52 protein-coding genes (2 of these 52 cut by a window edge) are annotated in these 57523 nt (G+C 63.0%); 38 read left to right on the top strand and 14 right to left on the bottom strand.

What is annotated here, in order from left to right; genetic code table 11:
• The 3 genes in view from THIARS_RS05430 to THIARS_RS05440 are tightly spaced (at most 56 nt apart) and all read right to left on the bottom strand, a layout consistent with a single transcriptional unit that may run on beyond the window.
• Positions 1-226, bottom strand: the 5' portion of a protein-coding gene (locus THIARS_RS05430) for a YciI family protein (RefSeq protein WP_013123586.1). Its footprint begins 56 nt before the window's first position; 226 of the gene's 282 nt are visible here — the first part of the coding sequence; its start codon is at positions 224-226; its stop codon lies off the left edge, out of view.
• A gap of 48 nt (positions 227-274) precedes the next feature.
• Entirely contained in the window at positions 275-805 is a 531-nt protein-coding gene (locus tag THIARS_RS05435; RefSeq protein ID WP_013123585.1) for a GNAT family N-acetyltransferase, read from the bottom strand.
• A 56-nt stretch (positions 806-861) separates the two neighbouring features.
• Positions 862-1326 (bottom strand): OsmC family protein, encoded by a 465-nt coding sequence (locus THIARS_RS05440; RefSeq protein WP_094160646.1) that lies wholly within the window; start codon positions 1324-1326, stop codon positions 862-864.
• Between the two features lie 425 nt (positions 1327-1751).
• On the opposite strand from THIARS_RS05440, the gene THIARS_RS05445 reads away from it, so the two are divergent.
• The 10 genes from THIARS_RS05445 to THIARS_RS05495 all read left to right on the top strand — a co-directional run bounded on the left by THIARS_RS05445 (position 1752) and on the right by THIARS_RS05495 (position 15679).
• Positions 1752-2951 carry a tyrosine-type recombinase/integrase gene (locus THIARS_RS05445; RefSeq protein ID WP_094159792.1) on the top strand — a complete coding sequence of 400 codons (1200 nt, stop codon included), beginning with the start codon at positions 1752-1754 and terminating at the stop codon, positions 2949-2951.
• Positions 2948-4117, top strand: a complete 1170-nt coding sequence (locus THIARS_RS05450) for a PDDEXK nuclease domain-containing protein (protein WP_094159793.1) — start codon at positions 2948-2950, stop codon at positions 4115-4117. The genes THIARS_RS05445 and THIARS_RS05450 overlap by 4 nt, the downstream gene beginning before the upstream one ends.
• A 358-nt stretch (positions 4118-4475) precedes the next feature.
• Positions 4476-4982, top strand: a complete 507-nt coding sequence (gene radC / locus THIARS_RS05455; RefSeq protein WP_094159794.1) for a RadC family protein — start codon at positions 4476-4478, stop codon at positions 4980-4982.
• A gap of 260 nt (positions 4983-5242) precedes the next feature.
• Positions 5243-5434 carry a ribbon-helix-helix domain-containing protein gene (locus THIARS_RS19250; RefSeq protein ID WP_094159795.1) on the top strand — a complete coding sequence of 64 codons (192 nt, stop codon included), beginning with the start codon at positions 5243-5245 and terminating at the stop codon, positions 5432-5434.
• A gap of 53 nt (positions 5435-5487) precedes the next feature.
• Positions 5488-8106, top strand: coding sequence for an AAA family ATPase (locus THIARS_RS05465; RefSeq protein ID WP_094159796.1), 2619 nt, complete (start codon positions 5488-5490; stop codon positions 8104-8106).
• Positions 8103-10106, top strand: coding sequence for an ATP-binding protein (locus THIARS_RS05470; protein ID WP_094159797.1), 2004 nt, complete (start codon positions 8103-8105; stop codon positions 10104-10106). The genes THIARS_RS05465 and THIARS_RS05470 overlap by 4 nt, the downstream gene beginning before the upstream one ends.
• Before the next feature lie 520 nt (positions 10107-10626).
• On the top strand, positions 10627-11133 hold the full coding sequence (gene radC, locus THIARS_RS05475; protein WP_094159798.1) for a RadC family protein: 507 nt from the start codon (positions 10627-10629) through the stop codon (positions 11131-11133).
• A 531-nt stretch (positions 11134-11664) separates the two neighbouring features.
• Positions 11665-12492, top strand: a complete 828-nt coding sequence (locus THIARS_RS05485; protein ID WP_094159799.1) for a DUF932 domain-containing protein — start codon at positions 11665-11667, stop codon at positions 12490-12492.
• A gap of 80 nt (positions 12493-12572) precedes the next feature.
• Positions 12573-14597, top strand: a complete 2025-nt coding sequence (locus tag THIARS_RS05490; protein WP_094159800.1) for a ParB N-terminal domain-containing protein — start codon at positions 12573-12575, stop codon at positions 14595-14597.
• A gap of 770 nt (positions 14598-15367) precedes the next feature.
• Positions 15368-15679: a DUF736 domain-containing protein gene (locus THIARS_RS05495; protein ID WP_009518866.1), complete on the top strand. Its 312-nt coding sequence runs from the start codon at positions 15368-15370 to the stop codon at positions 15677-15679.
• Between the two features lie 45 nt (positions 15680-15724).
• Here the strand turns inward: THIARS_RS05495 and THIARS_RS05500 are convergent, their stop codons facing one another.
• Positions 15725-16015, bottom strand: coding sequence for a helix-turn-helix domain-containing protein (locus THIARS_RS05500; protein ID WP_094159801.1), 291 nt, complete (start codon positions 16013-16015; stop codon positions 15725-15727).
• 469 nt (positions 16016-16484) lie between these two features.
• On the opposite strand from THIARS_RS05500, the gene THIARS_RS05505 reads away from it, so the two are divergent.
• From THIARS_RS05505 to THIARS_RS05550, 9 genes are all read left to right on the top strand, one after another.
• Entirely contained in the window at positions 16485-16832 is a 348-nt protein-coding gene (locus THIARS_RS05505) for a DUF2958 domain-containing protein (RefSeq protein ID WP_094159802.1), read from the top strand.
• Positions 16833-17188: 356 nt separating this feature from the next.
• On the top strand, positions 17189-17971 hold the full coding sequence (locus tag THIARS_RS05510; protein WP_094159803.1) for a DUF2285 domain-containing protein: 783 nt from the start codon (positions 17189-17191) through the stop codon (positions 17969-17971).
• 83 nt (positions 17972-18054) lie between these two features.
• A complete protein-coding gene (locus THIARS_RS05515; RefSeq protein WP_094160647.1) occupies positions 18055-18345 on the top strand; it encodes a helix-turn-helix transcriptional regulator in 291 nt (96 codons plus the stop codon).
• A gap of 86 nt (positions 18346-18431) precedes the next feature.
• Positions 18432-19199, top strand: coding sequence for a replication initiator protein A (locus THIARS_RS05520; protein WP_312662756.1), 768 nt, complete (start codon positions 18432-18434; stop codon positions 19197-19199).
• Between the two features lie 289 nt (positions 19200-19488).
• Positions 19489-20127, top strand: coding sequence for a ParA family partition ATPase (gene parA / locus THIARS_RS05525; RefSeq protein ID WP_094159805.1), 639 nt, complete (start codon positions 19489-19491; stop codon positions 20125-20127).
• Complete coding sequence (locus THIARS_RS05530) at positions 20124-20366, top strand: hypothetical protein (protein WP_009518856.1); 243 nt, start codon at positions 20124-20126, stop codon at positions 20364-20366. Before parA ends, THIARS_RS05530 begins: the two co-directional genes overlap by 4 nt.
• A complete protein-coding gene (locus THIARS_RS05535) occupies positions 20363-20896 on the top strand; it encodes a DUF2840 domain-containing protein (protein WP_009518855.1) in 534 nt (177 codons plus the stop codon). The genes THIARS_RS05530 and THIARS_RS05535 overlap by 4 nt, the downstream gene beginning before the upstream one ends.
• Positions 20897-20898: 2 nt before the next feature.
• A complete protein-coding gene (locus THIARS_RS05540; protein WP_425444239.1) occupies positions 20899-21453 on the top strand; it encodes a S26 family signal peptidase in 555 nt (184 codons plus the stop codon).
• A 402-nt stretch (positions 21454-21855) separates the two neighbouring features.
• Positions 21856-23808 (top strand): relaxase/mobilization nuclease and DUF3363 domain-containing protein, encoded by a 1953-nt coding sequence (locus THIARS_RS05550; protein WP_094159807.1) that lies wholly within the window; start codon positions 21856-21858, stop codon positions 23806-23808.
• A gap of 40 nt (positions 23809-23848) precedes the next feature.
• On the opposite strand, the gene THIARS_RS05555 is transcribed toward THIARS_RS05550, so the two are convergent.
• Positions 23849-24808: a LysR substrate-binding domain-containing protein gene (locus THIARS_RS05555; protein ID WP_094159808.1), complete on the bottom strand. Its 960-nt coding sequence runs from the start codon at positions 24806-24808 to the stop codon at positions 23849-23851.
• A 283-nt stretch (positions 24809-25091) separates the two neighbouring features.
• On the opposite strand from THIARS_RS05555, the gene THIARS_RS05560 reads away from it, so the two are divergent.
• Positions 25092-25466 (top strand): cupin domain-containing protein, encoded by a 375-nt coding sequence (locus THIARS_RS05560; protein WP_094159809.1) that lies wholly within the window; start codon positions 25092-25094, stop codon positions 25464-25466.
• Positions 25467-25642: 176 nt separating this feature from the next.
• On the opposite strand, the gene THIARS_RS05565 is transcribed toward THIARS_RS05560, so the two are convergent.
• A complete protein-coding gene (locus tag THIARS_RS05565) occupies positions 25643-26998 on the bottom strand; it encodes an IS1182 family transposase (protein ID WP_094159249.1) in 1356 nt (451 codons plus the stop codon).
• Positions 26999-27083: 85 nt separating this feature from the next.
• Between THIARS_RS05565 and THIARS_RS05570 the strand changes: the two genes are divergently transcribed.
• From THIARS_RS05570 to THIARS_RS05640, 15 genes are all read left to right on the top strand, one after another.
• On the top strand, positions 27084-28511 hold the full coding sequence (locus THIARS_RS05570; protein ID WP_094159810.1) for a porin: 1428 nt from the start codon (positions 27084-27086) through the stop codon (positions 28509-28511).
• A 254-nt stretch (positions 28512-28765) separates the two neighbouring features.
• A complete protein-coding gene (locus THIARS_RS05575; protein ID WP_081921843.1) occupies positions 28766-29707 on the top strand; it encodes a LysR family transcriptional regulator in 942 nt (313 codons plus the stop codon).
• Positions 29704-29970 carry an EexN family lipoprotein gene (locus THIARS_RS05580; RefSeq protein WP_009518848.1) on the top strand — a complete coding sequence of 89 codons (267 nt, stop codon included), beginning with the start codon at positions 29704-29706 and terminating at the stop codon, positions 29968-29970. Before THIARS_RS05575 ends, THIARS_RS05580 begins: the two co-directional genes overlap by 4 nt.
• Before the next feature lie 218 nt (positions 29971-30188).
• Positions 30189-32183, top strand: a complete 1995-nt coding sequence (locus tag THIARS_RS05585) for a conjugal transfer protein TraG (protein WP_009518847.1) — start codon at positions 30189-30191, stop codon at positions 32181-32183.
• Positions 32180-32668: a ribbon-helix-helix protein, CopG family gene (locus THIARS_RS05590; protein WP_009518845.1), complete on the top strand. Its 489-nt coding sequence runs from the start codon at positions 32180-32182 to the stop codon at positions 32666-32668. The genes THIARS_RS05585 and THIARS_RS05590 overlap by 4 nt, the downstream gene beginning before the upstream one ends.
• A complete protein-coding gene (gene trbB, locus THIARS_RS05595; RefSeq protein ID WP_009518844.1) occupies positions 32665-33678 on the top strand; it encodes a P-type conjugative transfer ATPase TrbB in 1014 nt (337 codons plus the stop codon). The genes THIARS_RS05590 and trbB overlap by 4 nt, the downstream gene beginning before the upstream one ends.
• Positions 33675-34061, top strand: coding sequence for a TrbC/VirB2 family type IV secretion system protein (locus THIARS_RS05600; protein ID WP_009518843.1), 387 nt, complete (start codon positions 33675-33677; stop codon positions 34059-34061). The genes trbB and THIARS_RS05600 overlap by 4 nt, the downstream gene beginning before the upstream one ends.
• A complete protein-coding gene (locus THIARS_RS05605) occupies positions 34058-34330 on the top strand; it encodes a VirB3 family type IV secretion system protein (RefSeq protein ID WP_009518842.1) in 273 nt (90 codons plus the stop codon). Before THIARS_RS05600 ends, THIARS_RS05605 begins: the two co-directional genes overlap by 4 nt.
• 10 nt (positions 34331-34340) lie before the next feature.
• Complete coding sequence (gene trbE, locus THIARS_RS05610; RefSeq protein WP_009518841.1) at positions 34341-36779, top strand: conjugal transfer protein TrbE; 2439 nt, start codon at positions 34341-34343, stop codon at positions 36777-36779.
• The gene (gene trbJ, locus THIARS_RS05615; protein WP_009518840.1) at positions 36776-37507 is read left to right on the top strand and encodes a P-type conjugative transfer protein TrbJ; all 732 of its coding nucleotides are present in this window, start codon (positions 36776-36778) and stop codon (positions 37505-37507) included. Before trbE ends, trbJ begins: the two co-directional genes overlap by 4 nt.
• Before the next feature lie 11 nt (positions 37508-37518).
• Positions 37519-38880 carry a P-type conjugative transfer protein TrbL gene (trbL, locus tag THIARS_RS05620; RefSeq protein ID WP_009518839.1) on the top strand — a complete coding sequence of 454 codons (1362 nt, stop codon included), beginning with the start codon at positions 37519-37521 and terminating at the stop codon, positions 38878-38880.
• Positions 38881-38892: 12 nt separating this feature from the next.
• On the top strand, positions 38893-39597 hold the full coding sequence (trbF, locus tag THIARS_RS05625) for a conjugal transfer protein TrbF (RefSeq protein WP_009518838.1): 705 nt from the start codon (positions 38893-38895) through the stop codon (positions 39595-39597).
• Entirely contained in the window at positions 39594-40589 is a 996-nt protein-coding gene (trbG, locus tag THIARS_RS05630) for a P-type conjugative transfer protein TrbG (RefSeq protein ID WP_009518837.1), read from the top strand. The genes trbF and trbG overlap by 4 nt, the downstream gene beginning before the upstream one ends.
• A gap of 2 nt (positions 40590-40591) precedes the next feature.
• Positions 40592-41887, top strand: a complete 1296-nt coding sequence (locus THIARS_RS05635) for a TraB/TrbI/VirB10 family type IV secretion system protein (protein ID WP_094159811.1) — start codon at positions 40592-40594, stop codon at positions 41885-41887.
• Positions 41884-42114 (top strand): DUF2274 domain-containing protein, encoded by a 231-nt coding sequence (locus THIARS_RS05640; RefSeq protein ID WP_094159812.1) that lies wholly within the window; start codon positions 41884-41886, stop codon positions 42112-42114. Before THIARS_RS05635 ends, THIARS_RS05640 begins: the two co-directional genes overlap by 4 nt.
• A gap of 59 nt (positions 42115-42173) precedes the next feature.
• Here the strand turns inward: THIARS_RS05640 and THIARS_RS05645 are convergent, their stop codons facing one another.
• The 6 genes from THIARS_RS05645 to THIARS_RS05670 all read right to left on the bottom strand — a co-directional run bounded on the left by THIARS_RS05645 (position 42174) and on the right by THIARS_RS05670 (position 50995).
• Positions 42174-45686 carry a DEAD/DEAH box helicase gene (locus THIARS_RS05645; protein ID WP_094159813.1) on the bottom strand — a complete coding sequence of 1171 codons (3513 nt, stop codon included), beginning with the start codon at positions 45684-45686 and terminating at the stop codon, positions 42174-42176.
• Positions 45670-46449 carry a Hachiman antiphage defense system protein HamA gene (locus tag THIARS_RS05650; RefSeq protein WP_094159814.1) on the bottom strand — a complete coding sequence of 260 codons (780 nt, stop codon included), beginning with the start codon at positions 46447-46449 and terminating at the stop codon, positions 45670-45672. Before THIARS_RS05650 ends, THIARS_RS05645 begins: the two co-directional genes overlap by 17 nt.
• Before the next feature lie 18 nt (positions 46450-46467).
• Positions 46468-47340, bottom strand: a complete 873-nt coding sequence (locus THIARS_RS05655; RefSeq protein ID WP_094159815.1) for a restriction endonuclease — start codon at positions 47338-47340, stop codon at positions 46468-46470.
• Positions 47341-47345: 5 nt separating this feature from the next.
• Positions 47346-48416: a nucleotidyl transferase AbiEii/AbiGii toxin family protein gene (locus THIARS_RS05660; protein WP_094159816.1), complete on the bottom strand. Its 1071-nt coding sequence runs from the start codon at positions 48414-48416 to the stop codon at positions 47346-47348.
• Positions 48409-49005: a DUF6088 family protein gene (locus THIARS_RS05665; RefSeq protein ID WP_094159817.1), complete on the bottom strand. Its 597-nt coding sequence runs from the start codon at positions 49003-49005 to the stop codon at positions 48409-48411. Before THIARS_RS05665 ends, THIARS_RS05660 begins: the two co-directional genes overlap by 8 nt.
• Before the next feature lie 1102 nt (positions 49006-50107).
• Positions 50108-50995, bottom strand: a complete 888-nt coding sequence (locus THIARS_RS05670) for a LysR family transcriptional regulator (RefSeq protein WP_094159818.1) — start codon at positions 50993-50995, stop codon at positions 50108-50110.
• A gap of 99 nt (positions 50996-51094) precedes the next feature.
• On the opposite strand from THIARS_RS05670, the gene THIARS_RS05675 reads away from it, so the two are divergent.
• Entirely contained in the window at positions 51095-52474 is a 1380-nt protein-coding gene (locus THIARS_RS05675; RefSeq protein WP_141202340.1) for a DHA2 family efflux MFS transporter permease subunit, read from the top strand.
• A gap of 140 nt (positions 52475-52614) precedes the next feature.
• Here THIARS_RS05675 and THIARS_RS05680 read toward each other — a convergent pair whose 3' ends face one another.
• Positions 52615-54171, bottom strand: coding sequence for an MFS transporter (locus tag THIARS_RS05680; RefSeq protein WP_013123581.1), 1557 nt, complete (start codon positions 54169-54171; stop codon positions 52615-52617).
• Positions 54172-54345: 174 nt separating this feature from the next.
• Here THIARS_RS05680 and THIARS_RS05685 point away from each other — a divergent pair, with 174 nt between their 5' ends.
• Positions 54346-55245 carry a LysR family transcriptional regulator gene (locus THIARS_RS05685; protein WP_094159820.1) on the top strand — a complete coding sequence of 300 codons (900 nt, stop codon included), beginning with the start codon at positions 54346-54348 and terminating at the stop codon, positions 55243-55245.
• A gap of 368 nt (positions 55246-55613) precedes the next feature.
• On the top strand, positions 55614-56969 hold the full coding sequence (locus THIARS_RS05690; RefSeq protein WP_094159249.1) for an IS1182 family transposase: 1356 nt from the start codon (positions 55614-55616) through the stop codon (positions 56967-56969).
• 253 nt (positions 56970-57222) lie between these two features.
• On the opposite strand, the gene THIARS_RS05695 is transcribed toward THIARS_RS05690, so the two are convergent.
• Positions 57223-57523: the 3' portion of a helix-turn-helix transcriptional regulator gene (locus THIARS_RS05695; RefSeq protein WP_245845549.1), read on the bottom strand. It continues 71 nt past the right edge of the window; only the last 301 of its 372 coding nucleotides appear in the window; its start codon lies beyond the right edge, outside the window — the gene reads right to left on this strand; its stop codon occupies positions 57223-57225.

Here is a 57523-nt window from a genome sequence, read left to right on the forward strand (position 1 = left end):
ACTCAGCAATTTGTTCTCGATGAAAAGGGTCGTTGGCCACTATGCTTTCGATTTCTGCTCTCGTTTCCGCTTTTGAAAGAATGACCCCGCCAGTACGAGGTTCCTTGCGTCCGGACAACAGGAAGTGACCGGAAGCATAATAACGTTCCAGAAATTCTTTATGCTCCCCGATAAGACGATCAACCTCAGATAATGGCTTAATGTAGCGCAGCAATATGACGAACATGCAATTGTTCTCCGAGTATTGGTTGATGCGGGGTCCAGTGCTGATTTCTTACCGTTCAACTTGACGGGCGTGGTGTCGGCTTGTCGGCGGAGCGTCCCTCTCGACGTGCAAGTTATGAGTTGCGTGCCTTACCATGATGCTGACAGCCTCGTCATTGACCACGGTTTGCACTGCTTCTTGCCACCCAAACCGTTCGTACAGTCTCTGTTGGTCCGGCGTGTAAAGATAGAGTGCCTGAACGCCGAGATCGAGACTCCTTTTGATGCACTCAGCGATCATGGAAGAGCCTATGCCCTGCCCACGAAGGCCCTTCGGAATGAACACCTCACCAAGCCAATGCTCCTTGTCGGGGTGAGCGGGAAGCTCAAAGCGTTTGATGCTCGCCGTCCCTAGAAAGTCATTCTCGGCAGAAAGCGCTACCAGCGTGAAGGGTACTTCATGCGCTTGCGATCTTGCCGCCAATCGTTCCTCAATAGCTAACAATGAGGCCCACGGTGGAAAGGCACCCCACTCGTCATGCAAAAACGCGGCAATTTTTGTAATTAGGTACCGATGGTCGGCTAAGAGCTCAATACGCATAACGAGTGGGGCTAAAGGGCTGCGCGTTTTTTTTGCCCAGGCTCCTGTTGCGAGGGTTAGAGAACTGGCTCACATCGCACCTCGTTTTTCACGGAATTAGCTATAAAGCACTGTTCGTGAGCTTCATGGTGCATTTGACTGATTTGCTCCTGCGTTGGTAAACGCTCTCCCGAAAAGTGGACTTTTGGTCGAAGCGTGACCACGGTCATGGCCATTTTCTCTTCCGCGTTTTTCTCCATCACGCCAAGCGCTGCATCAAAGTATCTATCAATCCGAAACTTTTGTTTAGCTGCGATGGACAGAAACCACAGCATATGACAGCTCGAGAGTGAGGCAATAAATGCCTCTTTGGGGTCCACTGCCGATGTGTCAGACATCGGAGGGGAAACAACGTGTGGAGATGAGGAGCCCGGTACTTCCAAGCCACCGTCAAAACGAAGCACATGCTTTCTGCTGTAGCGATTGTCAAGAAAGTCCTGCCCTTGCCTTAGCCAAAGTACTTCTGCAGTATAGTGTGTCATGATCAATTCTAATGTTCGCCAGAACCAGCGTGCAAAAGCATAACGAAGCGGCGTTTTTTCATGTCCGAGTAAATGAACTGAACCGCCCCGGGTTTGCGGAGGCCCGTTGGTTTGAGTCAGAACGAGCTGGTCTGAGGCCAAGCGGGTTTGCTTGACTATTTGGCCATTGTCTCTCTTTTTTAGCGGTGCGCAGGTGCCGCCGGAGGCAACTGGTTGAGCCATGGGTTTTCATGGTTCCCCCTTTTTTTGTTTCAGCATGACTCCAGCACCGAACTTCGCTGGACTACGCCACAGCCCGTTGTGGCAGGTTTATCAATAGCTTACGTGAGTTCATCCTATGCCGGTGCTTTCCGAAACTTGACCCGGCTTCCGTCCGCTTGGCTCCTAACAGGCTCCTGGAAACCGCGTCTTTCCGAGGAGTCATCATGGCTAAGATCAAACTCACCAAGTCCGCAGTCGATGCGGCAAAACCCCAGGCGCAGCCCATCGAGCTGCGTGACACGCTTGTTCCCGGCTTCCTGTGCAAGGTTACACCGGCCGGTCGCAAGGTCTTCATGCTCCAGTACCGGACGAATGCCGGCGAACGGCGCAAGCCGGCGCTGGGCATGTACGGAGAACTGACCGTCGAACAGGCCCGCTCGCTGGCGCAGAACTGGCTGGCTGAGGTTCGCCGAGGCGGCGATCCTGGTGCCGCCAAGACCGAGGCGCGCAAGGCACCCACTGTTGCGGAGTTGTGCAAGAAATTCATGGAGGACTACTCCAAGAAGCGCAACAAGGCCAGCACCCAGGTCGGCTATCAAGGCGTCATCGATCGCTGCATCATCCCGCTGCTGGGCCGCAAGAAGGTTCACGACGTGAAGCGGCCTGACGTTGCCGGATTGATGGAAAAACTTTCGTACAAGCAGACCGAGGCGAACAAGGCGTTCAGCATCCTGCGCAAGATGTTCAACTTGGCCGAGGTGTGGGGCTATCGGCCTGACGGCACGAATCCTTGCCGCCATGTCCCGATGTTCCCTGCAGGCAAGTCCACCCACCTCATCAGTGACGAGGACATGGGCAAGCTGTTCCGGCAGCTCGACAAGATCGAGACCGAAGGGTTGGAGAACTACGTCATCCCTCTGGCGATCCGTCTGCAATTCGAGTTTGCCGGCCGCCGCTCCGAAATCGTCACGCTCCAATGGGAATGGGTCGATCTGGAGAACCGGAGGGTGGTCTGGCCTGACAGCAAGACAGGTGGCATGTCCAAGCCTTTGAGTGAGGAAGCCTACCGGCTGCTTTCGACGGCGCCGAGGCAGAAAGGCAATCCCTACGTGCTGCCGTCGCCACGCCATCCGGGGCAGCACCTGACGACGGGCGAGTATTACGGCGGCTGGTGCCGTGCGCTCAAGGCGGCGGGCGCGACGCATGTGGGTACGCACGGCATCCGCCATCGCTCGGCGACCGACATTGCCAATTCGGGTATCCCGGTCAAGGTCGGCATGGCGCTGACGGCGCACAAGACCGTGGTGATGTTCATGCGCTATGTCCATACCGAGGACGATCCGATACGCAAGGCGGCCGAACTGGTGGCGAATCGTCGCAAGACAATCACCGGCGAGCAGCGCCCTGCGGAGGTGGTCGCATGAGCAAGGGAACGCTTTCCACGACGACCGCGAAAGGCGCCGCCGTCCCAGCCGGCTATGCCGGCATCCACAGCGGCATCGTCGAATTGCTCGATGCCGCGCGCCAGGCGGCAGCACGCAGCGTCAATGCGTTGATGACGGCGAGCTATTGGGAAATTGGCCGCCGCATCGTGGAAGCCGAGCAGCAGGGCAAGCGCCGTGCGGGGTACGGCGAGCAGTTGATCGAACGGCTGTCCAGTGACCTGACTGGGCGGTTCGGGCGGGGCTTCGGTGTCAACAACCTGGAGAACATGCGGCGCTTCTTTCTCGCGTATCCCCGTTCGGTGATTTCCCAGACACTGTCTGGGAAATTGCGAAACGAAGTGGCTTCTGAGAAATCCCAGGCAGTGTCTGGGAAATTGAGCCTGTCCGATCTGGCGCACGCCTTCACGCTGCCGTGGTCGGCCTACGTGCGGCTGCTGTCAGTCAAGGACGACCATGCCCGCCAGTTCTATGAAGCCGAAGCCCTGCGCGGTGGCTGGAGCGTGCGCCAGCTCGACCGGCAGATCGGCAGCCAGTTCTACGAACGCACGGCGCTGTCGAAGAACAAGACGGCGATGCTGGTCAAAGGCGCCGTGCCGAAGCCGGAAGATGCCGTCACGCCCGACGACGCGATCAAAGACCCGTATGTGCTGGAATTTCTGGACCTCAAGGACGAGTATTCGGAGTCCGATCTTGAACAGGCCCTGATCCATCGGCTGCAAGACTTCCTGCTCGAACTCGGTGAGGGCTTCACATTTGTTGGACGACAGCGGCGGTTGCGCATCGACCAGACCTGGTATCGGGTCGATCTGCTGTTCTTCCATCGGCGGCTGCGCTGCCTCGTCATCATTGACTTGAAGCTCGGTGCCCTGACGCATGCCGATGTGGGCCAGATGCACTTGTACTGCAACTATGCGAAGGAGCACTGGACGTTTCACGACGAGAACCCGCCCGTGGGTCTGATCCTGTGCGCGGACAAGGGTCACGCTTTGGCGCGGTATGCGTTGGAAGGTTTGCCCAGCAAGGTCATGGCAGCAAACTATCGAACCGTGTTGCCGGATGCCGAACTGCTGCAAAAGGAATTGGAGAACACGCGGCGTCTGCTGGAATCTCACGCAACGATTCGTCCCAAGACTCGCAAGCGATAACGGTGCGTCCCGGCGTCCCGGCGTCCCGGCGTCCCGGCGTGCCGCCGTCGCGCTGCGCATCGAGCCTCGCTGCGCGAGTCTCGCCTCATTCGGGCTTTCATCGTTCCCTCGCTCTGCTCGGCTGACGCCTCCGGTCCTTGAGGGCCTGCGCGCTCCGCTTGCCCATCCGTGCCTTCGTTGGAGGTGGGGTGGGCGGTCTTGCTGTTCCCTATCACCGTACCACGGCGTTCTCGCCGTCAAGGGCTGCGCGTGCCTTGCACGCTTGCGGCCGTGGCCGTCCATGACCCTGTGACAGCTTGCGCTGCGCCGTGCTGGCGCCGGTTCCGGGCAATTCCGCCCGAGCAACCGGAGCACGATCATGTCGCAACTCTCTCTCGCTTTCGATTCCTCGCTGCTGGTGCGTGACAGCCAGGGGCGCTACATGCTGGCCACCGCCGATCAGATCCTGGAGGCGGCCCGCCAGGTCATCGACCAGAAGATCCCGCGCGGTGCGCTGTTCACATCGCCGACGCTGGTCAAGGACTACCTGCGCACCAAGCTGGCCGGCTTCGAGTATGAAGTCTTCGCGGCACTGTTCCTCGACAGCCAGCATCGGCTGATCGAGTACGCCGAGCTGTTCCGTGGCACCATCGACTCGGCGGCGGTGTACCCGCGCGAAGTCGTGAAGACGGCACTGCGGTTCAACGCAGCGGCAGTGATCTTCTCGCACAACCATCCGAGCGGGAACCCCGAGCCAAGCCAGGCCGACAGACAGATAACCCAGCGGCTCAAGGAGGCGCTGGCATTGGTGGACGTGCGCACACTGGATCACATCGTCGTCGGTGGCGAGTCCACAGAGTCCTTCGCCGAACGGGGGCTGTTGTGATCCCGGGGGTTTCGGCCCCCTTTTTGCTGCGCCTTATGTCGAACTCTCCGGCCCCATGAGCCTTCGCGCCTGCGGCGCTGCGCGCTTCGCTTGCACGGGGTCTGCGCCATCTACGGCCGTTGCCAGAACTTCTATCTTCCCTCGCTCATCATCTGATCCGCGACTGTAGTCCGCATCGGCGCGCCTTGACGCTTCGGTGCGTTTTGGTGCATTTCGGTGTAAGCTGGTGATCGAGTTTCATATTGGTTGGTCCGACGCTTATGCCTCAATCGCAACCGCTCAAGCGCTTCACAGTCTCCCTTGATGCTGAGGACTACGAGGCTTTGCGCAAGCTGGCTGAAGCGCAACGTCCGCCGTTGCCGCTCCAGTACGTTGTGCGCTTGGCCATCCGGCGCTTTCTGGATCAGCCTGAAGGTACGGTTCTTCGGCCCATTGAGGACGATACACGGTGAAGCGAACAATGAGATTGGCTATGCCATAAAGGACGCAATGCAGCGAGGGGAGTATGACGGTCCTACAAGAAATACTTGAATGGTCTCAAGGCCGTCCAGCGTGGCAACGCGACGCGCTGCGTCGGCTCGTACTCAATGGAGAACTCTTCGACGATGACATCCGCGCACTTACCGAGGTTTGCAAGAGTGCGCATGGCCTCGCTGAGGAGCAGGAAATCGCGCACTTCGCCAAGGAGCATGTGTCCGACACAACAGCGGGTGCTGCCCCTGTTTCTCTGGTATCAATCTTCCATCATCGCGGTGTGAATGCGCTGGCCGAGGACCAGACACTCAAGTTCGCACCCGGTCTCACCGTGGTTTATGGTGATAACGGCGCAGGCAAGACGGGCTATATCCGAATCCTCAAGGGTGCCTGCCGGGCGCGGGGGCAAGAGAAAATCCTGGGCAATGTTGTCTCCGGCACAGCACCGCTCGCGCCGGTGGTTGCGATCAAGTACAAGATCGGAGCTGAGCCTGAACCACGGGAATGGACCGGAACCGGTGAGGATGAGTTCGTTTCGCGTGTGAGCGTATTCGATACACAGTGCGCTTCCGTCTACCTGACCGAAAAAACCGATGTTGCCTTCCGGCCCTTCGGCTTGGACCTGTTCGACAAGCTCGTGAAGGCGTGTAAGGCCGTTCGCGCAGAACTCGAAAGCGAACAGCGCGCTCTTGCGTCAAACGCTCTCACCGCTGTTCAGGCACAGGTCCCCGAAGGTACAGCAATTGCGAAGTTTCTAACGAACATTAGCTCCCTTACCAAGCTGGACGCCGTAGAGGCACTCGCGCGTCTCTCCCCGGAGGACGAGGCTCGGCTTGCGCTTCTGGAGAAGTCGCTGCTCGACTTGCAGGCCAATGATCCCGAAAAGCTGATCCGGCAACTCACCCTGCGCGCGGGTCGGGTTCAGACACTGGCCCGGCACCTCAAGGAGGTGGAAGCGGCGCTTTCGGTGGAGGCCGTGGCTGCCGTGTTCGATGCACGGACAGAAGGCCGCCGCAAGAGCGAGGAAGCAAAACGGCTGCGGGAGGCAACATTTCCCGAAGGGGTGCTGCCTGGAACCGGCACCGATCCCTGGATCGCGCTTTGGGAAGCGGCGCGTCAGTTCTCGCAGGAGTTAGCCTATCCAGACAAGGCATATCCGGTCGTAAAAGACGGCGCTCATTGCGTCCTGTGCCAACAGGATCTCGATCACGCAGCATCCCATAGGCTCAGCCAATTTGAAGCGTTCGTGGCTTCGACAACGGAACGTGAACTCCGGCAGATCAGGGAGAAGTTCGCACGTTTGCGAAAGGGCTTCACTGATCTCAGGACGACAACCGAAGCCGTTGACGAAGCGCTCAAGGAAATCCGCATCGAGCATGAGGCCGTTGCGGACGCAATAGCCGCAGCGCTTTCAGCCAACGAGAACCGCCGTAGGACTGTCACCGCAGCCATCGCCGAAGACAAGGACCTGGCCCCCGAGTGTCCCGCCCTCGTGTCGGCCTCTCGTGACGCCGAGGCGCTGGCCGGGGAAATCGAGGCCCGGATCAAGACGCTGCGCACCAGCGCTACCGATGAAACCCGCAAGCGCATGACCACCGAAGTACAGGAGTTGCGTGCCCGTAAAATTCTGGCAGCACATCAACAGACTGTTCTTGATGATATCGAGCGTCGGAAGAAGTACGCCGCTTATGGGCTGTGCATTGACGAAACCAAGACACAGGTGATTACGCAGAAGAGCACTGCTGTTACGAAGGCTGTCGTATCGCAGAAGCTCAAGCAGAGTTTTAAAGATGAACTGGTCAATCTGTCTTTCGGTCACGTCGAGGTCGAGTTAAAGGAACTTGGCGGTGCGGACGGCGTTTTCTACCACAAGCTTGCTCTTACGCGCGCACCTGGCGTTGACTTGCCAAAAGTTGTGAGCGAGGGCGAGCAGCGCTGCCTATCCATCGCCGCATTCTTTGCGGAACTCAGCACTGCTGATGACCTCTCTGGCATCGTGTTCGATGATCCTGTGTCCTCGCTTGATTACCAATGGCGTCAGGGTGTGGCTCGGCGCTTGGTGTTGGAGGCCAACACCCGGCAGGTTATCGTTTTCACCCACGATGTCGTCTTCCTGCTGCTCCTAAAGCAATTCGCGGAAGAGCTGGGCGTCGATCAGTTTGACCAACACGTCCGGTTCCTTTCCAAGGGTGCAGGCGTGTGTGCGGAAGAGCTTCCGTGGGTTGCGCTGCCGGTCAAGAAAAAGATCGGCTACCTGAAAAGCGGCTGGCAAGCCGCCGACAAGCTTTCTCGTGACGGTCATCAGGACGCCTACGAGAAAGACGCCAAGTATCTTTACGGTTTGCTGCGGGAAGCATGGGAGCGCGCCCTCGAAGAAGTCCTATTGGGCGGCGTGGTCGAACGCTATAGGCCGAGTGTTCAGACACAACAAGTTTCTCAGATCGCCGACATCACTCCCGAGGACTGCAAGACCGTCGAGGCGGCTATGACGAAATGCTCGAAATGGCTGCCTGGCCATGATCAAGCCGCGGCGGCTCGTGCGCCGGTACCCGGTCCGGCAGAACTCAAGGCCGACATCGAAGCTTTGGAAAACTGGGTAACGGCGATACGTAAGCGCCGCAAAAAACCCATTGAGACCGCATCCGCATGAGCAACGTAAATATCAAACGCGCCGTCGAGAATATTCGAGCGAACACGACCGTCTACACGCCCGTTGTCGAGATGATCGTTAACGCCATTCAGGCAATTGACGAGGCTGGCCGCAAAGATGGGAAAGTCCAGGTCCGCACGCAACGGAACGCTCAGGTCGAGCTGGATGGAAGCTTACCGGAGGTCACAGGCTTCGACATCGAGGATAACGGTATCGGCTTTAATGACGCGCACCGCAACTCCTTCGACACGCTCTACACCGACCTCAAGATTGCCGAAGGCGGTAAGGGATTCGGCCGTTTCACTGGACTTAAATATTTCGAGGACCTGCACGTCAAGAGTATCTATCGCGATGGTGCCGTCCTTAAAGCACGCAGCTTCTCAATGGGCAAGGAACACGAGATTATCGTGCGCGAGAAGGTCACACCAAGCGACAAGCAGGACACTGGCACTGTGGTCACTCTGGCGCCTCTGAAGACGGGACGCGCCTTCGACAAGAAGCTTTCGACCATCGCCCGCAGCCTCGTGGAGCGGCTGCTGCCGTATTTCATCACGCAGGATTACGTCTGCCCCGACATTGTTCTTTCGGAGCAGGACGGGAGTAGCGCGATCCGCTTGAACGATTTCGTGAGCAACGAATTGTCTGCCGTCATCCGGGAGATCGGCATTGATCGCAAGACCTTCACGCTCAAGGCTTCCGATACGGAAGAGGAGTTCCTGGTCCGCGTGTTTAAACTCTACTCCCCGCGCAACCAGAAAAGCCGAATCAGCCTTGTCGCGCATAAGCGGGAAGTCTCAGGGTCTGCGATCCACAAATACATCCCAGAGTTCGTAGACGAGTTCTTAGAGAAAGATCGAAACGGTGAAGTAGACAGCACACGCAATTACATCATCAAAGCTTACGTATTCGGACCCTATCTCGACCGGAATGTTTCGCTGGAGCGAGGCGGGTTTGAGTTTCAAATGGACAGCGACCTGATTCTCGGAATTGGGCAAACCCAGATTGAGCAGGACGCTGCCACGATCGCCCGTGAGGCGATGGGTGCAGATATCACGTTCCGGCAGGAAAAGAAGAAAGAGCGTGTGCAGTCCTACGTCGATGAAGAAGCGCCGTGGCACAAGGCCATCCTGGAAAAGATCGACCTGAGCGGGATGCCCTATAACCCAAGCAATGAAGAGATCGAAACGCGGTTGCAGAAGGAGAAGTTTGCGCAGGAGATCGCCATCAAGCGCGATGTAGCGAAGCTGATGGCCGAGACAAATTTCGAGAATGTGCAGGACAGCGTGATCGAGATCGTCAATAAAATCTCCGGCACCAGCAAGAATGATCTGATTCACTACATCGCATTACGCCGAAAAATCCTAGACATCTTCGGCAAGAGCCTTGAAACAGATGAATCTGGAACGTATTCCTCCGAAGGTGTGGTCCACGACATCATCTTTCCACGCAAGGGTGACACCGATATCACGTCCTTTCACGATCACAATCTCTGGATCGTAGACGAAAGGCTGAATTTCACCACCTACGTTTCCTCTGACCTCCCCCTCAACGGTGGGAATACTGATCGTCCTGACCTGTTGGTCTACAACAAGCGGGTACTGTTCCGAGGCGATAACGAAGCGAGCAACCCGATTACGATCTTCGAGTTCAAGAAGCCTCAGCGTGACGACTTCGTGAACCCGTCCTCCCGAGAGGACCCGGTCCAGCAGATCGTGCGCTACGTGAACGACATCCGGGACGGCAAGTACAAGACACCCGAAGGCCGCAAGATACTTGTTGCTGAGAACACACCGTTCTACGGCTACATTGTGTGCGATCTGACGGCCAAGGTAGAAACCTGGCTTGAGCGCGAGAAGAACTTTACGCCCATGCCCGACAGGCTCGGCTGGTTCCAGTGGATGGGCAACATCAATCTCTATGTTGAGGTCATAAGCTGGGACAAGGTGCTGAAAGACGCGAAGATGCGCAGTCAGATATTCTTTCAGAAACTTGGAATCTAGTGCGGCCGTCATGTGCGCGCTGAATTGCGCTGGCTCGATAAGTTCGAACGTGAGCCGGAAGAAGCATCATCGTTCGGCATTTTTTTTGCGCCAGCAAGAATTCAGGGCAAATCGAATTGCTGGATCTGAACAGGTCGGGCATCCACGTCGCCGATTGCCTGAGCAACGCAAGACAGATAACAAGCAGTCCTGATCGTGGTATCTCTGCGTCCCGGCGTTCCGCCGTCGGGCTCGCGGGCTGCGCCCCGCGCTTCGTACCGAATCGCGGCCATCCGGCTTTGATCCCTGACGCCTCCGGCCCTTGAGGGCCTGCGCGCTCCGCTTGCCCATCCGTGCCTTCGTGGGAAGTGGGATGGGCGGTCTTGCTGTTTCCCTTCACCGTACCACGGCGTTCTCGCCGTCAAGGGCTGCGCGTGCCTGCACGCTTGCGGCCGCGGCCGTCTGCGACCCCTGACTGCTTGCGCTGCGCCGTGCTGGCGCCGGTTCCGGGCAATTCCGCCCGTGCAACCGGAGCACGATCATGTCGCAACTTTCTCTCGCTATTGATTCCTCACTGCTGGTGCGTGACGCGCAGGGGCGCTATCTGCCGGCTTCCACTGACCAGATACTGGCTGCCGCGCGCCAGGCCATCGACCATAAGATGCAGCGTGGAGCGTCTTTCACTGCACCGGCAACGGTCAAGGACTACCTGCGCACCAAGCTGGCCGGCTTCGAGCACGAAGTGTTCGCAGTGCTGTTCCTCGACAGTCAGCATCGACTGATCGAATACGTCGAAATGTTCCATGGCACGATCGACAGTGCATCAGTTCATCCGCGCGAAGTGGTCAAAGAGGCGCTGCGGTGCAATGCGGCGGCTGTGATTTTCTCGCACAACCATCCGAGCGGGAATCCCGAGCCGAGCCAGGCCGACAGGCAAATAACCCAGCGGCTCAAGGATGCGCTGGCACTGGTGGACGTGCGCACGCTGGATCACATCGTTGTCGGCGGCGAGTCCACAGAGTCCTTCGCCGAACGGGGGCTGCTTTAACCAAGGGGGCTTCGGCCCCTTTTTTGCTGCGACTGGTGTTGAGTCCTTCGGCTCTCACGGGCCTGCGCACTGCGCTTGCACTCCAGGGGAACGGCTTGCAGCCGATCCCCGCCGCGCGTGGCTTGGCGCCCCTGAAAAGCTGCCGAACAGGTTGCACCTGATCGGCCTTCGCGCCTGCGGCGCTGCGCGCTTCGCTTGCGCGGGGTCAGCGCCATCTGCGGCCGTTGCCACAACCGCCGTCTTCCCTCGCTCATCACCTCATCCGCGACTGTAGCCCGCGCCCGTGTGCCGTCAAGGCGCGCCGGGCCGTGTCCTCGCTGCGCTGCGGGCCGCACCAACCCGTCGCTTGTTTCCTTGACGGCACCCGTTCGCGCGCTCCTGACCGTCGCGGGCGATGAACTCAGGAAAGACGGTGGCAACGAGGCCGGCCCAGGTCTCCGCGCCGACCCCACCGGAAAGCCGAAAGGCGGGCTCCGAATCTAGGAATCCGGTGGGGTTTCAACAGCAAACCTTTTGTCAGGAGTAAGCACCATGCAACTTGCATCCCGTTTCGCATCCCGTTCCCCGATGCTGCGCGCAGATCATCCGCTGTCGGATGAGCAAATCCAGCGCGTAGCCCCATCCATCTTTGCGGAAGCCCCGCACGAAAGCCGCTCCGAGCGATACAGCTACATCCCCACCGCCGCCGTGCTGGCCGAACTGCGCGGCGAAGGGTTCCAACCCTTCATGGTGTGCCAGACCCGCGTGCGCGATGAAGGCAAGCGCGAGCACACCAAGCACATGATCCGGCTGCGCCACGCCAGCCAGATTGCCGGCAGCGAAGCCAATGAAATCATCTTGCTCAATTCCCATGACGGAACGAGCAGTTATCAAATGTTGGCGGGCATGTTCCGCTTCGTGTGCAGCAATGGCCTTGTCTGCGGCGACACCGTGGCGGACGTGCGCGTGCCCCACAAAGGCGACGTGGCAGGCCATGTCATCGAGGGCGCTTATGAAGTCTTGCATGGCTTCGAGCGTGCGCAGGAATCCCGCGATGCCATGCAGGCCATCACGCTGGACAGCGGCGAGGCCGAAGTTTTCGCCCGCGCCGCGCTGGCCCTCAAGTACGACGACCCGGACAAGCCCGCACCCATCACCGAAAGCCAAGTGCTGGCCTCGCGCCGCTTCGACGACCGCCGACCCGACCTGTGGAGCGTGTTCAACCGCACGCAGGAGAACTTGACGCAAGGCGGACTGATGGGCCGCAGCGCCAACGGACGCCGCCAGCGCACGCGCCCCGTGCAGGGCATCGACCAGTCCGTGCGCCTGAACCGCGCCCTGTGGCTACTCGCCGATGGCATGCGCCAGTTGAAAGCCTGAACCCCACGCGGCAGGGGCAGGCAGCAGCCCTTGCCGCTTTCCTTCGTCGCTGCATCCCTTGACCGATAGGAGCTATCACTATGAACGCCGTAACCCAAACCGAAACCCGTGCCATCCACACCGCCGCCACGCTGGAAGTGGCCGACCCCACCAAGAACCTGATTCTGGTGCCGCTGTCGCAGCTTCGCCCGTCCAAGCGCAACGTGCGCAAGACCAACCGCCGCCTTTCCATCCCGGAACTGGCCGCGAGTATTCAGCGCGTCGGCCTGCTGCAAAACCTTATCGTCAGTCAGTCCGAGGATGACGAGCACTACGAAGTCGAAGCCGGAGACCGCCGCCTTGCGGCGCTGAAGCTGCTGGCAAAGAAGAAGCGCATTGCCAGTGACTTTGAAGTGCCTTGCCTGCTGGTGGCCGATAGCAGCGCCCGCACCGTGAGTCTTACCGAGAACGTGCAGCGCGAGGCCATGCACCCCGCCGACCAGTTCGAGGCATTCGCCGCGCTGGTCAAGGAAGGCCGCCCCATCGAGGACATTGCCGCCGATTTCAGCGTCACCCCGCTGGTGGTGCAGCGCCGCTTGAAGCTGGCGAACGTCTCGCCGCGCCTGATGGAGGACTATCGCGCCGATGCTGTGACGCTCGACCAGTTGATGGCCCTTGCCATCAACGACGACCACACCGCGCAGGAAACCGCGTTCTATGACGCACCGAACTGGCAGCGCAATCCATCCGCGCTGCGCGAGCGCCTGACCGAACGCGAAATCGACGCCACGCACCCGCTGGTGCGCTTCGTCGGGCTGGACGCCTACACGGCGGCAGGTGGCGGCACTCGCCGCGACCTGTTCGCAGACGATGACAGCGGCACTTATCTGGTCGATGCCCCGCTGCTGGAAAAGCTGGTGCGCGGAAAGCTGGATGCGCTGGCCGAGGACGTGCGCGCCGAGGGTTGGGCATGGGTGGAAGCTGTGCCGCACCTGAGCTACGCCGAACGGCAGGCGTTCCAGAACGCCCCGCGTCAGCAACGCGAACCGAACGCCCGCGAGGCCCGCCGCATCGCTTCGCTGCAAGCCCGCCTCGACAGGATTGACGCGGCGCTGGAAGACGCCTACGACGCCGAGGACGAAGACAAGGCCGAGGCGCTGGAACAGCAGCGCGAGCCGGTGGCCGCAGAACTGCAAGCCGTGCAGGACGCCTTGCAGGACTATGCCCCGGACGTGCGCGCCGTCGCCGGTGCCATCGTCACCATCGACCGCGACGGCGAAGCCGCGATTCATCGCGGGCTGCTGCGCGAGGCCGAGGCCAAGGCACTGCGCACACTGGAAAAGCTGCGCCAAGGCTTCACCGGCACGGAAGACGCGAACGACGATGAAGGCGAGGACACCGAACCGCCGAAGGCCGCGAACCTGTCCGACCGGCTGGCGCAGCGTCTGAGTGCGCACCGCACCGCCGCGCTGCAAATCGAAGTGGCCCGGCATCCGCAGGTAGCACTGGCCACGCTGGTGCATGGCATGGTGCAGACCGTCTTGCAGGACAGCCACTACGGCCACACCCTGCCGCTTGGCGTGCGCCTCACCGTGAAAGACAGGCTGGACGCCTACGCGCCCGACTGGCCGGAATCGCCTGCCGCCGTCGCCTTGCGCGAACTGCAACAGGCATGGGGCGAGCGGCTACCGCAGGATGATGCCGACCTGTTCGCCACTCTGCTGGCACTGCCGCAGGACGAACTGGTGCGGCTGCTGGCCGTATGCGTCGCCGCCACCGTGGACGTGGTAACGCCACGCGCCACGCAGCACCAGCCCGGCGCGGAACTGGCGCAGACGGTCGGACTGGACATGGCCGCATGGTGGAAACCGACCGCCGAAGGTTACTTCAACCATGTGTCCAAGGCCGTGATTCTGGAAGCCGTGCAGCAGTTCGCACCGTCGCACGTCACCCGGCTGTCCAAGCTCAAGAAGACCGACATTGCCAGCGAGGCCGAGCGGTTGGCCGAAGGCACAGGCTGGATGCCCGCCCTGTTCGTGGCAGAGTGCGGCACGGCGCAAGACACAGCGCCGCAGGAAGCTGACGCCGAGGCCAACACCGAAGCGGCGGAAACGCGGGCGGCATGAGGTAGCCGCGTGAAGCATGGCCCCGGCGCAAACCGCGCCGGGGCTTTTTGCTGCACTTCAAAATCCGGGCGCGGCACATCTGCCGCGCCCGGTCTCAACGGCCAAAGCAAAAACGCCACGTCGCCGCCTTGAATCAGGCGGCGACGTGGCGGCGCACAAATGCCTTGTGCGCGGTTCGGCAATCGGCGCCCGCAAGCGGGCCAGGTTTCCACAGCGCCCCGCCACGGTGGGCGGTGCGCGGGGCTACGCCTGACTTGGCTGCGCTGGGTTGTGCGAAAGCGTGCCGTCCTCGACGCTGACGGTGGGCTGTCCGGGCCGTCACGCCGGCCTGTTCACCGACATGCCCCACGGCCTTTGCCATGACGAATCCACAACACGCCTCAAGCCGTCCACCACTGGATGCAGAGGACATTCCCGCCTGTCGCTGCGGGTCAGACCTTGCCGGCATCAGGGCGCGTGCCGGCGAAGCCTTCATGCGGAGCGCCGAGCCGGCCATCGCTCCATTCGGGTCAGTTCGGCCCGTTGCGTCCTTGGTTCGTTGTGAATCCTGGCAGGGGCACGGCTGCGCCTCGGGCTTCCTGGCTGCAACCGTCCGGCGCAAACAATTTCCCCTGCGCTGCGCGCATTCCTCGCGGGACAAATTCTTTGCGCCTCCCGGTCCTCCACGCTGTTGCGGCCGCTACGCGATGCAGCCCGCCCGTCCCCCGCCGACCGGATCACAACAAGGACGCGATGGGCGCGACCTTGGCAACCCGAAAGGAGCAAACATCATGGCCAACATCGGCACCTTCACCGCACAGAACGACGGCTTCACCGGCACGGTCCGCACCCTGACGCTGAACGTCAAGGTCAAGTTCGTCCCCAACGACAAAGGCAGCGAGAATGCCCCCGACTTCCGCATCCAGGCGGCGGGCGGCTACGACATCGGCGCGGCATGGAAGAAAGTCAGCCAGGCCGAGCGGCCCTACCTGTCGGTGACGCTGGATGATCCGTCGTTCCCGGCGACGATCTACGCCCGCCTGATCGAAGAAGAAGACGGCTCGCACAACTTGATCTGGTCGCGCAGCAAACCGGCGGCCTGACAGCCGCCCCGGCGCCCCGCCCACCGTGGCGGGGCGCTCTTCTCGCTACGACTCGGATGCCGCCAGGCGGCGTTCCGTCTCCGCCATCAGCTCGGTCGAACTGCACCCGAGCGCTCGCGCGATCTTGAGGATGAGCGCGAGCGTCGGCATGTGCTCGCCGCGTTCCACCTTGCCCATGTGCGAGCGCTCGACGCCGGCCAGATGCGCCAGCGCCTCCTGCGCCACACCATGCTCCGTGCGCAGCGCACGCACCGCCTCGCCGAAAGCCCGTGCCGGCTCGGCCTCGAAGGTGGTGGCGCCGGCCGGTCGGCCGCGCTGGATTGGACGCTTCTGCATACACAGAAGCGTCGATTCACGGCACAATTAAAACCACGTTAAAGATAACTCTTTCCTCGCTTTTACCCTACGATTCGAGCACTTGCTGCTGGCCCGCCGGGCCGGCTTTGGGTGGATGCGCAAAGGCGGATTGCCGCCTTCGTGCTTCCGTTGATTCGGTGATTGCCGCGAGTGCGCTTCCGTGAGCTTCTGCAAATACGCTTCGCCTGCTTCAAGGTTTTCCGTACTTCCACGAATCCGGCTTTGCGGATTGGTGTGCAAGCACATGCGTGCATCGTCGGCTTCGTGCGAATCAGTGCCGCTTTCCCGGTTCACCCCACAGCGAACAAGCACGCGAGCCTGGCGCACGCCGCTTGCCGTCAACCCCGGCCCGCACCGGACCGTGTTGGGGTATGACGGCCGCGCTTGGCGCGTGCGCCTTCTGTCGCCTCGCTCCGCCGTGGAGCGAACCCTTCAAGAGGAAGCGACCATGAAGACACTCATTACCGACGAACAACGCGCGCAACTGCTCGCCAACGGCCGCGCTCGCGCCGAAGGCGCGGGCATCGACCCGCTGCCGGTGGTCAAGCTGTTCACCCCGGACGCACACGCAACCTGGCTGCTGACCGAACTCGATCCCGAGGATGGCGACACCGCCTACGGCTTGTGCGACCTGGGCCTGGGTATGCCGGAGGAAGGCACCGTGCGGCTGTCCGAGCTGGCGTCCATCGTCGGGCCGCTGAAGCTGCCCGTCGAACGTGATCTGTACTTCGTCGCCACACGCACGCTGTCGGAATACACGCGGTTGGCACAGCGCAACGGGTCGATCATCGACTGACCGGCCCCGCTGGCCCGCAATCGCGGGCCAGCACAGCGCTGCCAAGCGCGGCGCACTGTGTCTATTTCGGTCTGAGTTCAGACCGCCCGCGCATCAATCGCCACTCATGCACCGGCGAAGTGCGGGCATGACCAAAACAGTCCTGATTGCCGCTGCGGCTTGCGGCATCGTGTCCATTGCTGCGCACCATCATTGTTCGCGCAGCCGTCGCATTCGGACGACCTGTGCAATGCCCTGGAGCCAATCGGTCTTGACACCGCCAGTTTAGCGAGTACCCGTGACGATACGCCGATGAAGCCGTAGCTCCCCCTGACGCCCGTGGCGACGAGCCCTGCTGTCCGACAGGAGGCTGCGTCATGGCAGAGTCCGATCATTGGCGCCCCGGTGCCGCTTACCTTTACGTCCTGCACCTGGACGGCCCCGCGTTGGCATGGGAATACTTGCGCCGCCACCCCGACTATCGGCGCGACTGGCTGCGCCGTCGCCGTCATCCCGGAGCGGCCCAGCACTGGGGCCTGCGCCTGCTGGAAGACCCGGCCCTGGATGCGCGCGACGCGCACCCGGCCTGGTTTCCCGACCACGACAGTGTGGTGCAGCTCTATCCCGACACCGATCCACCGCCCGATGCCGAACGCTTTGCGTTCTGGCATCTGCCAGGTCGCAAGCACCTGATCCACGATGGACGGCGGCTGGTGCTCGCCACGCGCTGGGCCGGCTGCTGTCTGCGCCTGGCCTTCGCGTCCGATCTGGCGGATGGCATGGCCTTCGCCTATGCCGTGCGCGCATCGCCCGATCCTTGTTCGCGTTGCCGCGCACTGGTGGGCGAGCTGGACAAACTGGTGGCGACCGCACCGACAGCATTGGCCGGGCCGCGTCCCTCGACGACCGCGCTGCTGGAACTGCGCACCTTGCAGGCCCTCGACGGCACGCTGGCCGGCGCATCCCTGCGCACCGTGGCGGACGTGCTGTTCGGTGCGGCGGCCGTCACCCGAGACTGGCACGCGGATGGCGCACTGCGCGCTCGCGTGCGCCGCCTGGTGCGGCGGGGCCAGACCTTGATGCGCGGCGGCTACCGCCGTCTCGCGCAGCTTCATCCGCACACGCAGGGACGTTTCGCATCCCTCGCAAAACGTCCCTGAGCACAGCGCCTTTCTTTTCTGAGACTGCCTCCATCCGGCCGCGCTGTTGTGGTCGGCGATTCAGACCGATGGAGGTTCACGCCATGAGACCCGCACCGCTGCGGCCGCAAGCCGCCCCCGCTGCCCAGCAGCAGCCCGCCCAGCCTTCGCGCTACCTGACCAACGACGAAGCCGCCGACTACCTGCGCCTGTCGCCGCGCACGCTGGAAAAGCAGCGCGTGATCGGCGGCGGCCCGCGCTTTCGCAAGTTCGGCCGCCGCGTCATGTACGCGGTGGCCGACCTCGACGCCTGGGCCGATGCGCGCAGCTTCGAGGCCACGTCCGATCCCGAGTACGCCGAACGCCATGCCGGCGATTACCGCGATGGCCGCTGACAGCCGGCGCGCGGGTGGCCCTCGTCGTGTCCAGCTCGGAGAAGGAGCGCGAACAGCTCGACCTGTTCCGTGCGCTGCCGGGCGACATGGCGCCGCGCGACGCACAAGACCTGATGGCCTATCCGTTCTTCTCGCTGGCGAAATCGCGCCGCACCGCGCCGATCGACTTCCGCTCCGGCGGCGTCACCGTGCGCGTGGAAGGCACGCAGGAGCACGGCATCGCCACCATCTGGGATGCCGACATCCTCATCTGGGCCGCCAGCCAGATCGTCGAAGCGCGCGACGCAGGCATTCGCCCATCGCGCAGGATGCAGGCCACGCCCTACGAGATCCTGCGCTTCATCGGGCGCGGCACGTCGCTGCGCGACTACCAGCGCTTGAAGGCTGCGCTGGATCGCCTGCAATCGACCACGATTGCCACCTCGATCCGCGAGACGACCGGGCGGCGCCTGCACCGCTTCTCGTGGATCAACGAGTGGAAGGAGCGGACGGACGCCAAGGGCGTGCCGCTCGGCCTCGAACTCATCCTGCCGGACTGGTTCTTTGCCGGCGTGCTGGACGAAGCCCTGGTGCTCACCATCGACCCGGCTTACTTCAAGCTCACCGGCGGCATCGAGCGCTGGCTGTACCGCCTGGTGCGCAAGCACGGCGGCAAGCAGCGCGACGGCTGGCAGTTCGACTTTCCCTACCTGTACCGCAAGTCCGGCAGCCTGGCGCAGCCGCGCGACTTCGCCCGCGACCTGCGCCTGCTGGCCGCGCGCCAGTCGCTGCCCGGCTACGTGCTGTCCGTCGAACGCTGGCCCGGCACACCGGAAATCCTCGCCTTTCGTCCCGTGCCGTCCACGGCACGTTGATAACCGTGGGGATGAAAGCGGGACAAGCTGTGAATGGGCTCGTGCTATCGGGCGCGCCGGGACTCGTGCTATCAGGCGCAGCGGTATCGTGCTATCAGGCGCGCAAATCGCCGCTAACTTCAGCGGCCGCAAGGGTTTTTCCGGCCCTTAACTTTATATCTAACTTTAAAAGCTCTCTAACGAATAACAAGAGCTTGTTATTGGCGCGGTGGATAACCGCCGAAGGTCAACAGCAACAGCGTTTTTCAGGCCGTTCATCGAGCCGCCTTCCGCAAAGGAGGGCTGCGCCATGATCGTCGCCTTGCTCAACCAGAAAGGCGGTGTCGGCAAGACCACGCTCGCCACCCACATCGCCGGTGAACTCGCGCTGCGCGGTCAACAGGTCATCCTGCTGGATTCCGACCCGCAAGGTTCATCGCTCGACTGGACACAACGGCGCAGCCAGCAGGGGCTACCACGGCTGTTCAGCGCCGTGGGCCTCGCACGCGAAACGCTGCACCAGGAAGCGCCGGAGCTGGCACGCCGCTGCGATCACATTGTCATCGACGGCCCGCCACGCATCGCCGCACTCGCGCGCTCCGCGCTGCTGGCGGCCGACCGCGTGCTGGTGCCGGTGCAACCGAGTCCCTACGACCTGTGGGCCAGCGCCGAGATGGTGGCATTGATCCGCGAGGCGCAACTGTTCAGGCCAGCGCTTCGCGCGGCCTTCGTCATCAACCGGCGTGTGGTGCGCACCGTCATCGGACGCGAAGCGCGTGGCGCACTCGCCGAGCAGCCGCTGCCCGCACTGCACGCGGAAATCCGCCAGCGCATCGTCTTCGCCGACAGCGTGGCCGCTGGGCGGCTTGCACGAGAAACCGCGCCAGACAGCGCTGCTGCACGCGAGATCACGGCGCTGACCGACGAGCTGCTGAGGTGGTCGCCATGAGTAGCAAGCGCATCGCCATCGGCGTGCGACCGCCGGCGAATCCGCAGGCCGAGGCCTGGATTCGCCAAGGCGACGCCAACGGCGTCCAGAAAAGCGACCTCTACACCGCGCGCCTGACCCTCGATGTAACGCCCTCCATGCGCGCCCGCATCAAGGTATCGGCCTTCACGCAGGGCGTGACGGTAGCCGAGCTGCTGCGTGCGCTGCTGGAACGCGAGTTCCCGGAGCACACGCCATGAACCCCGCCACGCAGGCGGTCATGGCTGCGCCACCGTCTTCACCGCAGCCGCTCGCATCACTCGACAGCCGCGTGCCGCTCACGCGCGTGTCGCTCGCCTACATCGAGCAGCGCATCAATCTCTATCTGCGCTTCGGCCATCCAGCTCGCACCGTGCAGCTCGACCGCTGGCGGCGCTGCGCGGTGTTCCTGCCGGCGGCGGTCTTTTGCCGCATCCGCTGGGAATCGAACGACTACGGCACCGTGCGCTGGCAGCTCCTGGTGCTGCAAGCCTGCACGCCGCTGGATGCCATGCAGAACATCCCCGGCATTCGTCCTGGTGCGCGCCTGCTGCTGCACGCCGAAGGCGAACAGAAAACGCGATCCGTGCTCGCACGGATCGACGCCATCGAAGCGCTGGGCATCGACCCCGCCGACGTGTCGCCCGCGTACTGGCGCACGCTCGGCAACCGTCTCGCCGCACGCCTGCCGCTGCCGGACTACACCGCCGAACGTCATGCGGCCTGGCTGGCCGGGAGGGCACTGCAATGAACATCACGACCGTCACCACAAGCGCCGTTCCTCGCTCGCGCCATCGCGCGCGCCTCGCACTGGCTGCACTCGCTGCCTGCGGCCTCGCTGCGCTGGCCTGGGCGGCCTTCGTGCAGCCATCGGCGCGCATCGTCTACAACCCGTCCGACAGCGTGCCGGTCGGCTGGTATCGCATCGAACCGGCGCACGCGCTGCACGTTGGCAGCATCGTGCTGACCACCTTGCCGGCAGACGCCGCCGCGCTCGCCGCGCAGCGCGGCTATCTGCCGTCGCACGTTCCGCTGCTCAAACGTGTTGGCGCGGTCGCGCCGCAACACGTCTGCATCGTGAATGGCATCGTGCGTATCGACGGCGTGCCCATAGCCGCCGTGCTGCGCACCGATCGCTGGGGCCGGCCGCTGTCATCCTGGCCACAGTGCCGTCCGCTCGCCGATGATGAGCTGTTCCTCCTGAGCAACACCAACCCGGCATCGTTCGACAGCCGTTACTTCGGGCCGGTCAGCGCCGTCGCCGTGCTCGGCGTGGCGCGACCGATCCGCCTGGAGCCACAGCCGTGACGGCGCACAGCAGCGCGCCGTTCGGCATGTCGTTCCCGTGTTCAGGCCGGTGCAGCGCGTGTGCGTTCGCACCGCGCAGCAACCGGCATTCCCCCGTGCAGACAGCTTGCCCTGAGCGCGCCATGCCGCAGGCATGGCGGGCGCTCGCCGGCGGCCAAGCTGCGCTATGCGCAGCGCCGCCGGGGCATCGCCCCCCCCCGTGCCGTCAGGCCGGGGGAAGATGCAGGGCAAGATTGAAGGGTGCGGCACCACGGTGCGCACAAAGCCAGTCTGCACGTGGGGTTGGCGCGGCACGCGCCCTATCGCGGCACCGTGCCGCGAGCAGCGTCAATGCCGCACGGGCATTGGCGAAACCGCGTGCATCACGCCCTGTGGTGCGCTGCACTTCGCCGGAGCTGCCGCATGAGCCGGCGCAGCAATGACGACGCCGACCGCTTCCGCCTGCGCCCCGGCGCGCCGAAGCAGCGCGGCGATGCCTTCGTCTCCAAGGTGCTGCGCCAGGCCAGCAAAGCGGCCAATGCCACCGGCGGCAAACGCGGCAAGGCACCCGGTTCGCGGTTGGGGCGCGGCCACGTCGCCGCGCGCTTCACCGGGCAGTCGCTGTCCGCGACCTCGCGCCGCGCCACCGTCAAGGTGCGGTTGGTGTATCTCAAGCAGGCCGGCGCGCGTTCGACCATCACGCACCTGCGCTACATCGAGCGCGAAGGCGTCGGCCGCGACGGCGAGCCGGGGCAGGCGTACAGCACGACCACCGACGACGCCGACCTGGCCGCCTTCGAGGAACGTGGCCGCGAGGACCGTCACCAGTTCCGCTTCATCGTCTCGCCGGAAGATGCCGCCGAGCTGGAAGACCTGCGGCGCTACACCCGCGACCTGATGACCCGCATGGAAGCCGATTTGGGCACGAGACTCGATTGGGTTGCCGTCGATCACTGGAACACCGACAACCCGCACACCCATGTCGTCTTGCGCGGCAAGGACGACACCGGCAAAGACCTCATCATCTCGCAGGAGTACATCACGCGCGGCATGCGCGAACGTGCCGCCGAACTCGCCACCGAATGGCTCGGGCCTCGCACCGAGCTGGAGATCCAGCGCAGCATGGCGCGCGAGGTGGAACAGGAACGGTGGACGGGGTTGGACCGTACCCTACAGCGTGAAGCGGCGGACGGCCTGGTGCATGTCGAACACTTCAACGAACCCCGGCTGCAACGCCAGCGCCTGCTGCTGGTTGGCCGCCTGCAACGCTTGCAGCGCATGGGACTAGCGAGTGAAAGCCAGCCTGGTGTGTGGGCCGTTCATGCCGACGCGGAACCAACGCTGCGCGCGATGGGCGAGCGCGGCGACATCATCCGCACCATGCAACGGGCCATGAGCGGCCAGCCGCGCGAGCTGGCTGTCTTCGAGCCAGGTGAGGACGGCCGAACCGTCATCGGCCGGGTGGCCGCCAAGGGGCTGGCCGACGAACTGCTCGACCGGGGCTATCTGATCATCGACGGCGTGGATGGCAAGGCCCACTATGTCGCGCTCAACGCCCGCGACGCACCCGGCAACTACCCGACCGGCGCTGTGGTGGAAGTGCACGGTTCCGCCGAGGTGCGGACGGCGGACAGGAACATCGCCGCGCTGGCGAGCGATGGGCTGTATCGCACCGATCATCACCTGGCGATTGCACAAGGTCAGGCGCAGGCCGGCCGCGATCCGCAGGAAGTCGTTGCGGCCCATGTCCGTCGGCTGGAAGCCCTGCGCCGGGCCGGTATCGTGGAGCGTGTGGCCGAGGGGCTGTGGAAGGTGCCGGACGATCTGCCCGCACGCGGGCATCAGTATGACGCGCAGCGCCTGGGCGGCGTGGCCGTGGAGTTGAAATCGCACCTGCCCATCGAGCGGCAGGCTCACGTGATCGGGGCTACCTGGCTGGATCAGCAGTTGATCGGTGGCGGCAAGAGATTTGGAGATTTTGGCTTTGGCAGCGAGGTCAAGGACGCGCTACAGAATCGGGCAGATTTCCTGGCCAAACAGGGACTGGCCGAGCGGCGCGGCCAGCGGGTGATCCTGGCGCGCAACCTGCTGGCGACGCTGCGCAATCGGGAACTGACGCAGGCCGCGCAGGACATTGCCACCGAAACCGGGCTGGAGCATCGCTCAGTGGCCGACGGGCAGCGCGTGGCCGGCATCTATCGGCGCAGCATCATACTTGCCAGCGGGCGCTATGCGATGCTCGATGACGGCATTGGGTTCCGTCTGGTCCCGTGGCGGCCGGTGATCGAACAGAGACTGGGACAGCAGATCGCCGCCACGGTGCGAGGCGGTGGCGTGTCGTGGGAAATCGGACGTACCAAGGGCATATCCGTCTAGTGTCGGATGCCCCATGCAGCTCCACGTCTCGAAGCCGGCGTCAATCGCGCGGCGGGTGGCCTGCTGATCGCCGAGCGCTTCCGTTTGTGTTCGCACGCCCTAGCACGATCTCAACTTGACGCGCCAGATCAGCTTCCTGGTGCAACCAAGCGCGAAAAGCTAGAAGTGCCGGATCTTCCTTTCGAATAGCGCGGTATTCTAGAAGCCAACTCCCGACTGTGTGCGCGACGATCGGGAATGGCGCGACCAACCGGCCCGCTGCCAGGGCGTCGCTGACGTAAGGGATTTGAGCGATAGCGACTCCGACCCCGTCGAGCGCTGCCTGCATCGCCATGACGTTGCTCTCGAATGACACCTCACCGGCGGGGTGCAGGGGGAAACCTAAGCCCGCCGCTTCGAACCAGTGTGGCCATTCATTAGGCATGTCGGATACGACGATGAGAGTCGCGTTGCGCAAGTCGTCAGGCGAGCGCAGCGTCGATGCGAGCTTCGGCGTGCAGACCGGCACGACGGTGCTCGGGAATAAGCGTTCTGCATTGTAGCCCGGCAACGCGTCGGTATCGCGTCGGATAGTGCAGGTCCAGTCATCACGTACCGGGCGAGTTGCGCCACCCGTCGCCATGCGCACTTCGACGTCGGGATAGCTGCGATAGAAGTTTGCCAGTCGCGGGATCAGCCAAGTGATCGCGAGGGTTGGACCGACTCCAACCGTCAGCACCGGGCCACTACGCATCGCCGTAACGCTTTCAGTGAGCCGGGTGATGGAATCGAAAGCATCAGTCAGACCGGACAGCAGCGCCTGCCCTTGCGCAGTCAACTCTAGCGCGTTCGCATGTCGCCGAAACAGAGGAAAACCAAGACGATCCTCCAGCAAGCGGACCAAGCGGCTTACCGCAGTTTGAGTGACGTTCAGCTCTCTTGCCGCAGCGGTGAAACTGCCATGCCGGCCAGCTGCCTCAAAAGCCCGCAGTCCGTTCAGCGAGGGTAATTGCCGCATCATGTGAGACCCCAATTTTTTCTTGGGGACATGCTAAGTTAAAAGCGTTTGTCTGACAATGGTCTCCACCTTAATATTCCTTGATTGAAAGATATATTTCAGATTTCTTACGGAGGCGCGCATGCACTATCCCGCTGATTCAGGCTCTGTTTTCAACGGGCTATCGTCAGTGCAACGTCCGGTTCCAGTCGGACCCGACATTTGGGCATCTCAGAGCGTTGGGAGGCAATGTGTGACCAAAGGCGCTCTCTTCAGCATCGTCATTGCGACAACAGGAGTTTTATGTATGGCTTACACCCAACCGGCTTTCGCCCAGGAAAAGCGAGGCGTGATACCGCATGCGCCGCTGCTGAGAACAGCCGTGCCCGATACGGCGAACCAGGAAGTCGCCGTCTATCACGTCGAATATGAGCCGGGCGGTACCAATCCCCGGCACCTGCATCCGGCTGCGATCACCTTCCACATCCTTTCCGGCACTGGCATCTGGCAGGAGGAAGGTAAGCCGCCAGTCACTCTACGCGCCGGCGATAGTCTGCTCGTTCCGGCCGGCACCACTCACGCGCACTGGAATCCCAGTGCGACTGAAAAGCTCCGCTTTCTCGAATTCATAGTGGCTGAAAAGGACAAAGGACGGTCCATTCCAAAGCCATTGAAAGACTAGGAGACCGTCGGACTTAAGCCCGAGGGGCGGGTGGCGGCGGCGAGCGGCGCGGTTTTTGCGTGACCCGGCACGCCGCCAGCGTCTTCATCACTTGCACAGGCTCCTGGGCGGCCCGTTGGGGCGCGTAGCAGGTCGTGCGGTGGGGCGTGATCTGGGCGCACTTCCCCCTTTGCTCGTCACCTGGCGCGCAGCACATGCATGCGCTTGATGTTCCAGGCCATGGTCACGAGGTTCCACTCGCCTTGCGCCTTGTGCAGTCCGCGCATGCTCATCTGACGCCAGCCCATGACGTGCTTGATGATGCCGAACACGGGCTCGACGGTCTGCTTGCGCAGTTTGTACAGCGCCCGGCCTGCCTGTGTGGACAGGCGGTGGGCCATGTTGGCGACCGGCTCCGCAGTTCGCGGCGCGTCGGGGTCGGGCCCAAACCGTTCGGCCAGTGGCACGTGATGCGACTCGCGCTTCATCGCCAGCAGCGGCTCGATTCCCGCCTGCACGCAGGCGACCACGTTCGCCTGGCTGCAAAAGCCGTTGTCGGCGACCAGGGTCTGCACGGTGCCCAGCGCCTCGGGCAACGCCGCTATCTGCTCCAGCGTGGGCACCACTTCGCGCTTGTCATTGCAGGACTGCGTGACGTGCGCGGTGACCACCATCATCGTCTCGATGTCCACGCCGGCTTGGGCGTTGTAGCTCTGCTCGAAGCCGCCGCCGGACACCGGCATGATGCGCGACTCCTCGTCCGTCAGGTTGACCTGGTCGCCGTCCTGGGGACCGGCCTGGGGCGGCTCGGGATCCCGCCCGCGCGGCTTCTTGCCAGCCTCGCGCTGGGCGCGGCGCTTGGCCTCTTTGGCCTCAAACTCCTGCTGCTCCGCCTTGAATCGTTCGGCGGCGCGTTGCGCAATCTTGGCCTTGGCCTGCGCGATGGCGCGCAGACGGTCCTCGCGGCGGGCAATCTCGGCGGGCACATCCATGCCATCGGGCGCGCTGGATCCATCATCCTTCTCCGCCCGCGCCAACAGGTCCTGGACTTCCTGGCGCAACTGCGCCTCGATCTTGTTGGCATGACCCCACGACAGCGCCTTGTGCTTGCTCGCGTTGGCTCCAATCTTGGTGCCGTCCAGCGCAATGTGACCGAGCTTGAGTAACTTCATCTCGCGCGCCAGCACCAGCACCTGCACGAACAGCGCCTCGATCTCCTTCAGAAAGCGCCGACGGAACGTCGCCAGCGTGTCGTGATCGGGATGCGTATTGGCCGCCACAAAGCGGAACGCCACCGAGTCGTAGGTCGCGCGTTCGATCTTGCGGCTCGAATGCACCCCGTTGGCATACCCGTAGATCAGCAGCCCCAGCAGCACCGCAGGGTGATGCGCGGCAGAGCCACGGCCCGCGTACTGCTTGACCAGATCGTCCAGATCAAGCCGATCAATCACTTCGACCACAAAGCGCGCAAGGTGATCACTGGGCAACCACTCGTCCACCGAAGGCGGCAGAAGGTAGGCCGTGTCTCGATCAACACAAACAAAGCGGCTCATCGCGAGGAACTCCTCAATGCACTGTCGCCATTGTCTCGGATTGATCCATCAGGCGTAAGCCTGGAAAGTCCGACAGCCTCCTAGGATGCAATTGCGTGAAGCGATGCGGAATCTACTCACGGCGACGGCGGCTGTCGCTGTGATCCTCGCCTGCGGGCCCGCTGTCGCACAGGATTCCGTCAGCGCCCGGCTGGAGGCGCTGCAGGCGGAAATCAGCAAGCTGCAGAACGAAGTCGCGACCCTGAAAGGGGACGTTGCGGAGGGGCGGGAAGAAGCCAGAGGGGCCGCCGAACAGGTGGTTGCGGCCAGAACGGCGACGCCCGCCGACGCACCTAGCGTCCGGGTGTCCTCCAGCAACCGGCCGACGATCTGTAGCCCCGACGGACGAAACTGCATCTCTCTCACGAGCCGCCTGCAGCTCGACTTCGGCGGTTACAACTACCGGCCGAACACCATAGCCACGACGCCGCAGGACCTTGTCGGCGGCGCGATCGCGCGCCGAGCGCAGTTTGGCGTTATCGGCACGTTCCTGGACGACTGGGAGTACAACCTCGTCTTTGAGGGCGGCGGGTCCGGCGGCGCCACCAGCGCGGTCTTCGACAAAGGTTACCTTACCTATAGCGGTTTCAAACCATTCAAGATCTGGGGCGGCATTCTCAGCGTGCCTTACATGCTCGACCGAGCGACAAGTAACAACAACATCACCTTTATGGAGCGAGCCGCGCCCGTGGAAGTCGCCGCCGGCATCGGCGGAGCCACGCGTTCCGCTTTCGGCATTACCGCCAACGACCGGCAATGGTGGGCCGGCGCCTTCCTGACGGGACCGGCCTCCGGCAGGACATCGCACGATGCAAGGCAGACCGCCGCGACCGGACGGGTGGTGTTCCTGCCAGTTCTGACCGACAGCGCCTCGCTCCTGATCGGCGGCGACGTGCAGTACCTGTTCGATGCGCCGACGGGCGCCTCGGAACTGAACCTGCGAGACCGGATTGAGATGCGCATCGACGGCAACCGCATCTTGGGCACCGGTCCTCTTCCGATCGACTCCGCGCGCGTCTTGAGCGCGGAACTGGCCGGAACACTGGGCAGCTTCCACTTCCAGGGCGAATATTTCGATTTCAACGTCGAGCCGACCCCCGGCAACGGGCCCAGCCTCGACTTCAGTGGTTACTACATCCAGGGTGGCTACATCCTCACCGGCGAGAAGCGAAGCTACAGCGCAAGCTCCGGCTCTTATGGGAGCGTTGCGCCAAGTCGTCCCTTCGACTGGAGGATGGGCGACTGGGGCGCATGGGAGATTGCTGCGCGCTACAGCATGATTGATCTCAACGACAGGGACATCTTCGGCGGCCGGCAGGAGAACCTCACGCTCGGCCTGAACTGGTATGTGAACAGCAACATCCGCTTCATGCTTAATTACATCAACGGCACGGTGGACAAGCGAACGGGTGGCGGTGGCGACATTGGCGCGAGGTACCAAGCCGTTGGTGCCCGCACGCAGATCGCGTTCTGACCTCCATCCACGAAAGACCAAGGAATGACCGCCGCATCGACGCCTCTTCCTTGACCTACAGCGACGTGCCCCGCGCGAACACGAAGCTGCAACGTTCGCTAGTTCCAGCGCTGGGTTGAGGCGGTGCTGTTGCTCCTCGCACCTCTGACTGGGGACACCATCTTTACGGCTAACGCAAATGATGGCGATCAAGGCTAAGGCTTCCACAACGATCGAAGCAGTCGGTGGTGCTATCACACAAAGGAGATCGTCCAGTGGAATTTCGTCATCTGCGTTGCTTTCTGGCCGTTGCTGAAGAACTCCACTTTGCCCGTGCCGCTGAGCGGCTACACATCGAGCAGTCACCTCTATCACGTGCTATCAAGGAACTGGAAGAGGAGTTGGGCGTGCAGCTCTTTGTGCGCACTACTCGCAGCACGCGCTTGACTCTCGCCGGAAAGCTGTTCCTCAATCACATTCCGCGCGTGTTTGCAGTCCTGGAGCAGGCGCGTGAAAGCGTGAAATCGGCTACCAATGGCTTTCACGGGCAGTTGCGCATTGCTTTGTCTGATGGCATCACACCATCGCGCCTGCCGGCGCTACTGGCACGTTGCCGCGAAGAATATCCAGAAATCGAAATCCGGCTCTTCGAAGTGCCGCTGGATCAGCAGATCAAGGGCCTGCATGATGATCTGTACGACGCGGGCTTTTCCATGGCCGATGAGGCCGGCGACGGCATCATCGTCAATCCAGTTTGGGAAGACCAGTTGATGGTAGCCGTGCCCGCGCGTCATCCCGTGCTGGCTTACAAACGAATTCCGCTGGAAGAAGTGCTGCGCTACCCGATCGTGCTGGGTGATCCCGCAGCATGCGAAGGCCATGCTCGCCAAGTTGATCGCATCCTGCGCCGACAGGAACGGGAGCCGCTGATCGCGCAGCGTGTGGCGACGTTCGACGTGATGATGATGCTGGTATCGGCCGGCTTGGCATTGGGCCTTGCGGGTGGCGCGCACATCGCATTCAGTCGTGAGCTAGGCGTCGTGGCGCGCCCGCTTGCGGGACAGCCACCCTTGTTGACTACTTACCTGCTTCGTAGGGACGCCGAACCGTCGCAGATGCTGGCTCGCTTCATTGAACGGCTGGCGTCCATGGAGTCGAACGATCCTGATTGGCCTGCATCCTCAAAATCTGGTGCTTTGAAGGATATCGAGCTATGAAGAAGATCATCCTGCTTCTGCTCGCTTTGATGCTAACCGCATGCGGTCAGTCAAACCCGATCGCGACCAAGACCACCATTGAAACGGTGGAGTCCCTTGCAGCTAATCCCGAGCGCCTCAAAGAGCTGCGTCAGCAATGCAAGCTGGAACGAGCCAAGCTGGGCAATGAGTTGTGCAACCGGGTTTCTGAGGCAACGCGCAAGCGCTTCTATGGCGACGGCAAGGTGCCGTATACATCACTGGAGAATCCGCCCAAATTTTGATTGTAGGCAGTTCGCCACGAATCATTTAATTTCTGTCAAACACGCCGCAATGCGCCATCGCTTGCGGCTTTTTTTCTGCCTACGCCCCTGCGCGAGTTCTTGCTTTTTGTTCGACCTTTCTCCCGATAACGGTCTTTGACCGGCACTGACCCGGCACCGATCCTGACACCAGCGGCACGTTGAACGCAGTGCGCGCAGGGGAAATCGGAGGCCGGGAGATGCAAGGGACGAACGTGTTGTTCGGTCAGATTGCCGTGGTATTCAGCATCGTGATCGCCGGAGTGTGGAGCGCCACACAATGGACAGCTGCGACCCTTGGTTATCAGATACGTCTTGGCTCGCCGTGGTTCGATTTCCTTGGCACGCCGATCTACCACCCGTGGAAGCTGTTCGAGTGGTGGTTCCTTTTCGACGCCTATGCGTCGCACGTCTTTGACATTGGTGGCGCCATCGCGGGCGGAAGCGGCTTGGTGGCCGTGGTGGTCGCCATAGGCATGTCCATCTGGCGCTCGCGCCAATCTCGTCTGGTCACGACCTACGGCTCGGCCCGCTGGGCCGATGCCGCGGAAATCTGCAAAGCCGGGCTGACCCAGCCATCCGGAGTCTTCCTCGGCCTGCATGGCCGCCAGTACCTGCGACACGAAGGCCCAGAACACGTCCTGACCTTCGCGCCCACGCGCTCGGGCAAGGGCGTCGGCCTGGTGGTGCCCACGCTGCTGTCGTGGCCCGCGTCCGCCGTGATCCACGACATCAAGGGCGAGAACTGGGCTATCACCGCCGGCTGGCGCTCGCGCTTCTCGCACTGCCTGCTATTCAACCCTACCGATGCGAAGTCCGCCGCCTACAACCCGCTGCTGGAAGTACGGCGCGGTGCGCATGAAGTGCGCGACGTGCAGAACATCGCGGACATTCTGGTCGATCCCGAAGGCGCGCTGGAGCGGCGCAACCACTGGGAGAAGACTTCGCACGCGCTGCTGGTCGGCGCGATCCTGCATGTGCTCTACGCCAGCGAGGACAAGACGCTGCGCGGCGTCGCCAACTTCCTGTCCGATCCCGCGTGTCCGTTCGAGGTGACGCTGCATCGGATGATGACGACGAAGCACCTCGGCGATGCACCGCATCCCGTCGTCGCGTCTGCTGCGCGCGAAGTGCTCAACAAGTCGGACAACGAGCGGTCCGGCGTGCTGTCCACCGCGATGAGTTTCCTTGGCCTGTACCGCGACCCCACGGTGGCCGAAGTCACGTCGCGCTGCGACTGGCGCATCGCGGACCTGATTTCCGCGCAGCATCCTGTATCGCTGTACCTCGTGGTACCGCCGTCGGACATCAGCCGCACCAAGCCGCTCATTCGTCTGATCCTCAACCAGATCGGACGGCGCCTCACTGAATCGCTCGATGGCAGCGACGGCGTGGAGCGCAAGCACAAGCTGCTGCTGATGCTCGACGAGTTCCCCGCACTCGGCCGGCTCGACTTCTTTGAATCCGCGCTCGCCTTCATGGCCGGCTACGGGCTGCGCGCCTTCCTGATTTCGCAGTCGCTCAACCAGATCGACAAAGCCTACGGCCAGAACCATTCGATTCTGGACAACTGCCATGTGCGCGTGACCTTCGCCACCAACGACGAACGCACGGCCAAGCGCATTTCCGAAACGCTGGGCACCGCCACCGAGCTGCGCGCGCAGCGCAACTACGCGGGCCATCGGCTCGCGCCCTGGCTCGGGCACCTGATGGTGTCGCGGCAGGAAACGGCGCGCCCGCTGCTCACGCCCGGCGAGGTGATGCAGCTCCCACCCGACGACGCCGTGGTGATGGTCTCCGGCCATCCGCCGATCAAGGCGAAGAAGCTGCGCTACTACGCGGACGCCAACTTCAAGCGCCGCGTGTTGCCAGCACCCACGCTGGCGCAGGGCCGCTACGCCGATGCCCCGGCCGCGCGGCCCGATGACTGGAGCGCCTTGGCGATTCCCGCCATGCCTGCCGTGCCCGCTGTGGCTTCGGACTTGGGAGACGCCAACGAAGGCGGCCCGCGCCAACAGCCCGAGCTGTCCGAAGTCGTCGCCTACAGCTCTGAATCCGAGCACGCGGCCAGCGATCTGGCGCTGCTCGATGACGACGACGATCTGCCGCTTCCCCTGCCGTCCCAGCTCGACCCGCGCTTGCAGCGCGCGGCTCGGCTGGCCGCCCTCAACCCCGACGACGGAATCCAGCTATGAGCCATCTTCATTCCCGCCATCGCCTGAACCTGTTCATCGAGCGCGACCATGCGAAGCGCCTGGACGAGCTGGCCGCGAAGAAAGGCGTCTCGAAATCCAGCATCGTCGCGGCCGCACTCGCGTCCTGGCTGTCGCCGGATGCGGCCGACCAGCGCGAAGCGGCGATGGCCAAGCGGCTGGATCGCCTGTCGCGCCAGTTCGAGAAGCTGGAGCGCGACCAGAACATCCAGATCGAAACGCTGGCGCTGTTCGTGCGCTACTACCTGACCGTCAGCACACCGCTGCCCGAGGCCCATCAGGAAGCCGCGAAGGCACAGGGCAAGGCGCGCTTCGAGCAGTTCATCGAACAGCTCGGCCGCCACCTGCTGCGCGGGCGCAGCCTCGTGCGCGAAGTCTACGAGGAGATCCAGCCCGACACGCAGCGGCTGGACGAGACGGCGGCGCTGGCCGAAGCGCAGGAACGCGCGCAGGAGGCTGCCGCATGAGTGCCGTCCCGCAGCCGCCATCGTCCTCTGTCACCTCGCTGGATCGGCGCATTCGCATGTTGCGCACGGCGATGGGGCCGCTGATCGCTTCCGCGCTCGAAGACCCGGACGTGGTGGAAGTGATGCTGAACCCGGACGGTGCGCTGTGGATCGACCGGCTCTCCACGGGCCGTGCCGCCACCGGCGAGTCGCTGTCGGCCGCCGATGGCGAGCGCATCATCCGCCTGGTCGCGGCGCACGTCGGCACGGAGGTGCATCGCGGCCGGCCGCTGCTGACCGCCGAGCTGCCAGAGACCGGCGAGCGCTTTGAGGGCATCCTGCCGCCGGCCGCGCCGGGTCCGGCCTTCGCCCTGCGCAAGCGTGCCGTGGGCGTAATCGGCCTGGCCGACTACGTGGGCGACGGCATCCTGAGTGCGGAGCAGGCCGAGTTCCTGCGCCGCGCCGTGCGCGAGCGCCAGAACATCCTGATCGCCGGCGGCACCAGCACCGGCAAGACCACGCTCGCCAATGCGCTGCTGGCCGAAATCGCCAGCACTGGTGATCGCGTGCTGGTGCTCGAAGACACGGTGGAGCTTCAGTGTTCTGCCCGCGACCATGTGCCGCTGCGCACCCGCGCCGGGGTTGTGAGCATGCAGGAACTGGTGCGCGCCACGATGCGCCTGCGCCCCGACCGCGTGATCGTCGGCGAAGTGCGCGGCGGCGAGGCGCTGGACCTCATCAAGGTGTGGGGCACAGGGCATCCCGGCGGCATTGCCACGCTGCACGCCAGCTCCGCGCACGGCGCGCTGCTGCGCCTCGAACAACTGATTCTCGAAGTCGCCATGACGCCGCCGCGCGCGCTGATCGCCGAAGCGGTGAACGTCATTGTCTTCATTGCCGGGCGCGGCCGTGCCCGCCAGGTCCAGACCGTCGCCCGCGTGACCGGCTTCGACGGTCAGGGCTACCAACTCGACGACGCGCTCGCGCCGCTTCCTTCCCCGTCCTCAACCCACTCTGGAGAACTGCCATGACGCCTGCTTACGTTTCTCATGATTCCCGCATTTCCGTAAATCCGCTTTCCCTGCTCGCACGCCTACGGTGCCTGGCCGGGCCAGCACAACAGGGGCTGCTGCTGGCGGTCGTATTCCTGCTGGCGACCGGCACGGCGCACGCGGCCGGTTCCAGCATGCCCTGGGAAGGGCCGCTGCAAGCCATCCTCGACTCCATCCAGGGGCCGGTGGCGCGCATCGTCGCAGTCATCATCATCATTGCCACCGGCCTGGCGCTGGCCTTCGGCGATACCAGCGGCGGTTTTCGCAAACTGGTCCAGATCGTCTTCGGCCTGTCCATCGCGTTCGCGGCGTCCTCGTTCTTCCTGTCCTTCTTCAGCTTCTCCGGTGGGGCTGTCGTATGAGTGCGCCCGATGAGTTCGCCAGCGGCTTCGAGGTGCCGCTGCATCGTTCGTTGACCGAAACCATCCTGCTGGGCGGTGCGCCGCGCACGGTCGCCATTGCCAACGGCACGCTGGCCGCCGCCGTGGGACTGGGCCTGCAACTGTGGATTCCGGGTCTGGTGATGTGGATCGTCGGCCATTCGCTCGCGGTATGGGGGGCGCGCGTCGATCCGCAGTTCATGCAGGTGTTCGCGCGGCACATCAAGCACAAGCCTCTGCTGGACGTGTGAGGACGACGCCATGTTGCATCTCGCCGAATACCGTCAGCGTCCCGCACTGCTCGCCGACTGGCTGCCCTGGGCCGGGTTGATGGCGCCCGGCATCGTGCTCAACAAGGACGGTTCGTTCCAAAGGACAGCATGCTTTCGCGGGCCGGACCTGGACAGCGCGACGCAGGGCGAGCTGATCGCCACGTCAGCGCGGCTCAACAACGCGCTACGCCGCCTGGGTTCCGGGTGGGCCTTGTTCGTCGAGGCCGAAAGGCTGTCAGCGGCTGACTATCCGCAGTCCGAGTTTCCCGAACCGCTGTCGTGGCTGGTGGACGAGGAACGCCGAGCGGTGTTCGAGGAAGACCAGAGTCACTTCGATAGCCGCTATCACCTGACGCTGGTGTGCCTGCCGCCGGAGGAGTCCCGCGCACGCGCCGCGAATCTGCTCTACGAGAATACGTCGCAGCGTGGCGTGGATTGGCATGAACGCCTGATCGCCTTCATCGCGGAGACGGATCGTTGCTTCGACCTGCTCGACGGCGTGATGCCAGAGATTGCCTGGCTCGACGACAGCGAAACGCTTACCTATCTGCACGCCACCATCTCCACGCGGCGTTATCACGTGGCCGTGCCGGAGCATCCGTTTCACCTCGATGCGCTGCTGACCGACTGCCCGCTGACCGGCGGGCTTGCGCCGATGTTGGGCGATGCGCATTTGCGCGTGGTGTCGGTGCGCGGCTTCCCGACCTCGACCTGGCCGGGGCTGCTCGACGACCTGAACCGACTCGGCTTCGCCTATCGCTGGAGCACGCGCTTCCTCTGCATGGACAAGTCCGAGGCGGAAAAGGAACTCGGCCGCCTGCGCCGCCAGTGGTTCGCCAAGCGCAAGAACGTCGTCGCACTGCTGCGCGAGACGATCTTTCAACAGGAAAGCCCGCTGGTCGATACCGACGCATCGAACAAGGCGGTGGACGCCGATGCGGCCTTGCAGGAGCTGGGCAGCGATCAAGTCGCTTTCGGCTACGTCACCGCGACCGTGACGGTGCTCGATACCGATGCCGGCGCGGCCGACGAGAAGCTGCGCAGGGTGGAGCGCGTCATTCAGGGCCGGGGTTTCGTCACGATCCCTGAAACACTCAACGCGGTGGAGGCGTGGCTGTCGTCGATTCCGGGCAACGCCTACGCGAACGTGCGCCAGCCCATCGTCTCGACGCTGAACCTCGCGCACCTGATGCCGGTGTCGGCGGTGTGGGCCGGGCCGGAGAAGAATGCCCACCTCGACGGGCCACCCTTGATCGTCACGCGCACCGATGGCGCCACGCCGTTCCGTCTGGTGACGCACATCGGCGATGTCGGCCACACCCTTGTCGTTGGACCGACCGGCATGGGCAAGTCCGTGTTGCTCGCCACGCTGGCGATGCAATTCCGCCGTTATCCCGGCTCACGCATTTTCGCCTTCGACATGGGCCGCTCGATGCGCGCCACCATCCTCGGCCTCGGTGGCGAGCACTACGACCTGGGCACGGACAGCGGCATCGCGTTTCAGCCGCTCGCGCGCATCGACCAAGAAAGCTACCGCACTTGGGCCGCCGAATGGCTCGAAGGCCGGATGCTGCGTGAAGGCGCGAGCATCGGCCCCGACGAGAAGGCGGCCATCTGGTCGGCGCTGGAAAGTCTCGCCGGTGCGCCGGTGGAGCAGCGCACGCTGACCGGGTTTTCCGTGCTGTTGCAGAACAACGCGCTACGCCAGGCGCTCGCGCCCTACGTGCTCGGCGGCGCGCACGGCAGTTTGCTCGATGCCGATCACGACCGTCTGGGCACCGCCGACGTGCAGGGTTTCGAGATGGAGGAACTGATGGCGAGCCGCGCCGCCGTGCTGGCGGTACTCGGTTATCTGTTCGCGCGCTTCGACGAGCGTTTCGACGGCGCACCGACTTTGCTGATTCTCGACGAGGCGTGGCTGTTCCTCGACGACCCGGTGTTCGCCGCGCGCATCCGCCAGTGGTTGAAGACGCTGCGCAAGAAAAACGTGTCGGTGATCTTCGCCACGCAGTCGCTGGCGGACATCAAGGACTCCAGCATCGCGCCGGCCATCGTGGAGAGCTGCGCAAGCCGCATCTTCCTGCCCAATCCACAAGCCACTGAGCCGCAAATCCGCAAGATCTACGAAGGCTTCGGCCTCAACGCCCGGCAAATCGAGATCGTCGCCACCGCGCAGCCCAAGCGCGACTACTACTACCAGTCGCGGCTGGGCAATCGCCTCTTTGACCTCGACCTGGGGCCGGTCGCGCTGGCCTTCGCCGGTGCTTCGACGCCGCAGGACCAGCGCGACATTGACGCGGTGGAAGCGTCGGCTTCGTCTTCCAGCTTCGCAGCCGCCTGGCTGCGCCACTGCGGCCTGGACTGGGCGGCCGATCTGCTGCCGTCCGCACCTGCCGCTTCCAATCCACCACAGGAGAAACCGTCATGAAGAAGACACTTCTTGCGACCGTCGCTGCCGCTCTGTTCTGCACGCTGCCTGCCGCGCAGGCGCAATGGGCGGTGATTGACCCGACCAACCTGATCCAGAACACGCTGACCGCGATCCGCACGCTGGAGCAGATCAACAACCAGGTGCGGCAGCTTCAGAACGAAGCGCAGATGCTCATCAACCAGGCACGCAATCTGACGAGCCTCGACTACAACGTGGTCAATCGCCTGCGCTCGACGCTGGCGACCACCGAACGCCTGATCGCCGAGGCGCAGGGTCTGGCCTACGACGTGACGAACATGGATCGGGAATTCGCCCGGCTGTACCCGCACGAATACGCCGCGACCGTCAGTGGTGACCGCATGGCGCAGGACGCGCGCGAACGCTGGCGACACACGCTCGACGGCCTGCACACAGCCATGCGGATGCAGGCGCAGGTGTCGCAGAACCTCAACGAGGACGAAGGCGTGCTGGCCGATCTGGTCGGCCAGAGCCAGTCGGCCACCGGCGCGTTGCAAGCCATGCAGGCAACCAACCAGTTGCTGGCCTTGCAGGCCAAGCAGGCGATCCAGGCGCAGCAGCTCCAGTTGACGCAGGACCGCGCCGCGTCGCTGGAACTGGCGCGGCAGGCAGCAGCCACCGAGCGCGCCCGCGAAGTGCGGCGACGCTTCCACGGCGAAGGCACGCCCTACACGCCGCAGACCGTGCCGTTCTACGGCGGCGACTGAGGGCACGCGCCATGAACGACATCTCGGTGATCGACCGCTTCCTCATCGTCTTCTCCACCTACATCGACTCGGGCTTCGGTCTGCTGGGTGGCGAGGTTGCGTTCCTCACCGCCACCTTGATCGTGATCGACATGACCATCGCGGGCCTCTATTGGGCGATGAGCCATGCCACCGGCCAGGGCGACGATGTGATCGCCAAGCTGATCCGCAAGGTGCTCTACATCGGTGCCTTCGCTTACATCATCGGCAATTTCAACTGGCTGGCCAGCATCGTGTTCCGCTCGTTCGCGGGTTTGGGATTGATGGCTTCGGGATCGACCATCACGCAGGCGGAGTTCCTGCAACCCGGCCGGCTGGCCAAGGTGGGCGTTGACGCCGGCGCGCCGATCCTCGAACAGATCAGCGACATGGCGGGCTTCCCCGAGGTGTTCGTGAACGTGACACCCATCGCGGTCATGTTTCTGGCCTGGCTCGTGGTGATCGTCACGTTCTTCGTGTTGGCGATCCAGCTTTTCATCACGTTGATCGAGTTCAAGCTGACGACGCTTGCCGGCTTCGTGCTGGTGCCGTTCGCGCTGTGGAACAAGACCGCGTTCCTGGCCGAGAAGGTGCTGGGCAATGTGGTGTCGTCGGGCATCAAGGTGCTGGTGCTGGCGGTGATCGTCGGCATCGGCACCGGCCTGTTCGCCGAATTCCAGGTCGCGCCGGACGAACCCTCCATCGACCATGCGCTGGTCATCATGTTGGCATCCCTTGCGCTGCTGGCGCTCGGGATCTTCGGGCCGGGTATTGCTACCGGACTGGTGTCCGGTTCGCCGCAGCTCGGCGCCGGTGCGATGGCGGGAGCCACGCTCGGCGCGGCCGGGACCGCCGTTGCCGTGGGTGCGGTAGCCACCGGCGTCGGTGGTGCCGTTGCGGCCGGCGCGCGCATGGCACCTGGCGCTGCCCGCATGGCCGTCGGCGGCGCACGTTCGATGGCATCGACCGCGAGCAGCGCCAAGTCGGCCTTCCAAGCGGGTTCCTCTGGTGCCGGCGGTGGCCTCAAGGGCGCGGCGGCCGGTCTGGGCAATGTTGCCAGGACCGGCGCGCAGTCGGTCGGGCAGCGCGTGGCCGCCGGTGTGCATTCGCTGAAGGCGCGTGCCGCTGCCGCCATCAATCCCGATGCTTCCACGGGCAGCGCTGCTACCGGCTCGGCCGCTCAGGGCGGCAGTGCGGACGCCGCCGCCAGCACCGGACAACCCGCGTGGGCGAGGCGCTTGCAACGCCGCCAGCAGCTCACCCATGCCGCCACCACCGTCGCGCACACGCTGCGCGGTGGCGACGGCGGCGGCTCGGGCAGCGGCCCCAGCCTGCGCGACCCATCGAACTCATAAGGAGAACCTGCCATGCGATTCAAACGACCGCAGGTGCGCTATGCCGACACACCACAGCCGGCCACGCCGTACCAGGCTGCCGAACAGGTGTGGGACGAGCGCATCGGCTCGGCCCGCGCACAGGCGAAGAACTGGCGGCTGATGGCCTTCGGCTGCCTCGCGCTCGCGCTGCTGATGGCGGGCGGCCTCGTCTGGCGCTCGGCGCAGTCCATCGTCACGCCCTACGTGGTGGAGGTGGACCACGGCGGGCAGGTGCGCGCCGTCGGTGAGGCAGCCACGCCGTACCGGCCAACAGACGTGCAGATCGGCTATCACTTGGCACGTTTCGTCACGATAGTTCGCTCGTTGTCCATCGACCCGATCGTGGTGCGGGACAACTGGCTCGAAGCCTACGACTACACCACCGACCGCGGCGCGGCCGTGCTCAACGACTACGCGCGCACCAACGATCCCTTTGCGCGGATCGGCCGGGAAACGGTGACGGTGGAGATCAACAGCGTTGTACGCGCCAGCGACACGTCGTTCAACGTGCGCTGGACGGAGCGCCGCTACGTCAACGGCGCGGCGGCAGGGCTGGAACGCTGGACGGCGGTGGTCTCCATCGTGCTGCAAACGCCGCGCACCGAGGAACGGTTGCGCCGCAATCCATTGGGCATCTACGTCAACGGCCTGTCATGGAGCCGTGAACTCGACTCAACCGAAGGAGGCAGGCCATGAAACCGTCTTTGCGCTTTTATGCTGTTGCATTGATTGCCGTCACGCTGGCGGGCTGCGCCACGCCACGCAAGCCACCGAGCATCACGCTCGACGAGCCGGTGCAGGCGCAGCCCTTGCCCGAACCACCTCTGCCGATGGAAGTGGTTGCGGTGCCGGAGCCTTTGCCGCTACCGGGGCAGTTGATGCCGCTGCCCGAACTCGCGGAAACGGAGGTGACACCCGAGCCGGAGGACGAGCGCGTGCGCGTATCCCGCGCCAACGAGGAAGCGCGCATGGCGCCCACGCGCGAAGGCTACATCAATGCGATTCAGGTCTGGCCGTTTACCGACGGCGCGCTGTACCAGGTCTATACGAGTCCCGAGCGGGTCACGGTGATTACACTCCAGCCCGGCGAGGAACTGGTGACGGTCGCCGCCGGCGACACGGTGCGCTGGATCGTCGGCGATACGTCGAGCGGCGCCGGCGGCGAACTGCGCGTCAACGTGCTGGTCAAGCCGATCCGCACCGGCCTCAAGACCAATCTGGTCATCACCACCAGCCGCCGCACCTATCTGATCGAACTGACTTCGACCGAAAAGGCGTGGATGGCGTCGGTGTCCTGGGACTATCCGCGCGACCGCATGCTGGCCTTGCAGCGCCAGGCGCGGGCGGCGCAGACGGCGGCGCCGCTCGATACGGGCCTGTCGCTGGAGAACATCCGCTTCCGCTACGCGATCAGCGGTAGCAATACACCGTGGAAGCCGCTGCGCGCCTTCGACGACGGCGAGAAAGTCTACATCCAGTTTCCCGGCGGCATCGCACAGGGCGAGTTGCCGCCACTGTTCGTGATCGGCGCACAGGGCGATGGCCAACTCGTGAACTACCGCTTCCGGTCGCCGTACTACATCGTGGACCGGCTGTTCGGCGCGGCCGAATTGCGCCTGGGTGGCGACAAGGGCGACGTGGTGCGCATCGAGCGCACGGACGGCACGACGGGCGCGCGGAGGAACTGACCATGAGCCAGGACGATTCTCCGGACATGCTTGGCGCCGCCCCGAAGCTGGCGCCGGAACAAGTCGCCCTGCGGGCGCAGCCGCGTCCCGTCACGCGGTTGAACCGGCGCATGCTGGCAGTTCTGGTCGGCAGCGTGGCCGCCGCCGTATTGGGCGCAACGCTCTGGTCGCTGCAAGCACCGCAGCGCCGTGGCGCAGGCGAGCCGACCGAGTTGTACAACGTCGATCGCGTGTCGCGCTCCGAAGGGCTGGCGCAGTTGCCCATCGACTATTCGCAACTACCGCCGACCTTGCCACCGCTGCCGCCGGAGCTGGGCGAACCGCTACCCGGCGACCTCGGAGCACCGATCCTGCGCGCCGAACAGCGAGCGCAGGGTTACTCGCAACCGGGCTATGACCCGGCCGAAGCCGAGCGCCTAGCGCGGCTCAAGGAGGCCGAGGAAGCGGCGGCTTCGTCCGTGTTCTTCAGCACGGGCGGACAGCGCGCCGCCGTAGCCCCTCCCACTCAGAGCATGGCAGGAACCCCACCGCTGACCGGACTGGCGGGTTTCGATCCGCTGGCCGCCGGACCGGCTTCGACGGCCGCGCAGCCGGGCGATCCCACCGCCGTGCAGAACCGGCAGGACCAGAAGGAAGCGTTTCTGAGCAATGCCGGTCCTGTGCAAACCCGCAATTCTGGCAACCTGCAACTACCTGCCTCGCCGTATCAGGTGATGGCCGGCACGGTGATCGCGGGCGCACTGGTGACGGGCATCAAGTCCGACCTACCGGGCGACGTGATCGCCACGGTGACGGAGCCGATCTACGACACGGCCACCGGCCGCCATCTGCTGATCCCGCAGGGCTCGCGCATCCTGGGCCGCTACAACAGCCAGGTCAGCTACGGGCAGACCCGACTCCAGATGGTGTGGCACCGGCTGATCCTGCCGGACACCTCATCAAGCCAGCTCGACAACCTCGTGGGCACGGACCCGGCCGGTTACGCGGGCCTGGAGGATGGTGTCGATTGGCATTGGGATCGCATCTTCGCCGGCGCGGTGCTGACCACGCTGCTGGGCGTCGGCGCCGAACTGGCCGCCCCGGAGAATCGCCAGGGCGGGGATCGCGTCGTCATTGCCGGCCGCGACAGCGTGCAGGACAGCGTGAACCAGATCGGCCAGGAGATGACCCGGCGCAACATGAACATCCAGCCCACGCTGACGGCTCGCCCCGGCCTGCCGGTGCGCATCATCGTCAACCGCGACCTGGTGCTGCGTCCGTACCAACCGCTGTTCTTCAACAGGGGAGCCTCGCAATGAACACGAACAAGCTGCGGCTCGGCCCGCTGCCCAAGAGCGAAACCGTCAAGCTGACCTTTGCATGTCCGGCCAGCCTGAAGGCCGACCTCGACCGTTACGCCACGTTGCATGGGCAGACCTACGGCGAAGCGGTCGATGCGGTGACGCTGATCCCGCACATGCTGGAGGCGTTCATTGCGCGGGATCGGGGATTCAGGAAGGTGATTGCCTCCAAAGTCGGCGCATGAAGGTCTCCCGACGATACGACGCTACCTGCTTTCTTCATCCATAGTTTGGAGATTGGGAGTTACACCTGCCACAAATCGTCGGGGCCTAAATAACTCAGGTCGATTCTGCCGGGCTCTTGAGACACTGTGGCCCGCATTAGGCCGCTCCGAACTGGGTTGAGCGCAGCCTGAAGGGTGCCCATGGGAAGCCCCTCTCCTGATAGGACGATCGGCTGACCGTTCCAGTGATGGAGCCTGACAGGCGCACCAGGTGGGACCGGGACGCCATACCAAGCGACGCCGGCCCAATAGCGGCGTTCAGTCCAAGTTCGCCTGTCGGCTGGCGTGAAGCTTTGCGCGAATTCGATCCACATCGCCTTGGTCTCTGCAGTGGGCCAATCCGGCAGTGCACTCCACATGGCGATAGCTTCGGAATTGAGCCAGAGCTTCAATGCCTGGCTGGTAGTGAAAGTTGCCGCCGTATCGGCGACGGCCTTTATAGCGGCGAGTCTGGAACTGAAGCCGGCTTGGATCAGAATCGAGGCTGAACGATTCATCGTGCCTGTTTCGACAGCGGGGACAGCTAAGCCAAGTTCAAAATCCTCAAGTTCCAGGTCAGCGACAGTATCGCCGTTGGCGGCGGCCCGCACTCGTATGGCCTCCATGGCCCACGGCAGACGATAGACGAGACCGCCTTCGATAAACTGAAGGGTCTCCGACTCCTGGCCAGCGACAATGCCCGCTAGCGGCTGGCCGAGCAACCAGCAGCGCAGGATGTCGTGCCAGTTGTCAGGCAAGGAGTCTGGCATGAACGGATAGAAGGCGAACACCTGCTCAGCGAGGTTGGTGATCGCCGCGATCGCTTCTTCTGCGTTGTTGGTAAGAAGCGCTGCATTGGCCTGAACCAGCAGTAGGTTGGCCCCCTCTGCAATCGCGTCAAGAGCGTGGCCAGTTGCCAATCCAACGCCGGCGAGGAAGTACCCTCTCCGCTGGGGAGCCGTGGACTGCGCCCAGATCAATCGGCTGCGCGCGAGTAGCCCCGCCTTTAGAGTCTGCTGCACCTGTTCATTCTGGCGCAGTAGGCGGCGTTGCCACAGGGAAGACTGGAGAATGTCATCAAGCGCAGTTTCAATGCCGTCATCTGGGATGTCGTTCTCGCCGATCAGGCTCAGGATGGCGGTATCAAGCGTAGCGACGCGCCGTTCCCACTCGGCAAGCGCGCGTTCGCGATCTTCGGGAGACTCATTGGCTATCTCAGGGAACGTCCACGCTTGAGCATTGTTCGCCACGTATTCGACAAGCTGGGCGAGGTCGTCACCGATGCTGACGTGCATCCGACTCAGTAGCGCTGCGACGAGCCGAACAAGTCCGCTCTCCATCTCCCGAGCGCCCACGTTGCTGATGAGGCTCTCCCAATTGAGCCGCTTTCTCGCGACCTCATCGAACATCGGAAAGAGTACGATGCCTTCCACATCAACGTAGGCTCGACCCGCTCGGCCGATGACGTTCTTGAATTCGGAAACCTCGATGAGCGCGCCGTTGCGGTGAAGCGAGTGCATGACAACAGCCGTGGCCGAGAGATTCAGCCCTTGGGCAAGGGTCGGTGAGGAAATCGTGACTTTCAGAATACCTTCCCGAAGAAGGCGCTCGATCTCCTTGCGATAAGCCGTCGGTAGGGCGCCATGATGTAGGGCAACGCCCAACCTCAGGCACTTTAGGAGCGCACTGTTTGGCCCAAGCCATTCCTCTCCGAGCGTGACCGCTGCGTTCAGCACATTCGGATCGACTTCAAGAAGCGAGCGAAGTGCGCCGCGCTCGTGGAGATCGACAATAACGTCGGCGAAGGGCTCAACGCTCCGGCGTTCTGGGCAGAAGATAAGGGCCGTCTGGCCATCATCAACGAGTCGCCAGGCTGTCGCCAGGCTAAGCTCGCGCTGATCTTTCGGGAAGAGGCGCGTGCGACGTCGCTTTGGTGGTACGAAGTCCGGAGGGGCAAATCCGGTGAGGAATCGCTGTACCCATGGACGCTCGTCGCCGACGCGAAGGTTGAGTCGAGCAAAGGGCGAGTTCCAGACGACCTCGCCGAACCGCAGTCGCGTCGGCCTCCAATCGTTCTTGATTAGGCCGCCGGGATGGTCGCGGCGGAGCCACGCCGCGAAATCATCCAGTTGATCCCCATCGGGAAGGATCGCCGACAGGCAGACGATACGGCGATCGTGTGCATCGGCACGCCGAAGGAGTCGCTGGATTTGCACCTCGTAGCGGATCTCGCGCTCGTTCATGCCAATCATGTGGCCTTCGTCGAAGACAAGAAGGCCGACATCATCGAGCAGTGAAGGATCGTTACGCAGCGCGAAATCGAGCTTTTCAGGGGTAGCGACGACGATATCGCGCTCGCGAATCGAATCCTCATCGAAGCCACTCACTCCAATGCTGCCGTAGAGGGCGGAGATGGTTTTACCGAGTGGCCCGAAGGTTCGCTGTAGCGTCACTTCAGTCTGGGCGGACAGCGCCCTGAGCGGTGTTACGAAGACGACGCGCTTGCCTGCGGCGAGGCAGCGCAAGATGCACAGCTCGGCAATTCTGGTTTTGCCGGCGCTGGTGGGCAGCGAAACCACTAGGTCGTCGGACTGATCGACAGCGCGCGTTGCGGCTTCGATCTGCGAGGGCCATAGATCAACTTCAGCTCTTGGCCGATTCAGCAGAGAGGCAATGAATAAATCACGGAGGCGAGGCCAATCGGCGGCGGCTCCACCAATCGGCAGCATCGGCACCTTTTCGTGGAAGGTATTGGACCAGAGATCGGGCAAGATATGGATCGCCACGCGATGCGCCCACCATTGGGGCAGCAAGTTCATTTCGCTGCAGACGCTCAGGCTTTCTTGGAGGCGGGCTAAAGCTTGGTCGAGAATCTGCCGTTCGCCACGCTCCAGCGCCAGCAAGAACAGAGACATGGCGGCGAGAAAAGAGTCGGTAAGCGCCGTATCCAGGCTGTCGAAAAGAAAGGCGTTTTCGTCGCCTGCCTGGCCTACGGCTGCTTCGATCTGATCCAGATGCCCCTGGATTGTGGCAGTGATCTGCTCGTCACTTCCGGTCCCCAAAACCCTGTAGTCCAGCGACATGGTTCGGAGGCCGTCGATATTGCGGAGCATCAGGAGGGCCAAGGCCCGCTCTATCGGCGAGAAATTTTCCTCGGTTTCAACGATAGTGAGGAGCGAGTAGGCCCGTGCAGACAGCCGAGCCAGGTGATAGCTCGCTGCGGTCATGATGAAGTGGAAGTCTCGATCAGCTTCCCCAGGGTTTCCTCTGGCCATAACTGCCTCCAGAGCAGTTGCGGCTTGCTCGAAAGCGACACGGGCCTGCGCAGCGTCACCACCTAGCTCACGGAGACGCAGACCGAGCCCAAGCATGGCATAACCATAGGAATGCAGGTCGTAGCTGAGCTGAGGAGAGAAGGCAGGTGCATCCGGTGGTAGGGCGCCATCGCGCCAGATCATGGCGCGTGCTTGGCCGCGGGCGATGAGGCGGCCGCGAAAACCTGCCGCTGCCGCCTCGTTGATACCCGCAACGATGGTCTCAGGCGTTGTTGGCATTGGCGATCACCTGATCATAGACGGCGCCGACGAACGCTGCGTGTCCCTCGACGCGCAGTCCGACGCCCCATTGTGTGATCGTTCCCGGATAGGATTGCAACGATGCGGTGAGAAGAGCGTCCGGGGTGTTGCCAGAAAAGGTGAACAGCAGATGGCGGACACTTTCGACGGGAATGCCATGTTTCAGAAGGGCAGCGTCGATGGCATCGGCTAGTGGAGCGTTGTCCAGTTCGAGAAGCCGGGCGGAAATGAAGGAGAGCGCATGAGCGGAGGGGAGCCCGCCATCCTTGTCCAGCCCAGCCCGAGCAGCGGCGAGGACTTGCGCCGTCAGCGTGACACGGCTCTTAGCCTCAGTCTTTAGAAAGTACAGGCGTTGGGTCTGTGGGTCTTGGAGAAGTCCAATTACATCGTCGCCGCGCATCGCCATGTTGCGATGATCCTTCCAGCGCAGACGTTTGATGGGCGCGCGGTAGCCACCGCTATGCGTGTCGATCCATTCGGTCGCATAGATCTCACCAAGATCGCCGGAGCGGATCGTCTTGGTGGTTGGCAACTTGCCCTGGATCAGCGCGGCTGCGGCCGGTTTACCGAGGCGGGCGAGAGCCCGCGCAACCTGTTCCTCAGCAGCATAGTGGTTTGGTATGACCGCCGCCGTCGCCTGAATTCCACTCGCCAGATTTGCTGGATTACTGGTCAGGACGCAAAGACCATGGTTGCCAACGGCCGAATTGGTCAAGCTACACCAAGTATTGAACTGCGCCATCTTCGCCCCCCTTGCGGATCAATGTGGAAAGAGGTCGCGAACACGTACAAAGGGTGAGCCGGTTTCGGCCGCCCGACGCACCTTGCGTTCGAGGACGTGGTTGAGGGGGATTTCCCGATTCAGGGTCTCGTAGAGATCATAGCCGTCCATGCAGGTGACGCGCTTGCCACGACCGAATGCGGCGAGGCCGTCTTCGGTGAAACCGCTGTTGCTGACGAATAGACCCCTAGTCCAGGCGGCCTTCTGTTCGATCTTGCCGTGAAAAGTGTGAAGCTCGGCGACACCGATGGGCTTGCCGTGCCACTTGGCTTCGACGAGATAGGTCTCGTTGCCAAACTGAAAGCTGCCGTCGATCTGCTCACCCTTCAGACGAAATGGTTCTTGCGCCGCCAACCCGTAGGTGTCAAACAAATCACACAAGAATTTCTCGAAGGCATAACCACGCGCATGAGCCTCCAGCGACGTCATCGCGAGGAGATTGCTCTTGATCTGGGCCAACTTCTGGCGATCAAATGCCGGGACGGGATCTTGACTGGGCGCTTGGGAATTTTCCGGCCGGCCTTCAAGCCGATTGAGCAAGGACAGGAGACGGCCGTGGGCGTTCGGAATCTTGTCGGCTTGCTCAGAGCGTTGTCGCAATGCTTCCCGGTATACCCATAGGGCGTTTAGCGTTCGGGCGACAGTTGCCTTATCGACTGTTTGAAGGAAGCAGCGTAGGCGCTTGGCTTTTGACCCACCATTGCGCGCATAGATCGGGTCGTCGATGTCGATATTGAGTTCTTCGGCGAAGAACTGCGCGAAGGTGCGATCCGAGAAATTGAGGACATAGCCGCCCCCCATCTCGAACACATCGTCAAGAAACATCATGTCGATAGATCGGATGTTGCTCATACGTACTATCGCGGAGAAGGTTGACGACCTAGGTTCTGGTCATCATTGTCGATGTCTACGACAGAGTTGTTGATCTTCGCTTCGAGTTCGGCGCATATCTTCAGCAACTCGTCAAAAGGTAAGGCATTGCCAACCATCACTTCGTCGGCCAGCATGGCCGCATAGTCCTTTGCGAGTGCGGCCTTGGCTTCGCCTTCGGGAACGATTTTCAGATGTCCCGTAGTCGCTGCTGCATAGTCGATGACTTGGCCGTTGGTGTCCTTCTCAATGAAGAAGTGCGACTTGTGATGGGCGACGGCCGTTGCCACCATGCGATCGGTCATGACAGCAGCGAAGTGGGCGCTTCGTGCGATCGCGACCAGGTCATGCCAGTGCCGCGCGTAACGTTCATTGCGGACGCGGCCCTGCGCGCAGAACACATGCGCTGCGGTAGCCTTCTCCCAGAAGGTGCGCGCGACGCTCATGACCAGAGGCGAGGCAGTGGGAAAGGACACTCCAGGAAAATGCTCGGCTATATCACAGGCCACCTGAAATACCTCGTGCGGTTCGCCGGTGGCGCGGCCACCGAATTCCAGCGTGACAACGGGTGCCACATACCCGGTACCTTGCGCTAGGGCTGGGTAGTGTAGGAACAGCTTGTCGTTCTCTTGGCCGCCGAGTTCGAGTCGGGCGTCCAGACGCTCGCGCGTCAGGGCCGCCTGAATCACCGGCTGCACGTTCTGCGTGATCCACTCAGGTAGCCGACGCCGCACGGCCTGCGTCCATTTGCCGGCTTGGCTGCGACTGGCCGGCAACTCTCCGTCGTGGCCGATCAGGTCCGGGATCAGCTTGCGGATGTCGTAGGTCAGGTCGATGTCTTCGGAGAAGCGGTCGATGACCTTGTAGACCTTCGACAGTGACGTGCCACCCTTGAAGGTCAGGTCGGCTGACAGCGGCGACTCGAACAGGGCGCGCAACGTCCACACCACCCACACGTCCTTTTCGAGCAGATGGGCCGGACGGCCGGTTTCAGCGCGCCCGTGTTCCAGCGCTTCGTGTTGATCCTTCTTGCTCAGAGCAAAGAAAGATTCAGCCACGAGCGGCTTCCTTGCCGATGGCTTGCGCCATCCAGCCGGGTAGCGTCGCGCGCGCCAAGGTCAGTGCCTTCCATTCGGAACGAGGCAAGGTGCGACGAAGCGACGCCAGCGACTCATCGGCGTGCGTCGGCCCGATCCAGGCCAGTGCGCGCACGGCCGAGCCTGCCGGCCGCGTGCCTAGCGCCAACATCCAGCGCGGCGCGTGCTTCACCAGCACTTCCGAGCGCCCGAGCTTCAACTTCCGGGTCCGGCCGGAGGTCAGGTAGACCTCACGGATGGGAACCTGCTGCGTCAGGCCCAGGACATTGGCGGCACTGGCGCCGTGCGGCACGACGATCTCGCCGCTCTGCTCGGCCAGCGCCCTGACGACCTTCTCGGGAGTGGGAGCGCGAGAACCGAAGCGACCGGAAATCGGGGCAGCGTAGGCGCCGCGCGCTACGCGCAGCAGCTTGCCGGCCTTGGCCAATCGAGAGAACGCCTGATCTACCGCCGATCGGCTTCCCAAGTGCAGGAACTCCTTGGGCGACAGGACGCCTCCCTCGGGGAGGGATCGCGCTTGTTGCAGGATGGTCTCGGGCAGCGTGTTCATAGGACACCTCTTAAGGTGAGAAATGATACATCAGTTTCTGACATCTTGAAAGCAGCATGGTCCCACTGATCTGGTGACGGATTGGTGGGGTGGGATAAGCGGGCCTTGACCGTTACGCTGCGCCGCATCCGCGAAAGCGCAGGTCGGTGGCCTGCGCTTTCGCGTCTTGGGGGAGGGCTATGGTTTGCGGGCGCCTTGTCATATCATTCAAGCAAGCCTCATCAGAGGCCCGCTTGGGTACGCTCAGGCCCGCAACCGCGTTGCTCCTATGTGGCTCCTGGCCTACAAGAGCCGGACTGGCCAGGGAGCTGGCACAAACGCCCAAGCCCTTGTCACACTTAGACTTCAGCCGATGCGCTGCCGTTTATGGAGTGCTTGACATCGGCCCTTTTTTGCCCCGCCGTCTGGGCGGGTCATGCTGCCCATTCCCATCGTCAACACGGGCACTTCAACTACGCGACGCGTAAACGGATCCACGCCAGTCTGCTGTGTGAACTTTTTCTGCCAAGCTGCGCAGACGCGAAGGACTCGCGCCCGTGGTGCCAAGCCGGGCCCAGGCATGCCGTAACTGCACGTCGGAGGTGAACCCGGCCGACGCCGCAGCGGCGGAAGTCGGGCCAATGCGCTGCAGATAGTGCAGCGGCGTGGTGCCCGCGTGCAGCGCGAACAGACGGCCCAGAAGCTGCGTCGATACGCGGCCTAGGCAGGCCATCGATTCGGCCGTCCGGTTGCTCTGCGGTTGCTGGCGGTGGCATCTTGCAGGCGGTGGAGCTGCAAGTGGAGGTGGCCGTGGTGGGCGAGAAGGGGCGAAGGCTCGGGGTCGGCCGGGCCGAGCCGCAACGAGACGCATCTTGTCAAGGTACTGGTGGTGGGTGGTTGCGTCGCGGCCGTCGAGGAGACCCGCATGCGCGGTCAGGAGCGCAGCGGATCAATTCCAGCCAACCCATATACCGAGTTTGTTGATTTCCAACACAACGTCAGGTGCTTCATCGAGACCGAAGAGATCCCGGCCTGCGTTCACCAAGTCTCTCGCAGATCAAGTGCCAACGCGATCAAGGCGTGTGCAACGTACATTTGCTGCATGCCTTGTCTGGCATTTCCTTCAGCGACTGGGCCGCTCGGTCGCGCGAACAACATCCAAAAAAGCGCTCACGGCATGCGATGCTCTTCCGACTTCGGAACAAACCAAACCGAAGTGACGATAAATCGGTGTCTGCAATGGAAGCACGCGCAGTCCCTTTTGATTCTCAGGCAGGGTCAGACTCGGCACGAGGGTGACGCCGACCCCTTCACGGACCAAGGCAAACGCACTCGCCCAGTCCTGAACCGTGACCCGCTGGTCGGCCAGCGACAAGCCTGCGGACTCCGCCAGACTTTTCCCATGAATCACGCATCCTCCTGTGGCCAGCACAAAAGGCTCCTCAACCAGTTCGCCGAGATTCACACTGCCATGAGGACTACGCAAAGCCAGAGGATGCCGCACCGGGACAACCGCCACCCATTCGTCATGCCCCAGCGGCACGGCGTTGCGTTCGGGTGAGGGATTCATGACGACGCCCAGGTCGATGGTGTTGTTGGTGAGCCAGGCCTCGACCTCGTCGTCGCTGGCTTCCAAGGCAACCACCTTGATGCCTGGGTGCAGTCGGCGGAAAGTACGCAGCAACGGCGGCAGCAGGGCGACAAACACGGACGGGAAACTCGCCAGCTTGATCCGTCCCCGATGCAAGCCCTTCGCTTCGTCGGCCAGGGCCTGGATCGCGTCGAGCTCGGCCAGCATCTTGCGTGCCCGGGCGATGACCTGTTCGCCAACGGCTGTCGGCACCGTGTGCCTGCGGTCTCGAACCAGCAGCGGCACCCCGAGCAACTCTTCCAGCCGTGCGATCGCCTGGCTCGCGCCCGATTGGGTCACACCGAAATTCGCCGCCGCCTTGGAAATGCCGCCCGACTCTGCGATCGCGATGAGCAGTCGCCAGTGCATGAGGTTCATCATGGTCAGTAGCTCAACTTATGCAATGAATCTGCAAGTCTAATTTTACTTCTGCGACATCGCTGAGCAAAATGGACTCATCGCCCCCACTTGGTGCTGGTCATGTCCATCGAAGTCAAATCCACCCTCGCTGCACCGAAGCGCATCGGTGGGATGCAGTCGCCAGCATTCGTTCTTACTGCCGTCGGCATCAGTTCGTTCATGGTGACGTTGGATGTGACGGCGGTCAACGTGGCCTTGCCGAGCATCGGGGACATGTTTGGCCTGCCCCTATCCGCGTTGCAGTGGGTCGCCAGTGCCTATACGCTGGTCTTCGCCAGCCTGCTCCTCACGGCCGGCGCCTCCAGCGACCGGTGGGGCGCGCGCCCGGTGTTCCTGGGCGCCCTGACGTTTTTCACCCTGGCGTCGGCAGCCTGCGGCCTGGCCCATAGCGTGGCCGAGCTGATCGCCGCCCGCGCGGTGCAAGGCCTTGGCGCCGCGGCGATCCTGCCCAGTTCCATGGCTTTACTGACGAATGCCTTTCCGCAGGCCAATCAGCGGGCGCGGGCGGTGGCCATTTGGAGCGGAATCTCGGCGACCGCGTTGGTGGCGGGGCCGCTGATCGGTGGGTTCCTGGTCCAGACCCTCGGCTGGCGTTCCATCTTCTTCGTGAACATTCCGGTCTGCCTGGTGGTCCTCTCCATCGCCGCCATCTCCGCCGGTAAGCCAGCGACCCATCGGCGCGCCTTTGACCCTGCTGGTCAGCTTCTTGCGGTCGTGGCTCTGTTCACCATCACCTTCTCGACCATTGAGGCCCGTCAATACGGCTGGACGTCGCCAGCCATCGTCGGCGCGCTGGCCATCGGCGTGGCCGCAAGCCTGCTGTTTATTGCGGTCGAACATCGTCGGCAGGAGCCGATGCTGCCACTCAGCCTGTTCCGGTCTCGGACCTTCTCCGCGTCGGTGGGCGCGGCGTTTCTCTACAACCTCTCGTATTACGGTGCGCTGTTCGTCCTGCCCGTGGCGCTGCAGGCGCAGGGCTACTCGCCGCTGTCGGTGGGCGTCCTGCTGATCCCGATGACTCTATCGACCGCCGTGTTCGCCACGGCCTCGGGCTGGATCGTCAACGCCATCGGTGCTCGCTTGCTAGCCGCCCTGGGGATGTTGGCCGGGGTGCTCGGCGCAGCGATCTTGGCCACCTTCGGCTTTACGTCCTCGAGCATGAGCGTCGGTGGATTGCTCATCGGCATGGGCGGCGGCACGCTACCCCTGATCGTCGCAGCAGCCCTCTCGAGCCTGCCTCCAGAACTCGTCGGCGTGGGATCCGGAGTATTGAACGCTGCACGCCAGAGCGGCGGCGCCATGGGCATCGCCGTCCTCGGCGCATTGCTGCAGGGCGCCACCCTGAAAGCCGGTCTGGCGTTGGCGATGATCGCCGCCGTCTTTCTGGCGGGCGCCGTCCTCACCTTTTTCTTTATGCGAGAGGGTACTCGCCCAAAGTGAACGGCTGATTGCCTTGCAGCTTCTGCAAGCCAAGTTCATGACGCGAAAGGCACTATCTGTCGTGATTGGTACTGTTTTACAACGATGGTCGCAGATTGCGGCGCAACCGTCAGTCCGCAGTTACCAAATGACGGCTATCCCTACAACCCGGCACTCTCGCCACGGAGTTCACTGAGTTCGACATATGTGGGTTTGGAGTGGCCCAGGAACCCGAAGACCATCGCAGCAGAAAGCAAGCTGATGGCGGCCAGCACGTAGAGCAGGAGATGAAATGCGTCTGCGTAACTGTGCATGAGCCCGATATGCGTCGCGTTTGGCAGCAACTGCAGCGCGCGGGACATGTCGCCCATCGCCAGGCGATTGGCCGCAGCGCACAAAGTGGCACTGCTCACGCTGGCAGGTTCGGTGCTTGCCAAGTTCGCTTGGACCATCCCACCGAGCAGCGCCGTCACGATGGCAAGCGCAATGCCCTCTCCGGCAACGCGCGTTGTGTTGAAGATGCCGGTCGCCATGCCCGCCCGCTCCTTGGGTACGACGCTGACTGCAAGACCGTCCATCAAGCCCCACGGCAGGCTCACGCCGATGCCAATGAGGATCATGGCCAAGATGGTCTGATCCGGCAGTTGCCCAGGAGGACACTGGGCCAGCCACACATTGCCGCAGGCGCACAGCAGAAGCCCGACGCCGGAGATGAGACCAGGCGAAAGCCACCGAGTCAGCATCCCGGCAAGGAAGGGAATGACAAGCATCGGTGCCGACAGCGCGAACATCATTTGCCCCGCTGTCATCGCGTCCAGCCCCTCAATCCCGATAAAGCGCTGAGGCAGAAGCACCAGCAGGACGACGTAGGCATACGCAGGCGCTGCCGCCAGGAACTGGACGCCGATGAAACGCGGGTAGCGAAACAGGGACAAGTCGAGCATCGGCCGTTTGGATCGCCGTTCGACAATCACGAAGGTGGCCATGATCAGACTGGATGTTGCGAGCAGGGCCAGCACGGGTGCGCTCAACCATCCGTTTTCCGGCACGAGCAGGACCGCAACGGTGAAAAACGTCAAAGCACCGGTGAATGTTGCCGCGCCCAGCCAATCGAATCCTGTCGCACCTGGGTCGCGCGTTTCGCGGATGCACCATCCCCCTAACGCGAAGGCGAGCAGCGTGATCGCCGTCACACTCAGGAAGACAGAACGCCAGCCGAAATGCTCAATCAAAAATCCGGCGACGACCGGGCCGCAGGCCAGGCCGACGCCAAACGTGGTCCCCAGCAGACTGAACGCACGGGTGCGCGCGTTGCCTTCGAACTCCTGGGCCAATGCCGCGGCGCCCGACGACAGCGCCGCGGCGCTGGCGACTCCTTGTAGCGCCCGTAAAGTATCCAGCCAGAGCATGCTAGTGGCGTGCATCGCGATCAGTGACAAGATTGCGAATCCCATCGTTCCGAGCATGAACAGCCGCTTGCGTCCATAGCGATCGGCGAGAGAGCCGCCAATCATGAGACTGCTACCGAACGCTAGCATGAAAGCGTTCGTCACCCAGCTAAGTTCGATGGGGGTTCCGCCCAAACCTTGCGCGATAGCAGGCAATGCAACTGCCGGGCCAGTGAAGCTGACGGGCATCGAGAGTCCGGAAAGGCAAATGGCACCCAGGACCAACAGCTTCTGCGTTCCGTTGTAAGTGCCACATTCGTCCATGCTCATACAGAAATCCTCTAGTCAAATGCTGGTGAAGGGCATGGTCCCGAATAGGCGTACCACACTTCGCATTGAGGGTGATGCTAGGCAGAGGGCGTCTTGAGATAAATGGCTTTGCTATCCGAACAATGTGGATGAAAATTCCGCAATACCGGTAAGACGCGTTACGCGATTTGCACTATGGACAATTTGAGTGGGCTGGCCGCTTTCGTGCGGGCTGCCGAAACGCTGAGCTTCGTTGCCGCAGGCCGCGATCTCGGGCTTTCCGCTTCAGCTGTCGGCAAGAGCATCGCCCGCCTCGAAAAGCATTTGGGTGTCAGGCTTTTCCATCGCACCACACGTCAGATCAGCCTGACCGACGAGGGCATGACGTTTTTCGTGCGTTGCCGCAGTGCACTGCAAGAGATCGAGGACGCCGAGGCAGAGCTTTCGAAGGCAAAAGGGACACCGCGCGGCAGGCTGAAGATCAGTTTGCCCACCATTGGTTACCGCCTTCTCTTACCAGTCATCCCTCAATTTCGCCATGCATACCCCGAAATTGACCTGGAATTCGATTTCAGCGACCGCTTGGTCGACGTGATCAACGAGGGCTTCGACGCTGTGATCCGCAGTGGCCCTTTGTCCGACTCCACCCTTACGGCGAAACCTCTCTGCCCCTATCGGTTCATCGTGTGCGCATCGCCCGCCTACTTTGTTCAATATGGGGCGCTTGGCAATGCCCGTGACCTCGCGAATCACGTGTGTTTGCGATTCAAGTATCCGTCGAGCGGCAAGCTCCAGGAGTGGCTACTCAATGGCGTGTCGGTATTGCAAGGCCAGAGCGCCTCTGTTCGATCGCAGCAGCTCGTCTTTAACAATACCGAAGCGGTACTGTCGGCCGCGCTGCAAGGACTTGGTATTGCCTACGTTCCAGATTTCGTCGCGCGTGAACCGCTGGCCGAGGGGAAGTTGCGCCCTGTGCTCGAGAGTGCGAGTACCCGTCAAGGCATGTTTCAGATTCTCTGGGCGACGAATCGGCACATGGTTCCGAGGCTGCGCGTATTCATAGACTTTCTGGGGCAGCATCTACACCGCGAGTGAACAGCCGCCGGGTTTGATGGAGGTCCCACAGGACTCCGGTCGATCACGATCACATCGCCCTTGATGAAAACGGCCATCTGCTGCGCCGGCTTTTCGAGCAGTTGCCGCGCTGGCTCGTGTCTGTGAGTATTCCAGCGCAAACCCGCCAGTCGTTCTGATCCAAAGCGGTCACAGGCGCCAGGCGGGGCAGGTCAACATGTCGGCGGCCATAGGCGACATTTCTTGGATGTGGTGCAATCCTCACGACCGCTCCTCGGCCTGAACGGACTCTCGCCAGATTCGGCCTAGGAGGCTGTCGGACTTTCCAGGCTTACGCCTGATGGATCAATCCGAGACAATGGCGACAGTGCATTGAGGAGTTCCTCGCGATGAGCCGCTTTGTTTGTGTTGATCGAGACACGGCCTACCTTCTGCCGCCTTCGGTGGACGAGTGGTTGCCCAGTGATCACCTTGCGCGCTTTGTGGTCGAAGTGATTGATCGGCTTGATCTGGACGATCTGGTCAAGCAGTACGCGGGCCGTGGCTCTGCCGCGCATCACCCTGCGGTGCTGCTGGGGCTGCTGATCTACGGGTATGCCAACGGGGTGCATTCGAGCCGCAAGATCGAACGCGCGACCTACGACTCGGTGGCGTTCCGCTTTGTGGCGGCCAATACGCATCCCGATCACGACACGCTGGCGACGTTCCGTCGGCGCTTTCTGAAGGAGATCGAGGCGCTGTTCGTGCAGGTGCTGGTGCTGGCGCGCGAGATGAAGTTACTCAAGCTCGGTCACATTGCGCTGGACGGCACCAAGATTGGAGCCAACGCGAGCAAGCACAAGGCGCTGTCGTGGGGTCATGCCAACAAGATCGAGGCGCAGTTGCGCCAGGAAGTCCAGGACCTGTTGGCGCGGGCGGAGAAGGATGATGGATCCAGCGCGCCCGATGGCATGGATGTGCCCGCCGAGATTGCCCGCCGCGAGGACCGTCTGCGCGCCATCGCGCAGGCCAAGGCCAAGATTGCGCAACGCGCCGCCGAACGATTCAAGGCGGAGCAGCAGGAGTTTGAGGCCAAAGAGGCCAAGCGCCGCGCCCAGCGCGAGGCTGGCAAGAAGCCGCGCGGGCGGGATCCCGAGCCGCCCCAGGCCGGTCCCCAGGACGGCGACCAGGTCAACCTGACGGACGAGGAGTCGCGCATCATGCCGGTGTCCGGCGGCGGCTTCGAGCAGAGCTACAACGCCCAAGCCGGCGTGGACATCGAGACGATGATGGTGGTCACCGCGCACGTCACGCAGTCCTGCAATGACAAGCGCGAAGTGGTGCCCACGCTGGAGCAGATAGCGGCGTTGCCCGAGGCGCTGGGCACCGTGCAGACCCTGGTCGCCGACAACGGCTTTTGCAGCCAGGCGAACGTGGTCGCCTGCGTGCAGGCGGGAATCGAGCCGCTGCTGGCGATGAAGCGCGAGTCGCATCACGTGCCACTGGCCGAACGGTTTGGGCCCGACCCCGACGCGCCGCGAACTGCGGAGCCGGTCGCCAACATGGCCCACCGCCTGTCCACACAGGCAGGCCGGGCGCTGTACAAACTGCGCAAGCAGACCGTCGAGCCCGTGTTCGGCATCATCAAGCACGTCATGGGCTGGCGTCAGATGAGCATGCGCGGACTGCACAAGGCGCAAGGCGAGTGGAACCTCGTGACCATGGCCTGGAACATCAAGCGCATGCATGTGCTGCGCGCCAGGTGACGAGCAAAGGGGGAAGTGCGCCCAGATCACGCCCCACCGCACGACCTGCTACGCGCCCCAACGGGCCGCCCAGGAGCCTGTGCAAGTGATGAAGACGCTGGCGGCGTGCCGGGTCACGCAAAAACCGCGCCGCTCGCCGCCGCCACCCGCCCCTCGGGCTTAAGTCCGACGGTCTCCTAGAGGCCGGTCACGACCCATTGCCGTCATCGACAGCCCGCAGACTCACACCTGATCAATGGACGAGGATGGACTGTCAGTGTGCAACCTGTCCCTGCCTGGCGCCGTCCGGGGTTCGTCCAGTCCAGTTCTTGAACGCCCGGTAGAACGAGTTCGGCTCGTCAAAGCCCAGCAAGAACGAAATCTCGGCGATGGGCAGCGCGGTCTTCAACAAGTAATGTCTGGCCAAGGACTGGCGAGTCTCCTGGAGAATGTGCTGGAAATTGCGCCCTTCACCTTCCAGCCGACGCTGCAGCGTGCGCTTGCTCATCAGGAGCTTGGCGGCAATGGCCTCCATGCTGCAGCGGCCGCTCGGCAACCCTTCCAAAAGCGCCGCA

It is taken from the genome of Thiomonas delicata (assembly GCF_900088825.1).
GTDB lineage: Bacteria > Pseudomonadota > Gammaproteobacteria > Burkholderiales > Burkholderiaceae_C > Thiomonas_A > Thiomonas_A delicata.

Excerpts from the sequence above, each read along its gene's own strand:
- THIARS_RS05510 (WP_094159803.1), top strand. The coding sequence starts at position 17,189 with ATGGCAGAGTCCGATCATTGGCGCCCCGGTGCCGCTTACCTTTACGTC.
- THIARS_RS05675 (WP_141202340.1), top strand. The coding sequence starts at position 51,095 with ATGTCCATCGAAGTCAAATCCACCCTCGCTGCACCGAAGCGCATCGGT.
- THIARS_RS05685 (WP_094159820.1), top strand. The coding sequence starts at position 54,346 with ATGGACAATTTGAGTGGGCTGGCCGCTTTCGTGCGGGCTGCCGAAACG.
- THIARS_RS05585 (WP_009518847.1), top strand. The coding sequence starts at position 30,189 with ATGCAAGGGACGAACGTGTTGTTCGGTCAGATTGCCGTGGTATTCAGC.
- trbL (WP_009518839.1), top strand. The coding sequence starts at position 37,519 with ATGAACGACATCTCGGTGATCGACCGCTTCCTCATCGTCTTCTCCACC.
- THIARS_RS05535 (WP_009518855.1), top strand. The coding sequence starts at position 20,363 with ATGAACCCCGCCACGCAGGCGGTCATGGCTGCGCCACCGTCTTCACCG.
- THIARS_RS05485 (WP_094159799.1), top strand. The coding sequence starts at position 11,665 with ATGCAACTTGCATCCCGTTTCGCATCCCGTTCCCCGATGCTGCGCGCA.
- THIARS_RS05555 (WP_094159808.1), bottom strand. The coding sequence starts at position 24,808 with ATGATGCGGCAATTACCCTCGCTGAACGGACTGCGGGCTTTTGAGGCA.
- THIARS_RS05520 (WP_312662756.1), top strand. The coding sequence starts at position 18,432 with ATGGCGCCGCGCGACGCACAAGACCTGATGGCCTATCCGTTCTTCTCG.
- THIARS_RS05645 (WP_094159813.1), bottom strand. The coding sequence starts at position 45,686 with ATGCCAACAACGCCTGAGACCATCGTTGCGGGTATCAACGAGGCGGCA.
- THIARS_RS05565 (WP_094159249.1), bottom strand. The coding sequence starts at position 26,998 with ATGAGCCGCTTTGTTTGTGTTGATCGAGACACGGCCTACCTTCTGCCG.
- THIARS_RS05490 (WP_094159800.1), top strand. The coding sequence starts at position 12,573 with ATGAACGCCGTAACCCAAACCGAAACCCGTGCCATCCACACCGCCGCC.
- THIARS_RS05450 (WP_094159793.1), top strand. The coding sequence starts at position 2,948 with ATGAGCAAGGGAACGCTTTCCACGACGACCGCGAAAGGCGCCGCCGTC.
- THIARS_RS05465 (WP_094159796.1), top strand. The coding sequence starts at position 5,488 with ATGACGGTCCTACAAGAAATACTTGAATGGTCTCAAGGCCGTCCAGCG.
- THIARS_RS05515 (WP_094160647.1), top strand. The coding sequence starts at position 18,055 with ATGAGACCCGCACCGCTGCGGCCGCAAGCCGCCCCCGCTGCCCAGCAG.
- THIARS_RS05500 (WP_094159801.1), bottom strand. The coding sequence starts at position 16,015 with ATGCAGAAGCGTCCAATCCAGCGCGGCCGACCGGCCGGCGCCACCACC.
- THIARS_RS05635 (WP_094159811.1), top strand. The coding sequence starts at position 40,592 with ATGAGCCAGGACGATTCTCCGGACATGCTTGGCGCCGCCCCGAAGCTG.
- THIARS_RS05435 (WP_013123585.1), bottom strand. The coding sequence starts at position 805 with ATGCGTATTGAGCTCTTAGCCGACCATCGGTACCTAATTACAAAAATT.
- trbG (WP_009518837.1), top strand. The coding sequence starts at position 39,594 with ATGAAACCGTCTTTGCGCTTTTATGCTGTTGCATTGATTGCCGTCACG.
- THIARS_RS05605 (WP_009518842.1), top strand. The coding sequence starts at position 34,058 with ATGAGTGCGCCCGATGAGTTCGCCAGCGGCTTCGAGGTGCCGCTGCAT.
- THIARS_RS05470 (WP_094159797.1), top strand. The coding sequence starts at position 8,103 with ATGAGCAACGTAAATATCAAACGCGCCGTCGAGAATATTCGAGCGAAC.
- THIARS_RS05505 (WP_094159802.1), top strand. The coding sequence starts at position 16,485 with ATGAAGACACTCATTACCGACGAACAACGCGCGCAACTGCTCGCCAAC.
- trbF (WP_009518838.1), top strand. The coding sequence starts at position 38,893 with ATGCGATTCAAACGACCGCAGGTGCGCTATGCCGACACACCACAGCCG.
- THIARS_RS05530 (WP_009518856.1), top strand. The coding sequence starts at position 20,124 with ATGAGTAGCAAGCGCATCGCCATCGGCGTGCGACCGCCGGCGAATCCG.
- THIARS_RS19250 (WP_094159795.1), top strand. The coding sequence starts at position 5,243 with ATGCCTCAATCGCAACCGCTCAAGCGCTTCACAGTCTCCCTTGATGCT.
- trbB (WP_009518844.1), top strand. The coding sequence starts at position 32,665 with ATGAGTGCCGTCCCGCAGCCGCCATCGTCCTCTGTCACCTCGCTGGAT.
- THIARS_RS05590 (WP_009518845.1), top strand. The coding sequence starts at position 32,180 with ATGAGCCATCTTCATTCCCGCCATCGCCTGAACCTGTTCATCGAGCGC.
- radC (WP_094159794.1), top strand. The coding sequence starts at position 4,476 with ATGTCGCAACTCTCTCTCGCTTTCGATTCCTCGCTGCTGGTGCGTGAC.
- THIARS_RS05550 (WP_094159807.1), top strand. The coding sequence starts at position 21,856 with ATGAGCCGGCGCAGCAATGACGACGCCGACCGCTTCCGCCTGCGCCCC.
- parA (WP_094159805.1), top strand. The coding sequence starts at position 19,489 with ATGATCGTCGCCTTGCTCAACCAGAAAGGCGGTGTCGGCAAGACCACG.
- THIARS_RS05650 (WP_094159814.1), bottom strand. The coding sequence starts at position 46,449 with ATGGCGCAGTTCAATACTTGGTGTAGCTTGACCAATTCGGCCGTTGGC.
- radC (WP_094159798.1), top strand. The coding sequence starts at position 10,627 with ATGTCGCAACTTTCTCTCGCTATTGATTCCTCACTGCTGGTGCGTGAC.
- THIARS_RS05665 (WP_094159817.1), bottom strand. The coding sequence starts at position 49,005 with ATGAACACGCTGCCCGAGACCATCCTGCAACAAGCGCGATCCCTCCCC.
- THIARS_RS05640 (WP_094159812.1), top strand. The coding sequence starts at position 41,884 with ATGAACACGAACAAGCTGCGGCTCGGCCCGCTGCCCAAGAGCGAAACC.
- THIARS_RS05600 (WP_009518843.1), top strand. The coding sequence starts at position 33,675 with ATGACGCCTGCTTACGTTTCTCATGATTCCCGCATTTCCGTAAATCCG.
- THIARS_RS05655 (WP_094159815.1), bottom strand. The coding sequence starts at position 47,340 with ATGAGCAACATCCGATCTATCGACATGATGTTTCTTGACGATGTGTTC.
- THIARS_RS05690 (WP_094159249.1), top strand. The coding sequence starts at position 55,614 with ATGAGCCGCTTTGTTTGTGTTGATCGAGACACGGCCTACCTTCTGCCG.
- THIARS_RS05570 (WP_094159810.1), top strand. The coding sequence starts at position 27,084 with ATGCAATTGCGTGAAGCGATGCGGAATCTACTCACGGCGACGGCGGCT.
- THIARS_RS05580 (WP_009518848.1), top strand. The coding sequence starts at position 29,704 with ATGAAGAAGATCATCCTGCTTCTGCTCGCTTTGATGCTAACCGCATGC.
- THIARS_RS05495 (WP_009518866.1), top strand. The coding sequence starts at position 15,368 with ATGGCCAACATCGGCACCTTCACCGCACAGAACGACGGCTTCACCGGC.
- trbJ (WP_009518840.1), top strand. The coding sequence starts at position 36,776 with ATGAAGAAGACACTTCTTGCGACCGTCGCTGCCGCTCTGTTCTGCACG.
- THIARS_RS05680 (WP_013123581.1), bottom strand. The coding sequence starts at position 54,171 with ATGAGCATGGACGAATGTGGCACTTACAACGGAACGCAGAAGCTGTTG.
- trbE (WP_009518841.1), top strand. The coding sequence starts at position 34,341 with ATGTTGCATCTCGCCGAATACCGTCAGCGTCCCGCACTGCTCGCCGAC.
- THIARS_RS05445 (WP_094159792.1), top strand. The coding sequence starts at position 1,752 with ATGGCTAAGATCAAACTCACCAAGTCCGCAGTCGATGCGGCAAAACCC.
- THIARS_RS05670 (WP_094159818.1), bottom strand. The coding sequence starts at position 50,995 with ATGATGAACCTCATGCACTGGCGACTGCTCATCGCGATCGCAGAGTCG.
- THIARS_RS05440 (WP_094160646.1), bottom strand. The coding sequence starts at position 1,326 with ATGACACACTATACTGCAGAAGTACTTTGGCTAAGGCAAGGGCAGGAC.
- THIARS_RS05560 (WP_094159809.1), top strand. The coding sequence starts at position 25,092 with ATGGCTTACACCCAACCGGCTTTCGCCCAGGAAAAGCGAGGCGTGATA.